Below are 57,671 nucleotides of genomic sequence, written 5' to 3' on the forward strand. Positions count from 1 at the left end.
AAGGAACGTACCATCACCAATGTGGCGGCGGGTCGTTTGTCAGCCAGCAGTACTGATGCGGTGAATGGCTCTCAGTTGTACGCCACCAACAGTGCCGTGACCAATATTAAGAACACCGGTACCAAGTACTTCCATGCCAATTCCACCGGTACTGATTCTCAGGCTCTTGGCCTGGATGCAGTGGCTATCGGCATGGGGGCGGTGGCTAACCATGCCAACGATATTGCCCTGGGTGCCGGCTCGTTAACCGCGGCAGCGGTAGGAACCACCGGGATTAAGTTGAATGACGTTGATTATGTGTTTGCCGGAGCAACGCCAACCAGCACCGTGAGTGTGGGTAGTTTAGGCAATGAACGCACCATCACCAATGTGGCGGCGGGTCGTTTGTCGGGCAGTAGTACCGATGCGGTGAATGGCTCCCAGCTATTTGCTACCAATAGCGCGGTCACAAATATTTATAAGGATGTGGGAAACCTGAAACAGGATGCTCTGTTATGGGATCCGCTGCTTAATGCATTCAGTGCTAGTCACGGTAGCAGTACGGTAAATAAAATTACCAACGTGGCGGAGGGTGAACTCAGTAAAACCAGTACCGATGCGGTGAATGGTAGTCAACTTTATGCGACCAATCAAAAAGTAGAGAGTATCGATAACCGTGTGACAAATATTGAAAACAACGTAGTACCTACCATGCGCTACCTGAAGGTTAACTCGACGGGAGCAAATGCCGTGGCTAGCGGAACGGATGCTATCGCTCTGGGACAGGGAGCGGTCGCCTCAGGGGATAATGCTATCGCTACCGGTAATGGAGCACAGGCGTCTGGAAATGGTGCGATTGCCACTGGTAACAATGCAAGTGCATCAGGTACCGGCAGCGTAGCTATTGGCGACAACGCTACTGTGACAGCCAATAACTCCGTGGCGTTAGGAGCAGGTTCAGTCGCGGATCGAGATAATTCCGTTTCTGTGGGCTCATCAGGTAATGAACGGCAAATTACTAACGTTGCTGCCGGTACCGAAGATACGGATGCGGTTAACGTAGCCCAGTTGAAACAGGTATCGGGGGATGTGACCAATATTAGCAACGATGTGACCAATATCAGTAACGGTAAAGACGGTATGTTCCAAGTGAACAATACCAGTAACTACGCCAAACCTGTGGTGACCGGAAGTGATGCGGTAGCGGGCGGAGCTGGTTCATCGGCCTCGGGTAGTAATAGTATGGCAGTTGGAACTAAGTCTTCTGCTTCAGGTGAGAGCAGCGTTGCACTAGGTAATCACTCATCAGCCACGGCGAAAAACTCCGTCGCGTTGGGGGCAAGCTCGGTTGCCGATCGTGAAAACAGTGTCTCTGTTGGTTATGCAGGTGCTGAACGCCAAATCACCAATGTAGCAGCGGGTACGGCGAGTACTGATGCGGTGAACGTCAGCCAGTTGAAACAGGGGATTACTGAATCAAATCAGTACACCAACAAGCAATTTAATAATCTGAAGAACATGTTAGATGACCAGAAAGACAAATTAAGTGCTGGTATTGCTGGGGCAATGGCGATGGCAACCTTACCGCAACCGTATTTTCCAGGAGCCAGTATGGTCGGTCTTTCTGGGGGTACCTATCAGGGAGAATCCGCGGTGGCGCTGGGACTTTCTACCATTTCGGATAACGGTAAATGGGTAACCAAGTTTTCTGGAACCACTACGAGTCAGGGCGATCTTGGTGCCTCTATTGGCATCGGTTATCAATGGTAACCACTAACAGATATCCCCGCTCTGAGGGCGGGGAACTGCCGATTTTTAAGGATTAAGATCATGAGTAAAAAATTGATGAAGATAAATATGCTGGTGTCAGTTTGTGCCCTGTTGCTGTTATCCGGCTGTACTCGCAGTATTAGCCAAATCGACAAACAGGGACAAACGGCTGAGCCGGTGTTTCCGGCCGTCTCCTCAGCGGTGCGATCCGAAGGGAGTTATCCAAATGTAGATGCCCTGATGAACGTTAAGCCTGGGATGACCAAGGCACAACTGTATGAGCTTATTGGCGTACCACATTTCAAAGAAGGTGTTTTTCGGGTGAAGGAGTGGGACTATATTTTTCACTTCCCGGTGGAGGGACAGGAAGATATCACCTGCCAGTTTAAGGTACTGTTTGATAATCAAATGAAAGCTCAAGGGATTTATTTCCTGCCACAGAATTGTCTGTCGAAGTTAAAAGCCCCAATTCAACGTGAACTACGTTCTGAAGCGTTGTTTCCATTTGCCAGCGCCACGTTGAGCTATAGCGGTATCGCTCAGGTGTCAGCTCTGGCGGCAGAACTTAAGGTCATTGGATTGGAGGGGGTGCGTGTGTTGGTGCTCGGACATACCGATCGTATTGGTAAACCAGTGGATAACCAAAAGCTATCACAGGATCGGGCAGACGCAGTGAAAAGGTTGCTGACTATACAAGGTATTCCGGCGAGCATTATCGATACCCGAGGGTTGGGTGATAGCGAACCTCGCGTGGATTGCCCGGGAAGAAAATCAAATGCGGTCATTGCCTGCTTGGCACCCAATCGTCGAATGACGGTGGATGTCGTTATTCATTAATTCAGGTAAGTATTACTTATGAAAAAAAATCATATTTTAAAGACAGTCGCTGGCGGTCTTTTTTTCCTCAATAGCCTCCCGGTACTCAGTGCCCCACAGGATCTGCCAGTGCGGCATATCAGCATGCCAGCATTAAGTATGATAACAGAGTCGCTGAATGCGTTGGTGCCAAAGTTGAATGGTGAACGCAATCTATTTTTGATGCAGCAGATTTGTTCGCTGGCAAGAGGAGAGCGTTTGCAACAGCAGGTTGATCTGGCGCTGCAGCAAAATGGTATCGACCCTGCGCGCATTCCCCTTACTGGCAATAGTTTTTCTCTGTTAGTGAATGGCAATATAGAACAGCAGCAGACGGTTTGTGCGGCTTGGCTAGCGACATCATTGTCGGAACCAGTAAATTCGTCAACGTGGTATCACGAGAGAAAAGAGCAAGAAACAGAGATAATTGCGACACCACAAAATACCATTAACTGGAAATTTTGGGAAACGCAGGAGCTTCCTCGTGCGACCATGACCGAAGAGGAAAGGAAAGCATCGGAATACGATAAGAACAAACTGATTAGTGAAGCGAAAGTCACCATGGCTCTCTCTCAGGCCACGGCTAAGCTGTATGCGCTAATAGCCAATAATATCCCAACAAGTCCTGTTACTGAACAGGAGTACCAAGCCAATGTCTTGATGACAGTCAGCAACTATGCGGGAGAGTATCTCCGTACAATACAGATGCTCTATCATGGCCGCCAGCCCTATGGATTGAGTATTCATCGTGTTTCGGCAACGGGATTTACTGTGGCGGATGAACAAGGATATGAACTGGAGAGGGTACGTAATAAGACCTCGTTACGCTATCAAGACGTTGATTGGTTGGGCAATGGAAAAATCATGGGTAAGGACTACTTTGTTAATTTGAAGGTCATTGCTGATCCAGTGATTGCCGTGCAGAGAGTTGAACCTACAGAGAAAGTATTACCGAAAGTGATAGAGGAAGAATTGCCAAAAGTGGTAGAGAAAGCGCCTATAGAGGAAGCATCGCCGAAAGTGATAGAGAAAGAGCCAGTTATCAATAGGAAAGGAAAGCGTTAAAAAAGCGAGGCATTCTATGCATCATCTGTAGAATGCCCGATGAACCACATCAGGCGTTCTAAAATCTGAGAAAGCATCAACTTATCAGTAAGTCGTGCAGAATCCATCACTCAATCCACCTTCACCGAAGGTGGATAACTAAATCTTCAAAATTACTTATAGTAAGAATGCTCACCGCTCTGGTGTTCAGTCAGATCTTTTACGCCCTTCAGTTCAGGGAAGCGCTGCAACAGCTCTTTCTCAATACCTTCTTTCAGGGTGTAGTCAACCATCGAACAACCATTACAGCCGCCGCCGAATTGCAGAATCGCAAAACCATCATCGGTGATTTCCATTAGAGAAACACGACCACCGTGACCAGCTAACTGAGGGTTGATTTGTGATTGCAGCATATATTCTACGCGCTCAATCAATGGTGCACTGTCATCGACTTTACGCATTTTGGCGTTAGGTGCTTTCAGCGTTAGCTGTGAGCCTAGCTGATCGGTAACAAAGTCGATTTCAGCATCTTCAAGAAAAGGTGCGCTGATTTCATCAATGTAAGCAGAAATCTCGCCGAATGTTAACTTGGTATCGCTTGCTTCAACCGCATCCGGTGGGCAGTAAGAAACACCGCATTCTGCGGTTGGCGTGCCTGGATTAATCACGAAAACACGGATTTGCGTGCCTTCTTCCTGATTAGCCAGTAATTTTTTAAAGTGGGATTGGGCTGAATCGGTAATAATAATCATGACATGCTCAGTAGTTGACCTTTCTTGTCGGATATAATACGCCTATTTACCCTAACTCTTCAAGGTGCGGCATAAACACCAAACCTGAATAGAGGCAGCACCGTGTAGTAATAACAAACGGCTAATTTCTGCCACGGTACTGCCGGTAGTGACAATATCATCCAGTAACGCAATATGCTGTCCGCGTACGTCGCCGTTACAGGAAAAGGCATCCATCAGATTACACTGCCGTTGGTTGGCGCTTAAATTTCGTTGGCTGGGGGTAGGGCGATGGCGAGAAATAATGTCAGGTAGATACCGACAGTTAACCCATCGAGAGAGCCTGCGAGCTATCAAGTCGGTTTGGTTGAATCCGCGTCGCCAGTGGCGAGTATGGTGCAGAGGGACAGAAATCAGTAAATCAGGACGAGAGAGCTGGCGTATCCTGCGCGCGTTTAGCCAAGATAAGAGAAGTAAACGCGAGAGGAGTGGGACGTATTTATCTTCGCCATAAAATTTTAAGCGGCTGATAAAGTATTTTAGCGGTGAGCAATAGTCGCTGACGGCAATAAGCTGCTGCCATTCTGGTGGTATTATTTGACACTCGGCACACTGGCGAGTCTGACTGGATGCCGGTAAACCGCAGCGAGGGCAGCATACGGGTAAAGAAGGCAGCAGGTTCAGACAAACGCTACATATACCATGTTGTACAATGGCAAGTGGCTGTTGGCATAGCCAACACAGGCTATTCATTATCGGCATTTTATCTTGACTCAGTGAGCCACCGGCGGGTGGTTTGCATTTATTAATTAGCAGGAACCATACTCATGTCACCACTTTATTGTCAGACTTTTGGCCATGGCGAGACCGATCTTGTGCTGTTGCACGGTTGGGGATTGAATACAGGGGTCTGGCATTGCATCGTTGAGAGGCTTACGCCGCATTTTCGTGTGCACCTTATCGATTTACCGGGCTATGGTCGTAGCCAGCAGTATGGTGAGATGGAACTGGAAGAGATGACGTCTGTGGTGTTGAACAATACACCGGAGTCAGCGGTATGGCTTGGCTGGTCTATGGGAGGACTGGTGGCCAGTAAAGCAGCGCTTATGGCACCGGAACGGGTACAGGCACTGATTAGCGTAGCATCATCTCCCTGTTTTACTGAACGTAGCGATGAAGGTTGGCCGGGTATTAAAACATCGGTGCTAAACGGATTCGAAAATCAGCTCAGCATCGATTTCCAGCAAACGGTTGTCCGTTTTTTAGCGCTGCAAACGCTGGGTACGCCGGATGCCCGTAAAGATGCTAAACAGTTGAATCAAGTGATTCTTAGCTGCCCAATGCCAAGGGTTGAGGTGTTGAATAGTGGTTTACGTATGCTGGCAGAAAATGATTTACGCTCAGAACTGGTTGATCTTCAACCGCCTTTTTTGCGTATTTATGGTGCGCTGGACGGACTGGTACCGCGGAAAATTATTCCTCAGTTGGACCAGCTATGGCCAAGCTCTCATTCTCTGATGATCGACCACGCCGCTCATGCCCCTTTTATTTCCCATCCGGAGATTTTTTGTCAGGAAATAATATATTTTGTGAATAATTTATAGTTAGCTGAAACATATAAAAATTTAGTTTTGGTTATTTTTTGACAAATAAGGGATATGCTAAATACTTAATATGATCGTGAGACATCAGTATTCACTTTCTATTAAGGAGCTATTATGAAAATGTTTAGGACACTGGTTATCGCTATTGCAGCTGGCTGTTTCTCTCTCAGCGCCTTAGCCGCAACCGAGATTACCAAAGAGCAGGCTAAAGAAAACAACTACGAAAAAGTAGGTTCTGTTAATTTAGCCAAAAAAGCGACGGCATCACCAACTGATATTAAAGAAGCTCTGTCTAAGTTAGCCGATGAAAAAGGCGGTAAGTATTTCGTTATTATTGCTGAAGGTGGTAATAATCAAATCGAAGCAACGGCAGAAGTGTATAAATAACATCTCTTTGTAATGCTTTAATATAAAAAAGAATACCGCACATGTTACGGTATTCTTTTCTGGTATTGCCTGAGTTTGTCAATTTAATCAGTAGGATGACTTTTAATCCGATAGGCCTCGGTCAGGCATTTTTTCCCTTCTGGGCAGCTTTTGCAGCTACCCGTCAGACAGCTGGAATCCACCTCTACCCGTTCAATTTTTCCCATCGCTTCGAGCTGTTTTAGCATTGCCTGCATTAAGGTTGGTGGCTGCTTAAATTGATGGCTAAGCTGATTCAATTCGGCGATACCCAGCAAGGCAATCGCATCACGTACAGCAATTAGACTGACCATTTAATGGCAGTGTCCGGTTTTGTCTTTACAGCAGGCGGCTTCTACGCTGGTTTTCGGTATGCGTGTGGTAACCCGATCGCGAGCGTGATACAGGATATACATCAGCAAGGCATTAAATGACACAATAGTGGTGATAATCATAATGGATTGCTGTGGATGAGAAGCAAAGTTGGCTATCTGGTAGAACGACGTTGCCAGACTATAGGCCACATCAAGTCCCCAAAAAATGGAGAACAGCATCCAGCCTCTACTGCTTTCTCGGGCAATGGCACCCATGACCGATACGCAAGGGACATACAGCAGCACAAAAATCAGATAGCTGTAAGCGGCAGAAATACTGCCAAACTTACTGCTCATGACCCCCATAGAACTGCCTTCCATATTGCCGTCGCCTTTACTGGCTTCAATAGGGTTGCTGAGAGCGCTTAGGGTGAAGGTTTCTTTTAGGCTATCCCAGGTTTCAGTTACCGCACCTTCCAGTTCAGTCAACAGATTGAAGTTCTGATAATCAAAGGGTTCTTTGGTAATTTGTTCGGCGGTATACAGGGTATTTAATGTTCCGACGACCACCTCTTTAGCCATGGCGCCGGTGATCAGACCGACGGTGGCTTGCCAGTTATCTTGGGTTACGCCCATTGGGTGCAGTAGTGGGGTTAACACTTTGCTGGTAGAAGCCAAGGCGGATTCATTAATGTTATTTACCGGTTTGCCTGAAAACGAGAAGCTGTTTAGGCCACCAATAATGATGCTGGCGATAACAATCACGGTTCCAGCGCGTAGTACGAAGCCTTTGAGGCGCTGCCATGTTTGTAACAATAAACTTTTCACATGGGGTACGTGATAAACCGGCAACTCCATAATAAACGGTGTCGCTTCGCCTCTCATAATGGTGTACTTCAACATCAGGCCGGTGAGAATAGCGACGATAATCCCCAGAATGTAGAGCGAGAATACAATTAGCGCGCCGTCTTTGCCAAAGAAGGCCGCTGAGAAGACCGCAAATATGGCCAGTCGAGCTCCGCAGGACATAAAGGGAGCCATCATAATGGTCATCAGACGTTCCCGTGGTGCATCCAGTGTACGGGTGCCCATAATGGAAGGGACGTTACAGCCAAAACCAACAATTAACGGCACAAATGATTTACCCGGGAGTCCGAGCGCGTACATCAGTTTATCCATAACGAATGCTGCCCGCGCCATATAACCGGAGTCTTCCAGAAAGGATAAAAACAGATACATCAGGCCAATTTGTGGAACCAGAGGCAGAACGGTATTAATACCCCCGCCGATACCTTGAGCCAGGAAGATAGTTAGCCATTCTGGGAAATGCAGAGTTTGACCGACCCATTGAATGCCAGAAATAAAAATGGCGGCTGAGCCAGCGTCAAACAGCGGTTGTAGTGCTCCGCCGATATTAATCGCCAGCACAAACATCAGGTACATGACTAACAGAAATATTGGTAGCCCCAGCCAACGGTTAATCAAGACCTTATCGAGTCGCTGAGTCAGCTTACTTGGTTGAGCCTGACTAATGTTATGTACATCATGACAGATAGTCGCAATAGTCTGATAGCGGGCATCGGCAATAATCAGTCCCGGATCTTCCTGATAATACTGCTGTAATATTTCTCGGGCTTCTGGCAACAGTTCAACGGCCTGCCCGGACAGTGAGCTACTGTAAATATCCCCTTCCAGCATTTGTAAAGCTAACCAACGAGTTTGCTGATTGGATAATGACGCAGGCATCAGACTAGCCAGTCGGCCGGCCTGATCTTCAATAATATCCGGATAGGTAATCAATGATTCATGTTGATTTGATTGCCATGTATCAATCACCGCTTTTAATTCTTTTAAACCTTGAGCCCGCGTGGAGACCAGCGGAATAACCGGACAGCCCAGCTTGTCAGCAAGCGCTTCAATATCAATTTCGATATTCTGGTTGTGGGCAATATCCAACATATTCAGGGCGACAATGCAGGGAATACCAAGTTCTAACAGCTGTAATGTCAGATAGAGGCTACGTTCGAGGTTGGAGGAATCTACAACGTTGAGTAGCAGGTCGGCTTCGCCGCTTAAAATATAGTGACAGGCAATCTGTTCATCGAGAGAAGATTGCTCTGATATGGTGGTGAGTGAATACGTTCCCGGCAGGTCAACCAGCGTGACTTGATGACCGTCAGTCTTGAAGTGGCCTTCCTTACGCTCAACGGTGACCCCAGCCCAATTTCCTACACGCTGGCGTGAACCAGTAAGCTGATTAAACAGGGTGGTTTTACCTGAATTTGGGTTACCGATTAATCCAATAGTAAGTTGTTTCATGTGTTAGCCAGGAAAGAGGAAAGTGATGAATATTGATTGTTATTAACCCAGTACATCGATTATTCAATCGGGCTGAGTTTAATAAAATTTAAATCTTTTTTTCGCAGCACCAGACATATGCGGGGTGTTTCAATTTGAATGGGATCACCGAGTGGCGCTACGCGGATAACGCGAAATATGGAGCCGGGTAATAGACCAAGAGAAAGCAGTTTTTGTCGATATGCAGGATTAATTTCGGCACTGAAGCCGGTAATTTTGTATGAGCACTGAGGTTGTAATGATTTCATAGCGTTATTATGTAACCTTAACTCACATTTTTAAACAGCATAAGACGTATCAAATAACGGTTGAATGGTTAACCAGTAACAGCCAGCCGTTATCAATTGATCATCGCCACTCTTAATTGTCATGCTTACGATGCTAATGTTAGTAATAATGATTATCGTATACAATGACACGACAATTGTTAAGCGTAAATAATTATTACTATCTTTGTTCATCGATATTGCCAGCATTAATATGCGCGATTTGTCTGGAAAAGTTTTTGCGGGTCAAGAGAATACCTTGTTTTTTAATTATTTGATTTATATATTAAATTTATAAGGTGAAGCGATGTTCGTAAAGAAGATGGAAATTAGCGGGAATATGCCCAAGGACGGATGTTTTTTGTCTGTTACTTATTGAAGATAAAAGAGAATCTGACTTTATATAATGAATTTATTTTTTCTGATTATTTTATTCGGCAATAATATTTAACCAATAATACACGTAATAAAGAATGATCTTTGTTTGATTTAAATCAATTAGATAACTATTCACAGGCTGTGGCTTATATTAGCTGTCACCGACAGCCAATGAATAGTTTATGGTATCACTGACTATCGCTTCATTTTATTTAAAGCGGCCGCTAGTGCATCACCCATTGCGCTGTTATTGCCACCTGACGCGGGTTTAGCCTTTTGCTGAGAAGCTTGGCGTTGTGGCCGGTCACGTTCGACAGGAGAAGATTTACGACTGCCGTTTTCACCCGGTTGTTCATCCAGTCGCATAGAGAGCGCGATGCGTTTACGGGCCAGATCAACCTCCATCACTTTCACCTTCACAATATCCCCGGCTTTGACAACCGTGTGCGGATCTTCGACAAACTTATCCGCCAGCGAGGAGATATGGACTAGGCCATCCTGATGTACGCCAATATCCACAAATGCACCGAAGTTGGTAACGTTGGTAACGGTACCTTCAAGGATCATCCCGACGTTGAGATCGTTCAGGGTTTCCACACCTTCGGCGAAGTTAGCGGTTTTAAACTCAGGACGAGGATCGCGACCCGGTTTTTCCAGCTCTTTCAGAATATCTGTCACGGTAGGTACGCCGAAACGCTGGTCAACAAAGTCTGACGCTTTTAAGCCACGCAGGGATTCCGGGCTACCCATCAGGTCCCGTAGCGTTTTATCTGTTGCTGCCAGAATACGTTCTACCACCGGATAAGTTTCCGGGTGAACGGTAGAGGCATCCAATGGATTATCCCCTTCATTAATGCGCAGGAATCCGGCACATTGCTCAAAGGCTTTCGGTCCGAGGCGACTCACATCTAACAGTTGATTACGGTTGTTAAAACGCCCGTTGGCATCACGCCAGTCCACGATATTTTGAGCGATAATACGGCTTAAACCAGCAACGCGAGTTAGCAGTGGCACAGAAGCGGTATTCAAATCCACACCAACGGCGTTTACGCAGTCCTCAACCACGGCATCCAGACGACGCGCCAGCAAGGTTTGGCTAACGTCATGTTGATACTGGCCAACGCCGATGGATTTCGGTTCGATTTTTACCAGTTCCGCCAGTGGATCCTGTAAGCGGCGAGCAATAGATACCGCACCACGTAAAGAAACGTCCAGATCGGGGAATTCCATTGCGGCTAATTCAGAGGCGGAATACACCGATGCACCCGCTTCACTGACGATAACCTTCTGTCCTTTAACGTCAGGATATTGGCGCTGTAGCTCAAGATAGAAACGTTCCGTTTCCCGGGAGGCGGTACCATTACCGATGGCAACCAGTGCTACATCGTGTTTTATGCACAGTGCAGCCACGCTGGCAGCGGCTTTGGCCGCCTGACCGGTATGTGGATAGATGGTATCGGTGGCAACCAGTTTTCCGGTCGCATCGACCACGGCAACTTTTACCCCAGTACGCAGACCCGGATCCAGCCCCATGGTGGCACGCATACCGGCAGGTGCTGCCATCAGCAGATCGTGCATATTGCGAGCGAAAACGTTAATTGCTTCATCTTCAGCACGTTCTCTCAGGCCACCCATTAGCTCGGTTTCCATATGCATCAAAATCTTAATACGCCAGGTCCAGTTAACCACGGCCTTACGCCAGCTGTCTGCTGGTGCGTTGTTTAAACGCAGATTGAGATGATCGGTAATAATCTGTTCGCAATAGCTTTCACGCGGCGGTTCATCGTGCTGCGGATCGGCATTTAAAGCGAGGTTCAGGATGCCTTCATTACGACCGCGGAACATTGCCAGCGCTCGGTGAGAAGGGGTGTTGGCAATGGGTTCCTGATGGGCAAAGTAATCGCGGAACTTGGCTCCTTCCTCTTCTTTACCTTCGATAACTCGGGAAGTCAGGTAAGCATTTTTCCACAGATAGTCGCGGACTTTACTTAACAGTGCAGCATCTTCGGAGAAACGTTCCATTAAAATATAACGAGCGCCGTCAAGGGCAGCTTTGGTATCCGCGACCCCTTTGTCACTATCAATGTAGGTGGCAGCAACCTGTTCCGGATCCTGCTGTGGGTCTTGCCATAGGCTGTCTGCCAGTGGCTCCAGACCAGCTTCGATAGCAATCTGCCCACGAGTACGGCGCTTGGGTTTGTAAGGCAGGTAGAGATCTTCCAGTTCGGTTTTACTCATGGTGCCATTGATGGCTGACGCAAGTTGGTCTGATAATTTACCCTGTTCGCTGATAGACTTAAGAATAGTTTGACGGCGATCTTCCAGTTCACGCAAGTAAACCAGACGGGCCTCCAGCTGTCGGAGTTGAGTATCATCCAGACCACCGGTAACTTCTTTACGGTAACGGGCGATAAAGGGAACGGTGTTGCCTTCATCCAATAAGTTCATGGTGGAGAGAACCTGCTCAGCTCTGACCTTTAGCTCATCGGCAATGGTGCGACTTAATAGATTATTCATAAAGCATACATTTGTCTGTTTGAGGAATTAGGGTTGTTATACGGATTACTGAATAAAAATACCAGAACAACCAGTATAAGCATGGCTTAATGTATATAAACTAAGGTTAACTTATCGTAGTTAAGCTACAATTTGAAATAGTTTGAAGTGTAGAGAATCTAATGGCAAAGAGTAATTACATTACCCGTCAGGGCTGGGAAGCGTTGGATACCGAGCTGAAATATTTATGGCGTGAAGAGCGGCCAAAAGTCACTCAGGCTGTTTCCGAGGCTGCCGCGATGGGCGATCGTTCTGAAAATGCGGAATATATTTACGGTAAGAAGCGACTGCGTGAGATTGATCGGCGGGTACGCTTTTTGACTAAGCGCTTAGAAGTATTAAAGATTGTTGACCCGAATCCGCAACAGGAAGGTAAAGTCTTTTTTGGTGCTTGGGTGCAAGTAGAGAATGACAACGGCGAGCTGAACGTTTTTCGTTTAGTTGGACCCGATGAGTTTGCGCCGTCCAAGAAATGGATTTCTATTGATTCACCGGTAGCCAGAGCATTGATTGGTAAGAAAATTGATGATGAAGTGAGCGTTGAAACGCCGAATGGTTTGGCAACGTATTGGGTGGTTGATATTCGTTATCGCCCCTTTGATGAAGAATAAAAAACATTGTTTTTTATAAAGTTACACATAGTTTTGCACAAATGAACGGCTGAGTTTAGTTAACCTGAATAGACAAAAGTTTACGGTTATTAATCTTTGTAACAATTTGTCCGCGTCAGTTATGCAAATTACGTTGTCTCAGCTAAACATATTATTTGAGTTTAGATATTAAGCAAAAAACCTTTGGAGCGAAATCATGCAAGAGAACCATAAGATTCTGGTTGTTGATGACGATATGCGTTTACGCGGTCTGTTAGAACGTTATCTGACTGAGCAAGGCTTTCAGGTTCGTGGTGTAGCCAATGCAGAGCAGATGGATCGGCTATTAACTCGAGAATCTTTTCACTTAATGGTGCTTGATCTCATGCTTCCCGGTGAAGATGGTCTGTCGATCTGCCGCCGTTTGCGGAGTCAGAGTAATCCAATACCGATTATTATGGTGACGGCCAAAGGTGAAGAGGTCGACCGTATTGTTGGTCTGGAAATTGGTGCGGATGACTATATTCCCAAGCCTTTTAATCCTCGCGAACTGCTGGCGCGTATTCGCGCGGTACTGCGCCGTCAGGCAAATGAATTGCCGGGAGCCCCTTCTCAAGAAGAAGCGGTTATCGTATTCAGCAAATTCAAGTTGAATTTAGGCACCCGCGAAATGTTTAAAGATGATGAGCCAATGCCGCTGACCAGCGGTGAGTTTGCGGTGCTTAAAGCATTAGTCAGTCATCCACGAGAGCCGCTTTCACGGGATAAACTGATGAATTTGGCGCGTGGGCGCGAATACAGCGCGATGGAACGCTCGATTGATGTGCAGATTTCTCGCTTGCGTCGGATGGTCGAAGAGGATGCTGCGCATCCCCGTTATATCCAGACTGTGTGGGGTCTTGGTTACGTATTTGTGCCGGACGGTAGTGCTGCATGAGTTTATGGAGGTTTCCGCCAAGGAGCTCGGTCGCACGGACTTTATTACTGATAGTGTCGTTACTGTTCATTAGTTTAGTAACGACCTACTTTGTTGTGCTGAACTTTGCTATTTTGCCGAGTATTCAGCAGTTTAACAAAGTATTGGCCTATGAAGTTCGTATGCTAATGACAGACCGGTTAAAGCTTGAAGATGGAAGCTATCTGGAAATACCTCCCCAGTTTCAACAGGAAATGTATCGGGAATTGGGGATCTCTCTGCATACCAACGCGTCCGCTGAAGAGAGCGGATTACGTTGGTCACAGCCTTATGACTTTCTCAGTAAGCAGATGGAACAGCAGCTTGGTGGCCCCACTGAGGTGCGTATTCAGTTGGGTAATCATTCTCCGGTTGTTTGGTTAAAGACCGATCTTTCCCCGAAAATTTGGGTTAGAGTGCCGTTGACTGAAATCCGGCAGGGAGAGTTTGCACCGCTATTTCGCTATACCTTGGCAATTATTCTGATGGTTATCGGTGGCGCTTGGTTGTTTATCCGTATCCAGAATCGTCCGCTCGCCGATCTTGAACATGCTGCACAGCAAGTAGGGATGGGAATGACGCCGCCGCCACTGCGTGAATATGGCGCATCAGAGGTACGTTCAGTTACTCGCGCATTTAATCGGATGACGTCCGGGGTTAAACAACTGGATAACGACCGTACCTTATTAATGGCTGGCGTTAGCCATGATTTACGTACTCCTCTGACCCGTATTCGTTTAGCAACGGAGATGATGGGGGAAAGGGATGAGTATCTGGCAGAATCGATTAATAAAGATATTGAAGAATGTAACGCGATTATTGAGCAGTTTATCGATTATCTGCGCACCGGTCAGGAGCAGCGTACTGAGCCCGGCGATGTGAATAGTATTCTGGCGGAAGTGGTGTCTGCCAGCGGTCTTGAGCAGGAAATAGAGACTCATTTATATTCAGGTGAATTGATGGCGAATATCCATCCGCTCTCAATTAAACGTGCGGTAGTTAACTTAATCGTCAATGCTGCGCGTTATGGCAAAGGGTGGATAAAAATTAGCAGTGGCCGGGAGCATGGCCGAGTTTGGTTTCAGGTAGAGGACGATGGCCCCGGTATTCCTGAAGATCAGTTGGAAGCCTTATTTCAACCTTTTGTACGTGGTGATAGTGCCCGCAGCATCAGTGGAACTGGCTTAGGTTTATCAATTTTACGACGAATTATTGATAGCCATGACGGAGAGATTCTGATGGGAAACAGCGGTAAGGGCGGGCTAAGCGTGAAAGTTTATTTGACGGAGTGTAAAGAGAACGATTTGAAATAGCGTTGTGATAAGGCTATTTCATATTGAGTTTACGGTTCGGTGATAAGAAAGGCGCCCTAGGGCGCCTTTTTATATTTTATATTTAAACTGCTTTTTCTGTGCACTTCGGTCCCACAGCAACTAACGCGGCACCGGCTGGCGTATCGGTATATTTATCGAAGTTGTCGATAAACAGATTCGCCAGTTTTTCAGCTTTGCCTTCCCATTCGCTTTCCGTGGCGTATGTGGCGCGTGGATCGAGGATATCAGGATTCACTCCCGGCAAGGCAGTTGGCACGGCTAAATCAAAGATTGGTAGTTGGAAGGTCTCCGCCTTTTCAATTTCACCGCTTAGGATAGAATCGATAATGGCGCGGGTATCTTTAATTGAGATTCGCTTACCGGTGCCATTCCATCCTGTATTCACCAAGTAGGCATGTGCGCCAGAGGCTTTCATTCGTTTTACCAGAACTTCAGCGTACTGAGTTGGGTGCAGCGACAGGAAAGCGGCACCGAAGCAGGCCGAGAAGGTTGGTGTGGGTTCAGTGATACCACGCTCGGTACCTGCCAGTTTTGCGGTAAAGCCAGACAGGAAATGATACTGAGTTTGGTCTGGCGTTAATTTAGAAACCGGAGGTAAAACCCCAAAGGCATCGGCAGTCAGGAAGATAACTTTCTGTGCATGCCCAGCTTTTGATACCGGCTTCACAATATTCTGGATATGGTAAATAGGGTACGAAACTCGGGTGTTCTCAGTTTTGGAACCATCATCGAAATCTACACTGCCGTCTGAACGTACTGTGACGTTTTCCAACAGCGCATCACGCTTAATCGCATTATAGATATCGGGCTCAGCTTCTTTCGAGAGCTTGATGGTTTTGGCGTAGCAGCCACCTTCAAAGTTAAAGACGCCATCATTATCCCAGCCGTGTTCGTCATCGCCAATCAACTGACGCTTAGGATCGGTTGAGAGCGTGGTTTTACCGGTGCCTGACAGGCCAAAGAATATGGCGACGTCACCTTTATCGCCTACGTTAGCTGAACAGTGCATGGAAGCGATGCCTTTCAGCGGCAGCAGGTAGTTCATAATGGAGAACATCCCTTTTTTCATTTCACCGCCGTACCAGGTACCACCAATCAACTGAATACGTTCGGTCAGGTTAAAGGCAACAAAGTTCTCTGAATTTAACCCCTGCGCTTTCCAGTTAGGGTTAATGCACTTGGCACCGTTCATCACGATAAAGTCAGGCTTAAAATTTTGTAGCTCTTCATCGGATGGGCGGATAAACATATTTTTAACAAAGTGGGCTTGCCATGCCACTTCGGTAATAAAGCGTACGCTGAGGCGAGTGTCCGGGTTGGCACCGCAATAGGCATCCACAATAAATAGGCGTTTTCCCGACAGTTGGCTACCTACTAATTTTTTCAGATCGGCCCAAACGGCCTGAGTGATAGGCTTATTGTCGTTTTTACCTTTGCCTTGATCGGCCCACCAAACGGTATCGCGGCTGGTGTCATCACGAACAATATACTTATCTTTTGGTGAGCGGCCTGTAAAAATACCAGTATCGACGGCAATGGCACCTAAATCAGTTACGGTACCCTTTTCGTATCCTTGTAGATCGGAACGTGTTTCTTCTTTGTACAGGTAATCATAGCTCGGGTTGTACACGATCTCAGTGACGTCTTGAATACCGTAGGCAGACAGGTCTTGGGGTGTGATACGGTTTGTGCTCATAATTTTTCCTTAAAAAGATGGATACTGCTAGATATTGTAAAGGCTTCCCCAACGGTGACTGAGATGACTATCAAGGATCGGTATATTGTTCTAAATTTTGCCGCAAGATGCGATCAAGGTCGCTGTGATTTGAGAAGTGAAACGATTAAAGAAGGGTAAATAGCAGGAAATAGAGACTGAAATCCCGAGAATGTGCAACATTCTCGGGAGGTATATTCATTAATGGTGGTTATTGCTTTCCATATTGGTGCCACCATTTAAGCGTAAGGATTCAATATCCATTTTTTCAAAAATGTAATGACTACCACAATAATCACAATGCATATCGATATGGCCTTCTTCCGTCAGCAGTGCATCAATTTCTTCCGGAGAAATGGTAATCAGAGCCTGCGCACAGCGCTCTCTAGAGCAAGTGCAGTGGAAGCTGACTTTCTGGCCTTCAAATAGCGTGACATCTTCTTCGTGATACAAGCGGTAAAGAATGTCTTCAACGTTAAGGCTAAATAATTCTTCGGCCTTAATGGTTTCCGTTAACATCGCCAGGTGCTCATATTCACTATCGTTGCCTTTATGGGCTGGCAGAACTTGTAACAGAATTCCCGCCGCGGCTGCTTTTCCCTGATGAGCGCCGGTTTTGATAAACAGACGAGTTGGTAACTGTTCAGACTGGCGGAAATAGGCTTCAATGCATTCGGATACCGTTTCACCTTCCAAACCAACCACTCCCTGATAACGCTCACCTTCTTTAGGCATAATGGTGATCACCAGATAGCCGTTGCCGAGCATTTGTTTTAGGGTCGCGTTATCATCAACTTCTGCTTGCAGGCGCGCTACACCACGCATCTGTTGCTGGTTATTGCCATTAATCACTGCTAGTTTTACCGGGCCATCGCCCTGCAGTTGAACGGTAATATCGCCATCAAATTTTAGCGTTGCGGTTAATAAACTGGTGGCAACCAGCATTTCTCCCAATAGGCGCTGAACGGCGACGGGATAGTCGTGATTTTCCAGAATATGACCGTAAGTCTCATTGAGGGTCACTAACTCACCACGCACATCATGCTTTTCAAATAGATAGCGGTATAACAGATCTGAATTTGACATTGATTTTCTCTCGTTAGAACGATGACTTGTAGGCTGGAATACCATAATTCTGGCTGTTATTCATCGTTGCTATATTTAAATTTTATCAGGTTACGGCGTTCTTTCTTATCCGGACGACGATCCGGATGCGGCATTGTTAATGCATTCAGCTTACGGGCCTGTGCGACGCTTTCCCGCTTGATGACGCTTTCTGTGGTTTCCAGATAAAGCTGTTGGGCTTCGTTGGCGCCTCGGCGCTGAATGCTTAAGGCTTCGACAGTAATCGTCTTTTCATCATTTCCCTGGCGTAAACGGATCTCCGCACCGATTTCAACTAGTTTACTGGGCTTGGCTCGCTGGCCGTTATAATGAACTTTACCACCGTCAACCATTTCGCGGGCTAGGGCTCTGGTTTTATAAAAACGAGCGGCCCAGAGCCATTTATCCAGCCTGATTCCCTGATCTTCGGGTTGCTTTGCCATCACAGATTCTCCTGAGTGGCTCCGGTGATGATTGCAGTATCCGATCGACAATACCGTAATAATTCGGGAGCATGAAACGGGGATGAAAATTTACCGATACTTAAACATATGGGCGAAACCCAGTAAATCAAGGTGTCTCGCCTAATCGATAGCATCTGTTAATGTTAGGGCTAACTCTGCTGTACTTTGAGCCTTAGGCTTTTGGCAAAGCACCGGTCATAGTAGTCCTGTATTTTGGAAATGCGATGGGCGTTTTTACGCATTCTGATAATCAGCAATAGCAGGTTATACAGCAGGCTGGCCAGCATAATAACGAATAGCAGACTGGCACCCAGATAACGCCAGAAAGAGATAATGTTGGACTCGCTATGCAGAGAAATTTTAGTGGTTCCATTCTCTATGGGCGTCACTTCAAGCACAATGCCGCTGGTGCTGAATTGAGTATCCAGTAGCTTATTTGACAGGCGTTGAAGCTCAAACCACTGCTTAATTGCGGTATTATCATAGAGCGTATCCAGTGGGATCGTAGGATGAGTGAGTTCCTGAATTTCACTGTTGTCGACCATCTGTTTTTCATCGTCATCATTGCGGATATAGAATCCACCCTTAGGCTTAATGTATAAAGCCTGTGCAGCCTGATGCGTTTGACTGTAGAAGAATGATGAGACAATTGAGTTAACCTGAGAACGTAATGTATCAGCAGCCACCGGACGTAGAAAAACATCGGTATCTTTCGTGGCATGAACCTGTGATTTCGCCACCAGATCATCCCAGTCTTTCTCATTACTGAGAATCATCAGGGAGTTTTTTAACCGTCGACAATCCCCCGGGTCCTTACATAGATTCTCTGTTTTCAATACGATATCTGAAAAGTCAGGAACCAGTGTCATACCCGCCCGTTCAGCCGTTCTGGCCAACTCTGGATTATTTTTGACCGCCTGATTGTTCATCGGATTGAGCTGATAGTTCATGGTATTCAGCAACGCTATCCCATTATCAATCACTTCTGAAGGCGGTAGAGAGGGCAAGTTGGTCACACCCCAATACATTTCAGTACAGTCGAATGGCATAAATGGGTAGTCAATATCACTGCGGTATATGGTTGGGATACTACACATGCCCATACCCCGTACCGTTAAGTGATCGCCCACTTTAATTTTGGCGCGCTTTAGCTGCTCTGGCGAAGTCACATTGATATTGGATGAACCGTGTAGCCAAGCTTTAGTTAGCTCAAGGGGTAGTTTAAGCGGAATGAATGAGATAATTAGCGTAACAACCAATAGGGAAGAGAGCGCCAGTACCAGATTCTTACCCCAGTGATGTAGTGGAAAGTTAACGGACTCATTATGCAGGGAGAGGAATTTGCCCTGTTTCACCACATAGCGATTTAAGTAGATATCGATATTGGTTTTATGATCAAGATCGTAGCCAACATAAGGTTGCCAGTGAGGAGGATAGATAAGGTCGATAGTTCCAACTGAGATATTGGTCAATTGCCCATTATCAGATTCGCCAAATAACCCCCAGCGTTTAGGCACACCGCGTAAACAATGAATATTGTACTGAGTTTTCTTGGGGTCGGGTCTGAGCATACGCCAGATACCAAAACCTAGCAGCAATCCCCCCAAAATAACGAACCAAGGCAGGAGTTCCGCGGAGCTCACTAAACTGAAGAAAAAGATGGCATAAGATGCCGATATAATAAGTGACTCATATAATTTTTTCTTCGGCTTTAAATTGTACTCTGCCGTTGTTTCTTTTCTTAGACGTATGAGCTCAACATTGTCGTCGTTTTCTTGAGACTCTGTTTGAGCCGGCTGACTATCGACGAATTGATGTGGACGTTTAGACAAGACAAATTCGGTAAGTTTATGGCCGTTTAACTCAACAACTAATGGTATGGTCTGAGTTTTGACCACATCGACCTGATTGATATCGCTCAGGTATTCAATCCATTCTGCTTCGAGGTAAACCTCTATTCCGTCAATATAGTAACGCTGAACGTTAGTATTATCAGGAGAATTCAAAGTAATAATGGCTGACTGGAATGAATAAACGTTATCACTATAAGGAGTGAGGGATGATTTAATCGAGGTGTTGGATGATTGATCAACTTCTTTATGCTGTTTTTCCAGCAGTTCTAAATATTCGTTAATCGCTAGCGTTTCTTCAGTCGATAATTTGCGGGTGCTGTTATGAACAAAAGGCAGGTGATTTTCCAAAGAAGCGTTGTTTTTTTTGCGATGACGGATTATCCATAGAGCCAATCCCACGCCAGCTAGCGCGATAAAAATGATAAGTAGTAATATGGTTAATACACTTACATCATCATTACTTAACATGTAATACTCTCATCGATGAGCCAGATTTCTCTATAATTCATTGATATTAAATAATTTTAATTGATCGTCAGTTAGGGGGTGTTTTATCTGGTGATTCCAATATAGCCTGCTCTATCATATATTTTGTGGCAGTCAGTATCAAAATTCAGATGTAAATATTTGCTTATAGTAAAGTAATAAGGGTTAGAATACTAAATTAGTAAGATGAATTTTGCATTATTTCACTGTTATTTCATCACCAGTCTTCAACATATTGGTTAAATATCGGCATCCAGAGACCGGCAACATTACCGGGATTATCCATCTGAGGTCTCATTAATGAGTAAAGCGCAGCAAAAACCTAAAATATTAAACGTTAAGACGGTCGCAAGTTCGCGGATGTTTCGTATTCAGTCGGTTGATTTAACCTTTAGTAACGGTGAGAGTAGGGTTTATGAACGTTTGCTGCCAGAAGGGCGTCAGGCGGTGATGATTGTGCCAGTGATCAATGATGATATTTTATTGATTCGCGAATATGCGGTGGCCATTGAGGATTATGAGCTCGGTTTTCCCAAAGGCTTGGTCGAGCAGGATGAAGATATTCTGGTGGCGGCAAATCGTGAATTAATGGAAGAGATTGGTTACGGAGCCAGAAAACTCACGGTATTGTCTCAGTTAACTCTGGCACCAAGTTACTTTGCCAGCACCATGACCATTGTGTTGGCCGAAGACCTGTATATTAATAAATTGGAAGGGGATGAGCCTGAACCTTTAACGCTAGTCGCCTGGCCTCAGGAGAAAATGATGGAGCTACTGGCGGACCCTGATTTTAATGAGGCGCGTAACGTTAGTGCGTTATTTCTTACCAGAGAACACCTGAATCAGAGAGCAGGCTCAGAACTGTAGGTGATTGCTAAGTATAGAATAATCAAAAGGCCGTTCAGTTGAACGGCCTTTTGACGAGTGACTAAAATAGCTCTTGGGTATTACCACCGCTGTCTGTCACGGTTGTTCCTACTTCAGAATAGCCGCGGGAAGTGGGTTCAGTACCTTTAATAAAGTATTCTGAACGACTTCTGCCGCCGCTAGGTAACTGGCCGGTCGACATATCAATGGTGACGCTGATAATGCCTTTAGGCTGAGGCGTTTTCTGTACAGGGATACCTTCGAGAGCCGCTTTCATATAGTCAATCCATGCTGGTTGAGCACTTTGCGCCCCGGCTTCACCACGGCCTAAACCACGACGATGGTCATCGAAACCAATCCAGACTGACGTCACGGTTGCAGGACCGAAACCAGAGAACCAGGCATCTTTTGAGCCGTTGGTTGTGCCGGTTTTACCGCCAATATCATTACGCTTCAGGTCACGAGCTGCTCGCCAGCCGGTACCATTCCAGCCACCGCCCGGTTCACCAGCAATATTACTTTTCAGTGCATCCTGCATCAGGAATGCTAGCTCGGAACTAATCACGTGTGGTGCGTAAGGAGACTCATCCGGGGTTTTGGTTGAGTCAACTTTTTCCAGATTAGGGACTGGCGTGATGTTATTCAGGGCATTTTCTGTTAATGGATCCACTTCATCATTGCCGTCTTCAGGAGCTTCAGTATGAGTTTCTGTGGTCGCGGCGGCCGTTGTAGAGGCCTCTTTTTGCCCACTGAGATCAATGGTATTGCTGATAAATGCCTGAGATTTCTCGGTAACGCCATAAACCACCGGCAGATCGCACTCAAAACCACAGGCTACTTTAGGCTTGGCTTCGAATATCACTTTTCCATCATCGGTTTCTATCTTTTTAATAAAGTAAGGATCGATAAGGTAGCCGCCATTAGCAAATACCGCATAGCCACGAGCAATCTGCATTGGTGTAAAGGATGCCGCACCCAATGCCAGTGATTCAGTCCGTGAGATGTTTTGAGCCGGGAAGCCGAAACGTTGCAGATAGTCAGCGGCATAATCCACGCCCATAGCGCGCATAGCACGGACAATCATCACGTTTTTCGATAGGCCTAAACCGACGCGCAGACGTAATGGGCCGTCATAACGTGGCGGAGAGTTTTTGGGTGACCAAATCTTGCCGCCACCAACGCTCATACTAATTGGTAAGTCGGTTAACAGGGTAGAAAGCGTCATACCGCGGTCGAGCGCAGCGGCATAAACGAAGGGTTTAATATTGGAACCCGCCTGACGAACTGATTGGGTGGCTCGGTTAAATTTGCTCTGATTAAAATCAAAACCACCGACCAGCGCTTTCACCGCTCCGTCATGAGGATCCAGTGAAATCAATGCGGAGTTGACGCTCGGTACCTGTGACAGCACCCAGTTTTCACCACTTTTACGTAACCAGATTTGTTGGCCGCTTAAAACCACATCAGTGACTTTTCTTGGGCTAGCGCCCATCGCGCGATCGTTGATGAATGGTCGAGCCCAGCGCATGGCAGAGAAAGGTAACGTTACTACCTCTCCGTTAGCTAACATCACTGTCGCCTGTTGAGCCTCTGTCTGCGTTACAACGGCGGGAACCAAAGGCCCATAAGGGATAATGGTTTTCAGCGAGGTAATAATTTGCTTTTTATCCCATGCCGGCTCGCCATTTTTCCATAGCACGCTGGCCGGACCGCGATAGCCATGACGGACATCATACTGAATGATGTTATTACGCACCGCATCACTTGCCGCGGTCTGTAATGTTTTGGTCACGGTAGTATAAACTTTATAGCCGTCGGTGTAGGCATTTTCATCGAACAGTTCCATCATCTCCTGGCGTACCATCTCTGCCAGATAAGGCGCCGAGAAGTCCATTTCAGGTTCATGATAGTTAGCGACCAGAGGCGCTTGCTTGGCTTCCATATACTCTTGTTGAGTAATGTATTTCTCTTCCAACATGCGGAACAGAACGGTATTGCGGCGGGTAAGGGCGCGATCCGGATAGTTGATCGGGTTATAGCTTGATGGCGCCTTTGGTAGTCCGGCAATCACTGCCATTTCACTTAATGTCAGTTGGCTGACGTCTTTGCCAAAGTAAACATGCGCCGCAGCACCGACACCATAGGCTCGTGAACCTAAATAAATTTTATTCAGATAAAGTTCAAGAATTTCATCTTTGGTTAATGAGCGCTCAATACGTATGGCCAGAAAAGCTTCTTTGGCTTTACGGATCACCGTTTTTTCCGGGCTCAGGAAGAAGTTTCTCGCTAGCTGCTGGGTGATGGTACTCGCCCCTTGTTGTGCAGAACCTGCGCCAACGGCAACCACCACAGCACGGGCAATACCGATAGGATCGAGACCATGATGCTCATAGAAACGGCTGTCTTCCGTGGCCAAAAACGCATGAATAAATTGAGGCGGTATTTGGTCTAGCGTCAGTGGGATACGGCGTTTTTCACCGAACTGAGCAATCAAGTCGCCCTCAGCGCTGAATACCTGCATTGGCGTTTGTAGGCGAACCTCTTTTAGCGTTGAGACATCCGGCAATTCGGGCTCAAGATATTTATAGAGGCCAAAAACCGCGCCAATTCCCAAAAAAAAGCAACAGATTGCAATGATGAAAAAATACTTTACGAACTTCACCTGATAATTCCCATGACACGGACATTGAGTGGTTTATAAACAATCGGCGGATAGTATAAAGCCAACATAGCTTAATGGATACGTTCTTTTATAGAAGGAACGCATAAAAGGGGGTTTTGCAAGATATGCAAGTCTGGCAGGTGGGGTTAGATATTCAGGAAAATGGTTTTTATTCGCTGGCGGTACAGCGGCAGCGCTATGGTTGGCAACTACGTCACTGGGGTTATCAGCCGATAGCCACTGTCCAGAATCAAGGGGCGTCGTCGGTAATACCGCAGCAGGTTATCTCTGCGTTAAAACAATGGCGGCAAAAATTACCCAAGCGAGTTTCCGTGCGGATGGCTCTGCCAGCAGGCTCAATCTTACAGCAATCCATTCCTATGCCAGCACCGCCCCTGTCTCTTCAGGAGCAGTCGTGGCTGGTAGACGCCTCACTGAATAAGCTCTTTCCTTTAGCGGCTAAAGAACTGGCGATTGATTATCGCGTGTTGGATTACCCAGAGAGTGCTGGCCGTGTGAATCAATCAATTGTGGTTAGCGCAGCGCGGCGTTCTGAGGTTGACGGATGGTTGCAGGCGTTAGCGGAGGCAGATATTTTTCCGGAGATTATTGATACAGCTCCCTGTGTATTGCGTTCGATGGCCCAGCTTGCTGGCGTCGCGGATAATAGCCTGTTATTTCATCAGCTCCCCCGACAGTTTTTGCTGGTTTCTCCATTGGAGCATGCCTTTCTATATCGGTTAATGCCGAATGAATTGATGACGTGTGCTGAGCGTATCGAAAGTGCCCGACAGCTCTATTTGCTGGCTGGTGGAGAAAGGGTACAGCAGGTTTGTTACAGCGGGGTGGATGATGGCGAGGGACTACCGCCGAGTGTTGATTATTGGTCACCTTTGGTCGCTATCCGACAGATGTCACCGCCTTTACCCGACACTCCACATCAGTGGGTTCTGGCCTGTGGCCTCGCTTTACGGCAGGAGGATCTCTGATGCTTCAGGTTAATTTTCTCCCATGGCGAGAACGGCGGCAAAAGAGGGCGCTACAGCATTTTGTATGGCTAGTCATACTCTATTTAGTCCTCATTTTGTTGGGATTATGGGGGACATATTTTAGCCTTGCCCGTCAAAACCAACGATTATCTGAACAGTTAGTGACCATCCGTGACGCGAATGACGCCATACAGCAGGAGATAAGGCATATTCAGCAGCTTCAAGCTCAGGTTGCCATCCGGGATCAATCTCAACGTGATATTGCTCGAATTCGGCAATCGGGAAAGAATATTCAAGCGCTGTTTCCCAATCTTGAGCGCTCATTATCACCATCTCTATGGCTGAAACTTATCACTATTCAGCAGGGCAGATTAGTGATTGAGGGGCAGGGGCGAGGATATCAAACCATCGTGGATTTTTATCAAAAGATGGCGATCTCGCCTTTAATCTCTGAGCTTCTCTTGGCTAATGTTTCTGCGATAGGAGTGGAATTGTACGCTTTTAGGCTGAGCGCAGACTGGGTTGAAGCCAAATGATGGTGAACGATCTGGATATCGACTGGCGCAGGATTGTTACCGCTCCTCGATGGTTACGCCATGCTCTTGCTATGTTAATTAGTGCGATACCTGCCGTGGTGTGTGGGTATTGGGTGATGCTACCAGCAGTCGACACCGGTGAACTATTACATCAGAAATTGGCGGTGGAAAAACAATTTTATCAAACTTATCAACAGCAAAGGATGGCATTACCTGAGTCAGAACGGGTGAGTAATCAGTTACGGCAACTGGAGGCCGAATTACATCAGTACCACAATTTCAATGCGGTTACCGCTGAATTTGTCCGCTATGTTACCGATTTTATTTATCTTTCTGGTTGCCAATTGCTGGATATCAAAAGGCTGCTTGCGGTAAAGGAAGAGGGATTTACCGTTTTTCGTTGGCAGCTGAAAATTCAGGCTGGCTATTTTCAATTTATAGATTTTATTCACTTGGTTAATGACAGCGTCCAAATCATCACTATTAATGAGCTGACGATGGAGGGAAGCTCATTATTGACGCTTAATATGACCGTTAGCCTGTATCAATTAAATCGGGAACCATCATGAAGATTGGCTCCGTTATGATGGCTTTGTTGTGCGTAGTCGCATTGATCAGTATTGAGGATAGTCTCGCGGATGATGATTTATCCCGACGAGATCCGTTTCTTTCCCCTGAATCAACAGGATGCCTGAAGGCAATCGACGATGAGGGAAGTATCGTCTTGGGTTGGCAACTACGTGGCGTTATTGGCAGGGCATTGGAGATGAGAGGCTGGATTCAAACGCCAGCCGGAAGCTGGATCAAGGCCATACCCCAGATGGCGCTACCGTTAACTTATTGGCAGTTGGAAAATATTCAGCAGGGGACGGCAACGTTTTCAGTGAATGATTCGGTGGTGGATGCGTGCCGTAATCAGGATGTCATTGAACTTAAGTTGAGGAACAAATAATGGCTTGGCTGCCCTATTTTCGTACTGCCTGTTTGTGTCTCAGCTTACTCTTTATGCCAGTTTTGGCGGTGAGTGCTAAGCCGAATAGCGTTGAGAGTCGGGTTTCACTGGAGTTTCAGGATGCGCCATTGGCTGTGATATTGCAGGCTTTGGCTGACTATCAACAATTAAATCTGGTGGTGATGGACAGCGTACAGGGAAAATTGACGATTCGTCTTGATGATATTCCATGGCAGCAAGCCCTATCAGTGGTTTTAAAAGCGGGCAATCTTGAAATGGAGCGAGAAGGCAGTGTGATGATTGTACTGTCCCGGCAAGAGAGTGAGGTGCGCAGAGAGCAGAATAAACAACAGCAGCAGCAACAGGTCGCTGAAGTTCCATTAACAACATTTCATTATCAGGTTAATTATGCGGATGTGACCGAGCTGGTGAAAATATTAAATGGTCAGCAGGGTAATCTGCTGTCTGAACGCGGGAGCGTCATTGCTGATATTCGTTCAAATTCAGTGATTATCCGCGATCTTGCCGTTGTTATTCCGGCGATTAAATCATTTATTCAGCAAATTGATCGTCTACAACCGCAAGTGCAGTTAACCGCACATATTGTGACCATTGGCGATGAAAGTCTGGAGGAGTTAGGGGTCAGATGGGGCTTAGGGGGCGGGACAGAATCAAGTGGCGGAGGCGTTAACGGCCAACTTAATATTCATTTACCGTTAACTAACCCGGCAGGAATGGTGGGGTTTCAAGTGGCTCGCCTGAATGGCCGTTTGTTAGGACTCGAATTGTCGGCGCTGGAGGCTGAGAATAGCGTAGAGATTATTGCCAGCCCCAGACTGATGACGGCGAATAAGCAAACCGCAAGTATCCGGCAAGGGACTGAGATACCTTATGAGGTCTCCAGCGGTTCCAGCGGAGCAACGTCCATTGAGTTTAAACAGGCCGTTTTAGGACTGGAGGTGACGCCGCGTATTTTTCCCGGTGGTCAGTTAGAGCTGACTCTAAATATCAGCCAAAATATGCCGGGAAAAAGTCTGAAAAAAGGAGATGGTGGCGAGATTCTGACGATTGATACTCAGGAAATTAAAACGCAGGTTTTTGTGTCAGATGGCGAAACTATCGTGTTAGGCGGTATTTTCCAGCAAACCCGGCTTTCTGGAAAAGAGCAGGTTCCGGTACTGGGGCGCATTCCGCTGCTTGGCGGGCTGTTTCAACGGGATTCCCAGAAGCAGAGTAAACGAGAACTGGTTATTTTTATTACGCCAACTATCGTCATATCTCCAGAAAGAATCTCAGCAAATAAAATAGAAAATGGTTAATATCAGAGCGGAACACGATGATTGATAACATAGTTAGTTAAAATTACGCTAATTATTGGGTTATTTGTCGGTAAAACTCGATTGAAATTTGACGAGTAGACTGATTTAGCATACAAGTGTCTATCTGAAACAAGCTAAGTTATGAGGTGCAAGATCAGATTTGAGCGGTGAGAAGAAGTTTTAACCGTCGAAAGCTGATGTACTAAAATTTATTAGGTTGCCAAACTACCTATAGTGTTGAGATAATTTCCAGTCTGATCTCACACATCATGCTTATGAGGTTTCAGGTGAACTCCCGTTGATGTATTGAAAATGAAAACTTACGCAGCGGGTTGTCATTAACGAATTATCTTAGTAATACCAAAAAACATGGCAGATAAACGCAATATCTTTCTGATAGGGCCTATGGGTGCAGGCAAAAGCACAATAGGACGTCAGTTGGCTCAACAGCTTAATATGGAGTTTGTAGACTCCGATCACGAGATTGAACGCCGTACTGGAGCTGATATAGCCTGGGTATTCGACGTAGAAGGCGAAGAAGGTTTTCGCGATCGTGAAGAAAAAGTCATTAATGAACTGACGGAAAAGCAAGGCATTGTCCTGGCAACCGGCGGTGGCTCTGTAAAATCCAAGGAAACCCGCAATCGTTTATCCGCTCGCGGCGTTGTTGTGTACTTAGAAACAACGATTGAAAAGCAATTAGCACGTACGCAGCGCGATAAGAAACGTCCATTATTGCAGGTTGATACCCCGCGTGATGTTCTGGAATCCTTGGCTCAGGAACGTAATCCTCTGTATGAAGAGATCGCGGACGTCACGATCCAGACGGACGATCAAAGTGCTAAAGTTGTTGCAAATCAAATCATTCAGCTGATCGAAGACCGTTAATTTTAAACGCGCTCATTCCGCTTTGAGTCCAATAACAAAATTAAAAAAGGCATGTTAATGGAGAGGGTAACAGTTATTTTAGGAGAGCGTAGCTATCCTATTACTATTGAGGCCGGTTTATTTAATGACCCGGCTTCTTTTCTTCCTCTTCAGTCTGGAGACAAAGCGCTTATTGTTACTAATAGCACTATTGCGCCTCTCTATTTGGATACGGTCGTTAAAAGTCTGGAAAAGCTTGGCGTCAATGTTGATTCTGTTGCTTTGCCCGATGGAGAGCAATATAAAACGCTATCGGTAATGGATACCGTTTTTAGCCGTTTATTGGAAAATAACCATGGGCGAGATACCACCTTAATTGCTCTTGGCGGTGGTGTTATTGGTGACTTGACCGGTTTTTCTGCGGCAAGCTATCAACGTGGCGTTCGTTTTATCCAAGTTCCAACCACACTTCTATCTCAGGTCGATTCTTCCGTTGGTGGTAAAACTGCGGTTAACCACCCTCTCGGTAAGAATATGATTGGCGCGTTTTATCAGCCAGCATCGGTTGTTATCGATCTTAATTGCCTGAAGACGTTACCGAAACGGGAGCTGTCTTCAGGACTGGCTGAAGTGATCAAGTATGGCATTATTCTTGATGCTGACTTGTTTGACTGGCTGGAAGACAATATTGATGCGTTGATGTCGCTGGATGAGAAGGCTATGGGCTATTGTATTCGCCGCTGTTGCGAAATTAAAGCCAGCGTCGTCGCTGCTGATGAACATGAAAATGGCGTTCGCGCTTTGCTGAATCTGGGGCATACCTTCGGTCATGCGATTGAGGCTGAAATGGGTTACGGTAACTGGCTGCACGGTGAAGCCGTCGCTGCCGGCATGGTCATGGCAGCTGAGACCGCTCGTTTACTCGGCTCATTTGAGCAGACAGACGTTGAGCGGATTAAGCGTCTATTGGTCAGGGCAAACCTTCCGGTTCATGGGCCGGAGAGTATGAAGCCTGAAGCATATATCCCCCATATGCTGCGAGATAAAAAGACATTGGCAGGTAAATTACGTTTAGTCCTACCTACTGCAATCGGTCAATCCGAGGTGAAAGGTGGTGTGGCACATGACGTTGTATTGTCAGCGATAGGATGTTGCTTAATATAATCTTTGCGTCTACGGTATCTATATAAGCGTAAGCGTTGTGTTTACTGTATTTCATTGAGTCAAAGGGGTGGGAAAGTGCGAGAAGAAGATCAAGAAAACTTCGAATCTGACGAAATCAGACCTGATATTAGCGATCGAGCGCCCCGCCGTGAGCGCAGTAAACCCCAGCAGAGCCCTATGGTTTCACGCCAGCATATCAAGATTGGTCTTGGTGTTTTGGTACTGTTGCTGTTGATTTTTCTGATCAGCTCGGCTTTGAAGTCACCTGCACCGCAGGATACCGGTCCTCGGGAAGTGAATTTAGGCAATACCTCTGATAATACGTCTCAACCAGCTACACAGACTTCGGGGCAGCAAACTGAGGGCGTAGTAGCGCCGGGTACTGCTCCAACTCAACCGGTTTCTCCTCCACCGGTATCAGGTACCCCAACTCAATCACAACCGTTACCAGAAACGCCAAATCAGCAACGAGTTGAGATCCCCGGTGAGATCACCGATGCGCTTTCTGCGCAACAAGAACAGCTTAACCGCTTGAAAGAGACAGAAATGCCGGGTTCTGCCCCTGCATCGACAACGACTTCAAAGCCAGACAATGAACCAGTGAAGGCACCGGCTCAGGCGACTCAGCCAGCTTCGACGGCTTCACCTAATGCTTCAAATCAGGTCAATCAAGCACCTCATAAAACCTCAACATCATCGGCGACCAGTACACCTAAAGCTAATGAAAGCTCCACGGTTTCAACCGCTAAGGGGTCTACAACGCCGGGTACTACTGCTGCGTTGTCAGCGATACCAGGAAGTCGTGTGACGTTGCAGGTTAGTAGCGCCTCTCGTTCCGATACTTTATTGGCATTTGCCAAGAAAAATGGCATGAAGGACTACTGGGTGTATTCAACTCGTCGCAATGATAAACCTTGGTTTGTTTTAGTAACCGGTAGCTATGCGTCGGCCGCGGAAGCTCGGGCAGCATTATCCGGCATGTCAAATGAAGTACAGGCTAATAAACCATGGGTAAGATCTATGCAACAAGTGCATCAGGATCTGAAACAAAAATAACTAGAGATGTGCAAATGTGCTGCTTGAAACAGAGTGCAAAACGCCGTTGTGAATTGTATAAGTAGTTAACTTGCAGCATGAAAAAAAAACGTTCTTTTCTAAAGTGGGCAGGGGGAAAATATCCCCTTGTTAATGAAATTCGTGAACATTTACCTAAGGGTGAACGTTTAATTGAGCCGTTCGTTGGAGCAGGATCAGTATTTCTCAATACGGATTATGAGGAGTACATCTTAGCTGACATTAATAGCGATCTGATTAACTTGTATGACATTGTAAAGCAATGTCCCGATAGGGTAGTACAAGATGCTCGCGAGCTGTTTAGCGAGGAGTATAATCAGGAGCCGGTTTATTACCAACTGCGTACTGAATTTAACCAAAGTCGCGATCGCTATCGCCGGGCTTTGCTGTTTCTTTATCTGAATCGCCACTGCTATAACGGGTTATGCCGTTATAATCTGAGCGGTGAATTTAATGTGCCTTTTGGCCGCTATAAAAAACCGTATTTCCCAGAAGCCGAACTGTATTGTTTTGCCGAAAAAGCGCAAAGAGCGACATTTTTTTGTGAAAATTATGAGCAGACGATGATGAAGGCCACGCAGGGAGCAGTGGTCTATTGCGATCCTCCTTATGCGCCTCTGTCAGCGACGGCTAATTTTACCGCTTACCATACCAATAACTTTAATGTTGATGATCAACGACGGTTAGCCCTATTGGCGCAGGATATTGTTGAAAGCGCGGGTGTTCCGGTACTGATTTCTAACCACGATACCGAATTGACGCGCGAATGGTATAGTTCAGCTGAATTAGTGGTTGTTAGAGGCCGTAGAACTATCAGCCGTAATGTGATGGGCAGAACGAAAGTGGATGAATTGCTGGCGCTTTATCGTCCACGCTAAGTCGTTGTTCTGTGATAACGTTTTCTATAATTAAGTGGATATGTAGATGAAAAATTTTCTGATTGCACCTTCAATTCTTTCCGCTGATTTTGCGCGGTTGGGTGATGATACCGCCAGAGTTTTATCTGCTGGTGCTGACGTTGTGCACTTTGATGTTATGGATAATCATTATGTTCCTAACCTCACCATTGGGCCGATGGTTTGCCAGTCATTACGTGATTATGGCATTACGGCACCGATCGATGTGCACCTGATGGTGAAGCCGGTTGATCGCATCGTTCCCGACTTTGCTAAGGCGGGAGCGACGTATATCTCTTTTCATCCTGAAGCATCGGAACACGTCGATCGTACTATTCAGTTAATTAAAGAGAATGGATGTAAGGCTGGTCTGGTATTTAATCCGGCAACGCCTCTGAGCTATCTTGACTATGTGATGGACAAGCTGGATGTGATTTTATTGATGTCGGTTAACCCGGGGTTTGGCGGTCAGTCATTTATACCGGCTACGCTGGATAAGCTACGTCAGGTTCGGCGGCTAATTGATGATAGTGGTTTTGATATTCGCCTGGAAGTTGATGGGGGCGTGAAAACCAGCAATATTGCCGAGATTGCAGCAGCTGGCGCCGATATGTTTGTTGCAGGTTCCGCTATTTTTAGCCAGCCTGATTATAAAGCCGTGATAGACCAAATGCGCAGCGAATTGGCGAAGGTAAAAGCATGAGTTTATTTTCTGGCATCAAGGGGATGGGGTTCGACCTTGATGGAACATTAGTCAATAGTTTGCCTGGCTTGGCTCAGGCTGTCGATGCCACCTTAGAATCATTAGGTTTACCGACTGCCGGTGACGAGCGCGTTTCCCATTGGATTGGTAACGGTGCCAGCGTTTTGATTACGCGTGCATTGACTTGGGCCGGTGGTGATACCTCAGCAGAATATGTAGAGCGCGCCCGAATTTTATTCGATCACCACTATGGTGAGTCGGTAGAGCAGGGAACCCAGCTCTATCCACATGTTGAGTCAACGCTGAAATTTTTAGCGGATGATGGAATAAAGATGGCGTTGGTCACCAATAAACCGACACAATTTGTCCGTCCATTATTGAATTCATTGGGCATTTTAGACTATTTTAGCGTAATTATCGGTGGTGATGATGTCGTTGAAAAGAAACCTCACCCTGCTCCAATCTATCTGATGTTAGGTCAGCTGGGCTTAAGAGCGGATGAGCTGGTTTTTGTCGGTGACTCTCGTAATGATATTCAGGCCGGTCAGGCTGCCGGGTGTCCGACGATAGGGCTTTCCTACGGCTATAACTATGGCGAATCCATTACATTGAGTCATCCTGACCGTGTTTTAGCGACGTTTGCCGAACTTTTGCCCGTTATCGGGCAGCTTACTTCAAAGATGAATTAGGAAAAAATCATGAGTAAACCCATTGTATTTAGTGGCGCACAGCCATCTGGTGAATTGACCATTGGTAACTATCTGGGAGCGCTGCGTCAATGGGTTCAGATGCAAGATGAGTATGACTGCATTTACTGCATTGTTGATCTGCATGCCATTACCGTGCGTCAAGACCCGGAGAAATTGCGTAAAGCAACGCTTGATACGCTGGCGCTGTATTTGGCCTGCGGTATCGATCCGCAGAAAAGCACGATCTTTATCCAGTCTCACGTTCCTGAACATGTACAACTGGGCTGGGTGCTGAATTGCTATACCTATTTTGGCGAATTGAGTCGCATGACTCAGTTTAAGGATAAGTCCAGCCGCTATGCCGAGAATATTAATTCAGGTCTGTTTGGTTATCCGGTACTGATGGCGGCAGATATTTTGCTGTATCAGACTAATCAAGTTCCGGTTGGTGAAGACCAGAAACAACATCTTGAACTCAGTCGCGATGTGGCTCAGCGCTTTAACGCCTTATATGGTGACATATTTAAAGTTCCTCAGCCGTTTATTCCTAAGTCTGGTGCCAGAGTGATGTCACTGCTTGAGCCAACGAAGAAAATGTCCAAGTCAGATGACAACCGCAATAACGTTATTGGCTTGTTGGAAGATCCGAAATCAGTAGTGAAAAAGCTCAAGCGTGCAGTAACGGATTCTGATGAGCCGCCTGTTGTACGTTACGACCTTGCAAATAAGGCGGGTGTATCTAACCTGTTGGATATTCTGTCTGGCGTAACCGGTAAGTCTATTGCCACGCTGGAGCAGGAGTTTGAAGGTAAGATGTATGGTCATCTGAAGACCGAAGTCGCCGATGCTGTAGCGGGAATGTTGACGGAGCTTCAGGAACGTTATCATCGCTTCCGTAATGATGAAGCTTTCCTGCAGCAGGTGATGCGTGACGGTGCCGCTAAAGCCAGAACCCGTGCTAAAGAGACGCTGGATAAGGTTAATCAGGCCGTTGGGTTTGTTGCGTTACCTTGATTGACTGCTGTTCTTGCTGTCTTCATGGTGAACTGAACGCCCAAAATTGAATACATTATCGCCATTCCGGTAAATACCGGAATGGCGATTTTAACTTAATGACAATATTTGGCTTAACAACATTCACGGGCCAAAAGTTTTTTCGGTTCAGTTCAAAAAACGGGAACGCGTTGTTGAACTTAGCGGCTTTCTTATGGCATTGGTAGTATTAATAAATCTCAAGGATTGCTTGATATTTAATCTCTTTCCGCGGACGCCATAACCTGCTTACGTACACTCTCTATATCTACTTTTTCCAGATATTGCACAATGTTGTAATACGCCCATTGGTGGTAGCCAAACTCTGGTTTTTTGAGTTCTGCTATGGCGGCATCCCGCTCCCAACCCTGAAAGATTAATCGATACATGGCCACGATGACACCGGTTCTGTCACTGCCATGCCAGCAGTGCACCAACACTGGCTTGGGAGCATTTTTAATATCTCTTAGCGCGGTCACAATGTGTTGTTCGGTAAAGCGTCCTGCTTCCATCGGGACGTGATACAGCTTTAGGCTGGTTCCCATTGCTTCTTGGTTATCTGTATGAAAGTTGCGTAGGTTAAGTACTGACTTAAAACCACGTTGCTCAAGCTCTTTCATTTGGGCTTTATCCGGCTGTCCGGAGCGATACAGTTCGGTGTCGATCTGATAAAAATTGTCTAACGTGGTATGGGTTACTTTAGATGCCGGAATAGGGAGAGATTGTTCATTGGCGGAATTTGCCCAAGGTGAAAAAAGAATAAACAGCATCAGTAAAATATATCGCTGAAAGCACATAGCAAATAATCCATTTTTTGATAATAAATCACGTTATATTTCATCACTATGGCATGTTTTAGGAAAAAAGAATAGGCGAAACCGATTGCTTTGTTGTGGAATGCGTATAGAATGCGGCAGATTTTTTGGCCCGGATTTAAGGAGATATTGTGTCGCAAGATAACAATTATAGTCAGGGGCCCGTTCCCCTGGCTGCGCGAAAAGGCGTGATTTCATTGACATTTGTCATGTTGGGATTAACGTTTTTTTCAGCCAGTATGTGGACCGGAGGCACTCTCGGTACCGGTCTTTCCTATCACGATTTCTTTTTAGCAGTTCTCTTCGGTAATCTCCTTCTCGGTATCTATACAGCATTTCTTGGTTATATCGGTTCTAAAACCGGACTCTCTACCCACCTTCTGGCTCGTTATTCATTCGGTATTAAAGGCTCATGGCTGCCATCGTTTTTACTTGGGGGAACTCAGGTTGGATGGTTTGGCGTAGGCGTGGCGATGTTTGCTATTCCGGTGAGTAAAGCGACCGGTCTGGATACCAACATGCTGATTCTTATTTCCGGCCTGTTGATGACGGTTACCATTTTCTTCGGTATCTCCGCTCTGACTATCCTGTCGATTATTGCTGTACCAGCGATTGCAGTTCTGGGAAGTTACTCGGTCTGGTTGGCAGTAAACGACGTGGGTGGATTGGACCATCTGAAAGCGATTGTGCCTGAGCATCCTCTGGACTTCTCCACTGCGTTAGCATTGGTGGTCGGCTCCTTTATCAGCGCCGGTACATTGACCGCCGACTTCGTGCGCTTTGGGCGTAATCCCAAAGGTGCGGTATTGGTTGCGCTGATTGCTTTCTTCCTCGGTAATTCCCTGATGTTTATTTTCGGTGCGGCTGGTGCTGCAGCGGTAGGTCAGGCGGATATTTCTGACGTGATGATTGCTCAAGGATTGTTAATACCGGCGATTGTGGTGTTAGGTCTGAATATCTGGACCACCAATGATAATGCGCTGTATGCATCAGGATTAGGTTTTGCCAATATCACCGGGCTTTCCAGTCGTACACTATCGGTCATGAATGGAGTGATTGGTACGTTGACCGCCCTGTGGTTATATAACAACTTTGTTGGCTGGTTAACCTTCTTATCCGCGGCTATTCCGCCGATTGGTGGGGTGATTATTGCTGACTACCTGATGAATCATCGCCGCTATGCTGATTTCAGCCGTGCGCGGTTCTTAACCGTTAACTGGGTAGCGCTGCTGGCGGTGGCCATTGGTATTGCTGCGGGCAACTACTTACCGGGGATTGTGCCGGTGAATGCGGTACTGGGCGGGGTAGTGAGCTATCTACTGTTGAATCCGGTCTTTAATCGTAAATTTATGAATGTTCCAGAGGTTAGTCATGTCGAGTAATTCTGTCATTATCACTAATGCACGTTTGCAAAATCGTGAAGGCTTATGGCAACTGCGTATTGAAAATGGCGTTTTTCAAAGCATTGAGTCACAGCATTCAGCGGTGCCCGCGGAAGGGAATGTGGTTGACGCTGAAGGTGGATTAGCCATTCCACCTTTTGTTGAGCCCCATATTCACTTGGACACCACTCAAACGGCAGGTGAACCTAACTGGAATCAGTCGGGAACATTGTTTGAAGGCATCGAGCGTTGGGCTGAGCGTAAAGCCATGCTAACTCACGATGATGTTAAAAAACGTGCCATGCAGACCCTTAAGTGGCAGATAGCCAACGGTATTCAGCATGTTCGTACCCATGTGGACGTTTCTGATCCAACCCTGACCGCGTTGACCGCAATGCTGGAAGTGAAACAGGATGTGGCGCCGTGGGTTGACCTGCAAATTGTGGCGTTCCCGCAAGAAGGTATTCTCTCTTATCCTAATGGTGAAGGGTTAATGGAAGAAGCGGTGCGTTTAGGGGCTGATGTTATCGGCGCTATTCCTCACTTTGAGTTTACTCGCGAATATGGCGTTGAATCACTGCACAAAACGTTTGCACTGGCTGAGAAGTATGACCGCCTGATCGACGTTCACTGTGATGAAATTGATGATGAACAGTCACGGTTTGTCGAAACGGTAGCCGCTCTGGCCCATCGCGATGGGACTGGATCTCGCGTCACCGCTAGTCATACCACCGCGATGCATTCCTATAACGGTGCTTATACTTCTCGCTTGTTCCGTTTGTTAAAGATGTCAGGGATTAACTTTGTGGCGAACCCGTTAGTGAACATTCACTTACAAGGGCGCTTTGACACTTATCCTAAACGTCGTGGTATCACCCGGGTAAAAGAGATGTTGGAAGCGGGGATCAATGTTTGCTTTGGACATGATGATGTTTACGACCCATGGTATCCGCTAGGAACCGCAAATATGCTGCAAGTGCTGCATATGGGATTACACGTTTGCCAACTGATGGGCTATGGTCAGATAAATGACGGGTTAAACCTGATTACAACCCACAGTGCTAAGACGCTAAATCTACAGGATTATGGCATTGAAGTCGGGCGTTCTGGTAGTTTGGTTATTTTGCCAGCAGAAAACGGTTTTGATGCCCTACGCCGACAGACTCCGGTGCGTTACTCCATTCGCCACGGTAAGGTGATTGCACAAACGATTCCTAGTCAAACCACCATCTATATGGATCAGCCGGAATCAATTAACTTTAAACGTTGATTTTCTACTCGGTAACATAAAACGTATAACGCCATGGCATTGCTCATGGCGTTTCTGTTTTCGCCTTTAGCAGAGTGCTAAATGAGTAGCCGTTGATGGTTAAAATCTCTAGAATCACAACGGACCTGGTTTATTGTTAAATAACAAGAAGGTATTTTCCTATGTTTAAGCGTATCTGTATTACTTTAACGGCTCTGTTTTCACTGGCCGTACTTGCTCCAGCGGCGTTAGCGGCTAATCCTCATGTGGTGTTAACCACGTCACTGGGTGATATTGAGATTGAGTTGGACAGTGAAAAAGCACCTATTTCCAGCAAAAATTTCCTTTCTTATGTTAACGATGGCTTTTATAACGGCACCATTTTTCACCGCGTGATCCCAGGATTTATGGCTCAGGGTGGTGGCTTTACAACGGATATGAACCAGAAAAAACCGAATGCGCCAATCAAGAATGAAGCTGCCAACGGTTTGAAAAACGTTAGAGGCTCCATTGCGATGGCGCGTACTAATGTGGTGGATAGCGCGACCAGTCAATTCTTTATTAACGTGATTGATAATGATTTTCTGGACCATTCACCGAATAACTATGGTTATGCGGTATTTGGTAAAGTGGTTAAGGGTATGGATGTGGTCGACAAGATGATGAAAGAGAAGACTAAGTCTGCTGGTCAACATCAGGATGTACCGGTCACGCCGATTGTGATTACTGCGGCTAAAGTGGTGCAGTAAAGTGTAGCCTGAGAGGCGCAAAACGCCTCTCAGAACTCACATAAAATGATTTTATGTGTAGTCTTAGCGCCTTTCGGCGCTTTTTTATCATAAGTGCTTACTAACTTAATGGTGTCGTCACCCGATCAACCACATACAGGATGGAACGATAAGGTACGCCTGAGTGTTCAGTTAAACCAATTTCGCAGGTTCGGCTGTTTGATACCCCTTCACTACAGTTAGCGGGTACTTGCTGACTTAACAGCCTTAGTGCGTTGGAATTCAACTCTGGCGTTTTGATACCTTTGTCCCCGGCAAATCCGCAGCAGTGGATACCGTCTGGAATAATGACTTGTGTACAGCACCGATCCAGCAGGTTTTTCATGGCGGCAGATAGCCCCATTTTCACGCTAGAACAGGTTACATGCATCATGATGGGTTTATCTTCCGGCGTGAAATGCAATTTATCGGCCAGATAGTGGTTTACGAATCCCACTGGCTCAAATAGCGCCATGGGTTTGGTGAAACCTTCTACCGCACGCAGCGCGCAGGGACTGGTATCGATCAGTATTGGATACTTACCTTGTTCACTGGCTTCCCACAGTGCCTGCTCCATATCACCTAGCTTATTTTGGGCCACGGTAGTAATGCCTTTACTGTTATAGGGCATCCCACAACACAGGCTGTCGAGTTTTTCAGGATAGATAATGCTGAAACCGGCCTTGTTCAATAGCTTTTCAACGATTTCGGTCAATGGACGTTGATCGTCATCATTAGCCGAAGCGCCCATAGTACGGGACGCACAGCTTGGCAGATAAACCACTTTCAGATCGCCAGCTACCAGTTTAGGCGCGGTTGGCGAATGAGCTCCTTTGGGGAAGGATGGCGTAAGTAGCGGAATATGTCCGGCGCTGGTGACGTGCAGTGCTTTGGTGATTTTCCCCAGACGCTCTCTACCCACCACTTTCCCTGCGCCAGCAACGGTATTCAACGCCAGACGAGCACCGGTTGTGAGGGTTGTGAAGTGGTCAGCCGTCCAGCGGGCGACTCTTTCATAGCGCATATTGCGCTGGGTGCGGATGTCGCGAATTAGTTCGCCGGTATTGATGCCAACCGGACAGCGACGGGCGCAAAGGCCGGTTGCGGCACAGGTATCATCTCCCAGATAGCGGAAGTCTTTTTCCAACTGCTTAAGACGCTGGTTATCGTCACCGCTGCGGCGCAGGCGGTTAATTTCTCGCCATATCACAATGCGCTGGCGCGGCGTAAACGACAGGTTGGTTGATGGGCATACGGGCTCACAGAACCCACATTCAATACAGCTATCGACCCGCTTATCGGCGGCAGGTAGCAGCTTCAGATTTTGTAGATGGGCCTGATGATCGCGATTAAGCAAAACGCCCGGGCTGAGCAGATGATGGGGATCGAGCAGGTTTTTTAATTGCCACATCAGCTCATAGGCTTCACTTCCCCATTCCAGCTCGACGAAAGAGGCCATATTGCGGCCGGTACCGTGTTCGGCTTTCAGTGAGCCTTTGTATTCAACCGCTACCAGTTGGGCAATATCCTCCATAAATACCTGATAGCGACGGACCTGTTCTGGCGAGTCGAAAGACTGTTGGAAGACAAAGTGCATATTGCCGTCTAATGCGTGGCCGTAGATCACCGCATTGTAGTCATGTTTAATAAATAGCTTACGTAGGTCACGAACGCCGGCGGCCAACTGCTCGATAGGGAACGCAACGTCTTCAATAATGACGGTAGAACCAACGGGACGAACGGCACCAATCGCCGGAAAAATACCTTTACGGATGGCCCACAGGCGGCCGAATTCTTCTGGTTTATCGGTAAATGGAACCTGTTGCTCCAGAGTGAAGGTCGAGATAGATGACATGATTTGCGCCATCTTCTCTTTTAAGCCTTCAGCATCGGCTGAACGTACTTCGACTAATAAGGCGGTTGCGTCTTCACTCAGGTTTGGCATGAAGTCTGGCAATCCGGCTTCATTTTCCACAGAGGCCAACGCACCGCGGTCCATCAGTTCAACGGCGGAAACCGGCTGCTGTTTCAAAATGCGAGTTGCCTCACAGGCGGCTTCAATATCACTGAACACGAATAGGGCAGAAGCTTTAAATTGGTGTTCTTCTACCGTTTGATAGGTAATTTCGGCAATAAAGCCTAAAGTGCCTTCTGAACCGATCATCAGGTGAGTCAGAATATCCAACGGATCGTCGAAATCAACCAAGGCATTCAGACTGTAACCGGTGGTATTTTTTAACCGATATTTATGACGAATTAACTCAGCCAAATGATGATTGTTTTTAGTTTGTTGTGACAGCGTTTGCAGCTGTTCCAGCATGGCGTTATGGGTTTTTTTAAAGGCGGAAACGGATTCGCTATCGGCGGTGTCAATCAGCGTGCCATCAGCCAAAATCAAACGCATAGCCTGTAAGGTTTGATAGGAGTTCTGCGCGGTACCACAGCACATACCGCTGGCATTGTTGGCGGCAATACCACCAATCTTACAGGCATCAATGGAAGCCGGATCCGGACCAATTTTTCGGCCAAATGGAGCTAAATAGCGGTTGGCGTCGGCACCAATAACTCCAGGTTTTAATGAAATATAGCCGGCATCAGCAAAAATTTTATACTGACGCCAATTATCGCCAAGGGTAATGAGGATAGAATCGGTAATCGCCTGACCAGACAGGCTGGTTCCCGCCGCGCGGAAGGTGACGGGATGACCATGTTTTTGCGCCAAAACCAATGTTTGTTGAACCTGTTTTTCGCTGTCCAGTCGTACCACAATTTGTGGAATTAAGCGGTAACAGCTGGCATCGGTTCCATATGCCATAGTTCTGGATGGATCGGTATAAATACACTCTTTGGGGACAAAACGACACAGTTCACGATAAAAAGTCTGATAAGACGCTTTCATTTATTCTTCCTTTATATGTTCGCTCGTATCCGGAACATGTTTCTTCTTCTTTGATAATAATGAAGAAACTAAAAAAATATCGTGATCGCAATCTCTCTTTATTGCCGGTGAAACGGTGTTGAATCGATTCATGTTACAAATAGGTAGGCTATTCAGGTAAGAGGGAATCGATATGGTGGTATGGTCAGGTTGATTCGTATTAGTTAACGGAGATAAACGGATTTTTATTAATGTTCCCGATAGGGTCAATTATACTGTGTTTATATTCAAGCGTTATGCATAGGATGAACTCTGATGTTAGAACCTCTTGTTATTGGAAAAAGTAATGAGTTAGCGCTGGCTATTCTGCCTGCGTTGGCCAACCGCCACGGATTGGTGACTGGGGCAACCGGTACGGGTAAAACCGTAACTCTGCAAAAGATGGCCGAGAGTTTTTCACATATTGGCGTTCCGGTATTTATGGCTGACGTGAAAGGCGATTTATCAGGAATTGGGGCGGCCGGGGTCATGAATCCTAAGCTACAGGCTCGCTTAGATGCGCTTCACGTTACTGATTGGGAACCTGCGGCTTGTCCAGTAGCATTTTGGGACGTGTACGGTGAGAAAGGTCATCCGGTTCGGGCTACCATTTCGGATATGGGGCCAGAATTATTGGGTCGGTTACTGAATCTGAATGATGTGCAGTCCGGTGTTTTACAATTGGTCTTCAAAATCGCTGATGATAATGGCCTGCTGTTATTAGATATGAAAGATCTGCGCTCTATGGTGCAGTTTGTTGGTGATAACGCTAAACAGTTCCAGACTCAGTACGGCAATATTTCCAGTGCCTCAATCGGTGCTATTCAGCGTGGATTACTGACTCTTGAGCAGCAAGGGGCAGAGAACTTCTTCGGTGAACCCATGCTCGACATCTTCGACCTGATTAAGACCGATGCGTCAGGCAAGGGTATGGTGAATATTCTGGCGGCTGATAAGTTATACAATCAGCCAAAGCTGTATGCGATATTCCTGCTGTGGTTACTGTCCGAGCTGTTTGAGCGTTTGCCAGAAGTTGGCGATATGGATAAGCCAAAGATGGTGTTCTTTTTTGACGAGGCACATTTGCTGTTCAATGATGCTCCACCGGCGCTATTGCAGAAAATCGAGCAAGTTGTTCGGTTGATTCGTTCTAAAGGGGTTGGGGTGTATTTTGTTACCCAGAATCCGTTAGATATTCCGGATAGCGTACTCGGCCAACTGGGAAATCGGGTACAGCACGCGCTACGTGCCTTTACACCTCGCGATCAGAAAGCAGTCAGAGCGGCAGCTGAAACCATGAGAGCGAATCCGGCGTTTAACGCAGAACAAGCGATTACCGAGCTGGGTGTTGGGGAAGCATTGATTTCGTTTTTGGATGAAAAAGGGCGGCCGAATGTGGTTGAGCGCGGCTTTGTTATCGCCCCTGATTCCCGCATGGGAGCACTAACGGATGATGAACGTAATGGCCTGATAAATCGTTCGCCATTATATGGTCGTTATGAAGATATGGTTGACCGTGAATCTGCCTATGAAAAGCTGATGGCTGGATATACGCTAATGCCGGAAAAAGGCGCAGAGGTAGCGGCGTCAAATAATCAGCAAAGTAACAGCGAAGCCGGAGGCGGTCTGCTAGGTGGCCTGAGCGACATCCTGTTTGGCACCACCGGACCTCGAGGTGGTAAGAAAGATGGTTTAGTGCAAACGGCCGCTAAGTCAATGACCCGTCAGATCAGCAATCAAATCGTGCGCGGTATTTTGGGCGGAATCTTAGGGGGCAGAAAGAAATAATCTGCGTTGATAATCAGTGGAAATAGCGGTCGTTGGGTCTAATGCCGTTTAGTTAAGAAAATGCAGTGATTCTTATCTTTTGTCCTTTCTATTGAGCGCTGGAATTCAGCCGACAACTGAGTAAGGGAGCACGTCCAGTAAGGATGCTGGGCGAGGCGCTCACCTTAGCGCCTTTGCTCGGCCACTTACACTCGCGCTGATTTATTCTATGTATTGATAGTGGACGAAACATTCGCCTAACTGACAAGAACTAAGATCGCTATTTTATATCCTAAAAACACAACTACTCATCCGCTTCAAACCAATCGGTATTGAGCTGAGAAATAGTAGTGACGGTTGAAATCATTTCGCTGAGATGTCGTTGAATGGCTTTTTCGGCAGCGTCAGGATCTCTACTCTCCAGCGCTTTATAGATTTGATAATGCTGCTCAATCAGGCTTTCCGGCGGTGAGACATCCGCCAGACTCATAAAGCGTACCCTATCCATGGTTGCCTTAATGTTTTCTATGGTTTCCCATGCCATCGGACAATTAACGATTTGAGTAAATGTACGATGGAATTCATCATCAAGCTCGAGGAATTCCTTGCCCCTTTTATTATTAGCGGCCAGTTCCTGACGATGAAGGTTATGTTTTAACTGCATTAAATATTCCGGCGTGATAGATAAGGCTGCACGACGGATAATGGCTGTCTCTACCGCTTCACGAATAAACCGCCCGTCGGAGACTCGCTTGGCCGAGATTTTCATGACGAAGGTTCCACGCTGGGGCAGTATCTGAACCAAGCCAGTCTCAGAGAGTTTGATAAACGCTTCTCTAACTGGTTGGCGCGAAACGTTAAACCGCGTTGAAATCTCTTTTTCCGATAGCAACGTACCGGGGCGAATTGTGCAATCGACAATCTCCTGCCTCAACAAATGATATATCTGTTGATTGACGGGTTCATGAGTAGTGAATGGGTAAACAATTGTCATTGAAATTAGCCATACTCTTATTGTAGTTAGCAGCGCTGGTCATTATAGAGCCTTTTGGCAGATTTTTCGCTAAGATTCTTGTCTGATAGCGCAGTTATTTGAAAAATTCTATTAAATAGAGGAATGGTTTTTATTAAGAAATTTGTGATGGTATTGTTTGAAATAGCGTTATTTATCCACATGTTATCAGGATGGCTATTAAATATCAGCTTTGCAGAAAATACCTTAACTTAAGGTGATAATTGATATTTTCTATATTTCTATAAAATAGCAGCCTCCTTTATTGGATAACTTCTTTCTTAATCACGTTATACGCGTTAAATATGATAAGCATATAATGATTATATTTTAAATTTGTTATTTTTCTCCGTGTGCTTTGACCATTAAGTCTATTTATTAAATAGTAATAAATTAAATAAAATAAGTTATTTCAGAGCCATAAGAGATGGTTTATTGATGTTTTTATTCAGCAGTTATTGACGTTTAACGATAAAAAGTCCGGAATTGGGTTCCGGACTTTTTCGTTCAGGGTATCGCGATTTGTTGGTTTAGAAGCCTTGCGCTAGTTGAGCAACGGTCTCACGGGCACCATTTTTTAACAGATTTTGATAGGCTGCGGTGACGGCTGAAACAAAGCGCGGATTTTGCGGCAGCGTTTTACCAAACACCACTTCCAGAGACAACAGGGCGTTTACGCGTTCCTCTCCTTGCTGACTGTGACTAACCAGCATTTTCAGTTGCTCAATTAATGGATCGCTGACTTCGATCGGCTGACCTTGCTCGTCAACACCGCCGACATAGCGCATCCACGCCGCGATACCTAAAGCTAAGCAGTCAAAATTGCTATTGTGCTCTAAATGGTAACGCACGGAATCCAACATCCGCTGAGGTAACTTTTGTGTTCCATCCATAGCTATTTGCCAAGTGCGATGTTTTAGCGCGGTATTACGATAGCGGTTTAACAGCGAATCAGCATAAGCGGTTAGATCGACTCCTTTGGTACGCAAGGTAGGAGCCTGTTCGTTGAGCATCAATTGGCGAGCCGCCGCGACATAGTTGCTGTCTTGCATACAGTCATTGATATGCTGGTAGCCCGCTAAATAGCCAAGATAAGCTAAAAATGAGTGGCTACCATTGAGCATCCGCAATTTCATTTCTTCAAAAGGCAATACATCCTGTACCAGTTCTGCGCCGGCTTTTTCCCATTCGGGGCGGCCATTCACGAAGTTATCCTCGATAACCCATTGGCGGAAAGGTTCACAGGCGACGCCTGCCGGGTCATTTATGCCGCCAAGTTGCTGAGTGATTTTTTCCAACGTGTCCGGCGTGACTGCCGGAACAATGCGATCAACCATCGTGGATGGGAAACTCACGTGAGTTTCAATCCAATCCGCTAGCTGTGCATCCTGTCGTCGAGCCAATCCTAAAATAACATTGCGGGTAACGTGACCGTTTTCCGGCATATTATCGCATGACATCACGCTGAGCGCCGGAAGGCCGCGCTCACGACGAAGGCGCAGGCCCTGAACAATAACGCCGGGTGCTGACTTCGGCGTAGCTGGATTAGCAATGTCATGCTGAATTAGCGGATGGTCTTCAATCAGTTTGCCGGTCGCCGGTTGGTAACAGTAGCCTTTTTCGGTGATGGTGATGGAAACAATGGCGGTATCAGGTTGGGCGATAGCGTCTAAGACGCTATCAATGCCATCAATTTCTCCGTGAATGGCGCGACGAATAACACCAACGATGCGCCCGGACCAGCCTTCGGCTGCCATTTCAGCTACCGAATAAAGCTTATCCTGTGAGTTTAGGTCGATAATCTGCTGTTCACCGCCAATCAGGTTAACTTCACAGTAGCCCCAGTCGCTACCGTGTTCGGTTGCCAGAATATCGGCATAGATAGCCTGATGAGCCCGGTGAAAAGCACCAAAACCCAAATGGACAATGCGCGGTTTAATCTTCTCTCTATCGTAAGACGGAATAACGATGTCTTGGGGAAGATTTGATAACGTTTTATTGGATAAATTCATTTTATCTATTAACCAGTTAGAGTAAGAATAGTTCAGACGTTTGTTGAGTCATATTTAACTAAACTTCTGCCGCATCTTTGGGATCGCTTAAGTCACGATCCTTAACTTCCGGCATACAGATGGCGGAGATTAAACCGATGACGGAATAGATGATGATCATAACCACGATTGGCAGCCAAGAATCGGTCATATTACAGAAGATACCGGCCAGTACAGGACCAAAGCCAACGGCAACCAGACCACCTGTCTCTTTGGAAATCGCCATTCGGGTGAAGCGATTTCGAGAGCCAAAAATCTCTGCCATGGTGATGTTTTCAAGGGCAAACAGGCCTAATACTGCAATATTATGAATGATGATAAGGCAGGCCATAATTACGTTAACATCGCCACTTTTATCAACAATAATCGATAGCATCGGGTAGGCTAAAATGATGGCACCAATGTTCAAAACAATATAGGGCAGTCGGCGGCCAATTTTGTCTGAAATCCAGCCTAATAGCGGTATTGTCAGGAAGCCAATAACCGAACTGATCATCAGGGCATCGGTTGGAATGCGTTTTTCAAACAGTAAACTTTGTACCAGATAACCGGCAAGGAAGGTTTGAATCAGCCCTGAGTTACCAGCCTGACCAAAGCGTAATCCTGTTGCCAGCCAGAAAGATTTACTGGTAAACATGGCAAAGATTGAGCTGTCTGAGGTGTCTGTTTTGGCCGTGGAGGTATTGTTATCAGTGGCTTCATTAACTTGTTCGAATACCGGGCTTTCTTTAAGGTTCATTCTTAACCAGACCGCAAAGAACATCACCACGACGCTGGATAAGAACGGGATACGCCAGCCCCAGTCTAATAGTTGTTCTTTATCCAGAAAGAAGAACATCACTGCCCAGATAGCGGTGGCGCTTAAGGTTCCGCAGTTGGTTCCCATGGCGACTAAAGAAGAGATGATCCCGCGTTTACCTTTGGGAGCATATTCAGCCAGCATGGTACCTGCACCGGAGATTTCTGCACCGGCACCCAGTCCCTGAACAATACGAAGAGTAACCAGCAAAATTGGCGCAAAAATACCGATTTGGGCATAGGTCGGTAATACGCCGATAAGCGTAGTACAGATACCCATCATAGTGATGGTGATAAACAGCACTTTTTTCCTGCCGATGGTATCGCCCATTCTACCGAAGATAAAAGCACCCACGATGCGTGCAATATATCCGGCACCGTAGGTTCCCATTGCCAGAATTAAGGCCATCGCCGCCGATTGTTCCGGAAAGAATATTTCATGGAAAACCAGAGCGGCGCCCAGGGAGTAGAGCTGGAAATCCATAAATTCCAGAGCAGTTCCCAGCCATCCGGATACCGCTGCTTTAATGAGATCGGTGGTACTTCTTTCTGGCGTATTCTGTTTGAGTTCCATATTGTTATTCATATTTTATTCTCTACAGTTTGTTGTTATATCTACAGAAAAAGTTCGGGTACAAAGGTCATTGGTTAAAATTTCAGTAAAACCTTGCAGCAGGTCTTAGGGTCTTTTTCAAAAATCTCCATGGCATTAATAACGTGCGTGTAGTCGAACTGGTGAGTAATCAGTTTCTCTGGAGCGATCTTTCCTTTTACCATCCAGTCAATCACCATCGGAAAACGGTTACTGTTCAGGCGTGAGCTATAAATGGTTAATTCTTTGCTGGTGATACCCTGCTGGCTAATCATGCAGGGTTCAGAAGAGAAGCCCATAATGCCAATACGCGCGGCGGGGGAGGCCAAACCAATTGCTTCGGGTAGGATAGAGACATGGCATGCGGCATCAACAATTAACGTCGGGCGAATCCCCAGTTTGGACAGTTCGCTGGCTAAATCGATATCGGTATTATTGATGATGCGGTCGGCACCGCTTTCTTTAGCCATTGCCAGGCGTTCATCAAGACGGTCGGCAACAATAATCTCTTTTACGCCGTATACGCCGCGTAATGCCTGAATAGTGGTTAATCCCATTGGGCCGGCACCATAAACTAGCGCAACGTCCAGTGGGCTGGGGTTCATTTGACTACAGATATTGGCGGCAATGGTAAACGGTTCAATCATGGTTGCTTCCCGATCCGCAATGCTGTCGGGTACGACATGCGCATTTCTGGCCGGTAGCGTGATGTATTCACTGAAGCCGCCATCACGATGCACACCGATAACCTGCAAGGAAGTACAAACGTTAGGTTTTCCTACCGAACAGGGATAACAATGACCGCAACTGACCACGGGATCGCCAACCACACGCTCACCAATACGCGATGATTCAACGCCTTCACCAACGGCGTCGATGCGACCAAAGAATTCATGACCAATAACGCGTGGATATTTAGCAAAAGGGTTATGACCGCGATAAATATGGACGTCTGAGCCGCAAATACCGGCACTTTCCACCCGTAAACGGACTTCACCCGGTTGAGGTTGGGGGATCGGGCGCTCTTCAATGACTAATTTTTCGGGTTCTTGAATAACGACGCTTTTCATTGTTTTCTCCTTTATTACCAATTCCATAGTGTGCCGTCGGTCAAGCGAGCAACCGGTAAATAGGCTGCTTCGTAGGGATATTTCGCCGCCAGTTTCTCGTCAAAATCGATGCCCAGACCGGGTTTATCACTTGGGTGCATATAGCCATCGTCAAATGTCCAGTTGTGCGGGAAGACTTCCAGCATTTGCTCTGAGTACCCCATATATTCCTGAACGCCGAAATTAGGCACCCAAAGGTCGAAGTGCAGTGCAGCAGCGTGACAAATTGGTGATAAGTCGGAAGGGCCGTGAGAACCGGTGCGAACCTGATACATGGAGGCGAAATCTGCAATGCGGCGCATATGGGTAATACCGCCAGCATGGGTAATGGTGGTACGGATATAGTCGATAAGCTGTTCTTCAATCAGCTGTTTACAGTCCCAAATGCTGTTAAATACTTCGCCAACAGCGATTGGCGTCACTGTATGTTGGCGAATCAGGCGGAAGCTTTCCTGATTTTCAGCCGGCGTGGGATCTTCCATCCAGAACAGGCGATAGTCTTCAATACTTTTACCAAAGCGCGCGGCTTCAATTGGCGTTAGGCGGTGGTGCATGTCGTGCAGCAGATGTTCTTCAAAGCCGAATTTGTTACGTACCGCTTCAAACAGCTTTGGTGTGAAATCCAGATATTTCTCAGTCGACCACAGCTGTTCTTCTGGGTAGTGACCTTTAGTGGCGGGCTCATAGGCCAGATTTTTGCCTTTGCTCAGACCGTAGGTGGTTTGCATTCCCGGTACGCCGCACTGAACTCGAATCGCTTTAAAGCCCATTTCTTGGTGCTTGGCGTAATCTTCCAGAACTTCGTCAATCGTACGACCGGTGGTATGGCAATACACCATAACGCCAGTGCGCGAAGCGCCACCCAGCAATTGGTAAAGCGGCATATTGGCAGCCTTGCCTTTAATATCCCATAACGCCATATCAATGGCGGAAATGGCTGACATGGTTACCGGACCGCGACGCCAGTAAGCACCTTTATAGAAAAATTGCCAGATATCTTCGATCTGATGAGCATCGCGGCCAATCAGTTGGGGACATAGATGATCTTTAAGATAGGAGGCGACAGAAAGTTCTCGGCCATTAAGCGTGGCATCACCAATGCCGTATAGCCCTTCATCAGTGGTAATTTTGACGGTAACAAAGTTACGTCCCGGACAGGTAACAAATACTTCAGCCTTTACGATTTTCATAATGCATTCATCCTAACGGGTAAAAAGTGGGCGCTGATTGATAGATAAGTGAGCACAAAATACTTCTGGATTAACTACCATACAAGTATGTTTGATGTGGTTTAGTGAGAAAGTTTTAGATCTGTGATTGGTATCACCGATAAATGAAAATGCATGGAATGAATATTTATGGCTAAGGATGTCTTTTTGTTTTTATTTAGTTATTTGATTTATAAATATTAAAAATAATTTATCTGTATTTTTATCCTTATAAATTGATTTTATATTCATTTTTGGTAGTGTTGTTTGATTCACGATGAAATTTAATAAGGCAGGATGGTATGGGTGGCGCAGCATCAGTTAATCGCGATACGTTTGAGAAGGTTATGTTACCAGTTTATGCACCGGCAGCATTTGTACCGGTAAAAGGCAAAGGCAGCAAAGTATGGGATCAGCAGGGAAACGAGTTTATCGATTTCTCCAGTGGTATTGCCGTTACTGCTCTCGGGCACTGTCATCCTGCTTTGGTAAAAGCGCTGAATTCCCAGGGTGAGTTGCTCTGGCATACCAGTAATCTGTTTACCAATGAACCTGCTTTGCGTTTAGCTCAAAAACTGATTGATGCGACATTTGCCGAGCGGGTATTTTTTGCTAATTCGGGTGCAGAAGCCAATGAAGCCGCATTTAAGCTGGCTCGCCGTTATGCTATTACCCGTTACAGTCCTTATAAAACCAAGATTATAGCCTTTAACAATGCTTTCCATGGCCGTACGTTATTCACCGTCTCCGTGGGTGGGCAGCCTAAATATTCCGATGGTTTTGGCCCTAAGCCGGCAGATATTGTTCATATTCCGTTTAACGATTTAGACGCAGTTAAAGCGGTGATCGATGATCATACATGTGCGGTGGTGCTGGAGCCGGTACAGGGCGAAGGGGGAATCACTCCGGTAGATGCCGAGTTTTTACGCGGTGTCAGAGAGCTGTGCGACCAATACAATGCTTTGCTGGTGTTTGATGAAGTGCAGTCAGGGATGGGAAGAACCGGTTCATTGTTTACCTATATGCAATACGGTATTACGCCAGATATTCTCACCTCAGCTAAAGCGTTAGGCGGTGGTTTCCCGATCAGTGCGATGCTGACGACCAGTGAAGTGGCTCAAGTGATGGAGCCCGGCGTACACGGTACCACCTATGGCGGGAATCCATTAGCCTGTGCCGTAGCCGAAGCGGCCTTTGACGTGATTAATACGCCAGAAGTGCTGGCGGGTGTGCAGTCTCGCTATCAATATATTGTCTCTCGATTAGAAGAGATTAATCAGATTTACCACGTCTTCTCGGACGTTCGTGGTCTTGGTTTATTAATCGGCGCGGAGCTACAACCTGCTTATCAGGGTATGGCCAGAGAGTTTCTTGCTGCGTCGGTGGAAAATGGATTGATGCTGTTAAATGCCGGACCTAGCGTTATTCGCTTTGCCCCTTCGCTGGTTATTCCAGAAAAGGATTTGCAACAGGGAATGGATTGCTTTGAGAAAGCGGTTAAGCAGATGGTTGAAGCCAAGAAGTAATCGTCCGTTAAATTTAAAAGTATCCCCTTCATTCGTCGGGGAATATTCAATGACTTTATCCGTAACCTCAAAACGGCTGGTTAAATCAGCCGTTTTCCCCTTAGCGATCGACTTAACTTTTATCGCGTAAACGGCGTTTCAGCCAAATACCATGATGCGGACGCTGCTGCCAAGCCAGAGAAGAGATTGTGTGCATGGATTTTAAGTGGGCCAATACTCGCTCAAGATGCCGCTCCATGGTGGTTTCCGGTAGCTCACTATTGGGTTCAACAATCTGTAGCATACTGGTATCACTGCTCGGCCCATCATACTCTAATCGTTGCTGGCAGCTTTGAATCATAATTTCGCAGGTGTTTAGATAGGTTTTGGATAGTTCCGGTATCAGGACATATTGGTCTCGGGCGATAACCGTCATGCCATTCAGATGTTCAACCAGAAACTGGCTGTGAGTAATCCACAGACGCATATCCGTTAAGTAGCGGGAATTAAAACCGGGTTCCTGCATCGCCTGATTCAAGGTAGTGAAAAGCGTATTGTGTGCCTGATTAACCTTCATTCGAGTATAGGAAAGTTCAGGCGCATTATCGGTCATGCTAAACATCTGGCGAAGGTGCTGTTGATAAGTTTCCAGGGCATCATGGGCATTTTTACGTAGCAGACCGCTTTGCCACTGTGGCCATAACCAGATGGTACTGGCAAATACCAAAACGCAACCAATAACGGTATCAATCAGGCGCGGCAGCAGGAATTCCATACCGCTATTAGCAATAATTTGCAGGGTATAAACCGCGGTAATGGTAAAGCCAATAACCGCAATGCCGTAATTTTTGCGCACAATCAGATAGGACACCAGAGTAAGCAACAGCATCAGCAATAACATGTAATTTTGCGGGTAATGCAAATGAAGAATGACTGCGCCCACGATAATGCCGAACATGGTTCCCAAGGCACGGTGCTGAATTCTGATGCGGGTTGCGTTATAACCATTCTGGCTGACTAACATGATTGTCAGAAGGATCCAATAAGGTTTGGGTAAGCTAAGTACGCTACCGATAGCGGTTCCTGCTGCTAACGTTAGCCCGAGGCGTGCAGCGTTTCGTAAAGCAATCGATTTGATTGAGCAGTAATTCTTTAATGCTCGCCAGAAAGGTAAACGGTTTTGGGCAGGCATTAAACTGCGGTTATATAGCGGTAGCTGGCTGCTCAGCAGATAGGCAATGCGACTAAAGTGATAATAACAGAAGGCGCCAACCGGATTATCAGGATGTTGGTTGGCAATTTTTTCCAGTGCGGATAACTCATGATCCATATTGAAGGGACTGGGGCGACGATGGTAAAGAATATCATCGGCTAAAATCCGTAAGCGATGACTGATAATTTTAGCATTATGGCGAATAACTGCTTCAGCATGGCTTTGTTCAACCAGTTTTTGCACCTCATCTGGTTGGTGCAGGCTGACCGTAATATGCTCCTGTAAATCCAGAGCGACCTGAAAAGCTCTCATCAAACGTTGATGGCGTGGGTGCTTCAGGTCGGTAATCATATATATTTGCTGATAGACCAGCGAGATACTGTCCATGGCCTGCTGTTGGCGTTGTAATAATGGTGGCAGAGCGGTTTCTGGGTCGGTGTGTTGAGTGAGGAGGCTATATTTTTCTTCAAAATAATCAGCTAATTGGCGATACAGTAAACTGAGTGACTCGCGCATTGGCTGCTCTTGCCAGAGCCTGAACCAGACATAGGTGAAAAGGCCGTACCAGATGGTGCCGATCATAAACAACATGGGGGCATACCAGATTGGTAGGACATCAACCATGCTGAGGGTAAATATCCCTGCCACCAGCGCAGCAGGCATTAAGCGCCCATGTAACGGGCTGATTTCTGCGGTCACGCCAAACAGCAGAGCCAGTATCAACATGCAAACGCCTAGCGGTATCGACCAGATAAGAAATTGTTGCAGTAAAAGGCTGCTGAGAACAAACAGTGCTCCGCCAATGGCCAGTCGTTTAAAGAAGCGTTTATGGGGGGTATCTAAGCCGCCGATATTACAGCAGGCCGGTACCAGAGAGAGTAGAAAACCGGTGCGTAAATCGTTTAATAGCCAGAAGAGGGCAATAGGTAGACAGAGAACCAGCGTTTGGCGCAGAGCGTAATTAATTTCTGGATGATAGATTACTCGTCGCCACATAGGTTTTCCGGGAAAGAAAAACGGGCATGCTGTCCATGAAGTCCAAGCATACCCGTCGATTTGTGTGTTACTTAACGAGTCCCGTAAACAACAATGGTTTTACCGTGTGCAGAGATCAGGTTTTGATCTTCTAACATTTTTAAGATACGGCCTACCGTTTCACGGGAACAACCAACAATTTGTCCAATTTCCTGACGGGTGATTTTAATTTGCATCCCATCCGGATGGGTCATCGCATCAGGCTGTTTGGCTAAATTCAACAGCGTTTGTGCAATACGACCCGTTACATCAAGGAAAGCCAAACTGCCCACTTTCTCTGACGTTACCTGTAAACGACTGGCCATTTGGGCTGACAAACGCATTAAAATATCTGGGTTAACTTGAATCAGTTGACGAAACTTCTTATAGGAAATTTCAGCAACTTCACATGCTGTTTTCGCCCTAACCCAAGCCGTACGCTCTTGACCTTCTTCAAAAAGGCCAAGCTCACCAATAAAGTCCCCTTGATTCAGATAAGAGAGAATCATCTCCTTACCTTCTTCATCCTTAATCAGAACGGCTACGGACCCTTTCACAATGTAATAAAGCGTTTCTGCTTTTTCACCTTGATGAATCAGTGTGCTCTTAGATGGATATTTATGAATATGACAATGAGATAAGAACCATTCGAGAGTAGGGTCTGTTTGCGGTTTGCCGAGAACCATTTGTTGTTATCCTCTTTGTAGTCACTGCCAAAAACAGCAAAGCGAGAAGCTTGCCGGAAACCTTACCCGCCCCGGAGCATATAATTTGCTTAGTGAGCGCTATTATAGCCGATGTAGAAAATAATATAGAGGTGTTTGTCTATTTGTCCTACATCTGGCTGAACACAACCTGTTTTACCTAATAGTACCTGACACTTATGGTTTTAACACAGGTTGAGCGAAGAGTCTCGTGTTGTCTTATTAAAATGAGGGTTAAGCTGCGTAATCACTGGTTGTTTGCTCATTTTACCCACGATATTTTTACTCTAATATCCGGCCTTCTAATAATTGCTGGATTAACGGAGTAATAATCAATTCCATGGCCAGCCCAAACTTGCCGCCGGGGATCACCAGCGTATTGGTTTGGGAGATAAATGAACCCTGCAACATCGCCAGCAAGTAAGGGAAATCGATACCGGTTAATCCCCTAAAATGGATCACCACCAAGCTTTCATCCATGGTTGGAATACTCTTAGCCGAAAAGGGATCGGATGTATCAACGGTGGGGACTCGCTGAAAGTTAATATGGGTGCGGGAAAATTGAGGGGTAATATAGTTGATGTAGTCATCCATTGAACGTACAACGGAGTCGAGAACGGCCTCACGGGAATGTTCCCGTTCACCGGTGTCGCGAATCAGTTTTTGTATCCATTCCAAATTGACGATAGGAACAACTCCAACCAGCAGATCAACGTGCTGTGCGACATTTTGCTTAGCGGTGACAATACCGCCATGCAGTCCTTCATAAAATAGCAGGTCGGTTTCTTCTGGCAGTGCCTGCCAAGGGGTAAAGCTGCCCGGTAATTGGTTATAGGGCATCGCTTCATCGTAGGTATGTAAATATTTTCGGGTATGGCCAGTACCGGTCTTACCATATTCGATAAAGCTGTTTTCCAATTGGGAAAAGTCGTTGGCTTCCGGGCCAAAATAGCTAATATGGCGTCCTTGCTCTCTGGCTTTGCGGATTTCTGCATCCATTTCCGGGCGGGTATATCGATGATAAGCATCGCCGTCGATGCGGGCGGCATTGAGCTGTAGCTGCTGGAAAATTTTCCGGAAAGCCAAACTGGTAGTGGTGGTACCGGCACCGCTAGAGCCGGTAACCGCAATAATCGGATGCTTTGCTGACATTGGCCTGATTCCTTATTTTCATTGTTATTTTTTAATGGTTATTGGGTAGAGCATAGTTCAGCGCCGGGAAGGTATTAGCAAAAATTTCGGGCTAATTAAAATCCGGATAAGGCTGTTCTTCAGCACCATCGCTGAACTGGTCTTTTAACATGATATTGATAGTTTCATGCAGTTCTGACCAGATCAATACTAACTTTCCGCTTTTTAGCTGACGTTTAATATCATCCACTTTTTGTTGTAAGGTCTTCTCCTGCTCCCCATAGTCGGTCCCTTCACGCAGAACAAATGATTCGATAATACTTTCTAAGGTTTCTGGCGGCAGTTCTTGCCACGGGATGATCATGCTGTTTTCTCCAGATAAGGGGTCAGCCATTCAGGGATGCGTTGTTCCAACCACATTTTTGGTTTTTTCCAGGTTCCACTGACGAATCCAACGTGTCCGCCATGTTCCGTTAGCTGGTATTCAATATTTTCCGGCAGCTGGCTGAGATCGGGGATCACCTCCGGCGCCATAAATGGGTCGTCTTTGGCGTGAATAATCAGCAGTGGGATTTGGATGGCAGGCAACATGGGTAAGGCACTGCACTGATGGTAATAGTCATCGGCATTTTTGAAGCCATGCAGTGGGGCGGTCAAGGTGTTATCAAATTCACGAATGGAATGGATATTTTTTAGTGAAAAATTGGGTAAGGGCATGATGTCAGGATAGCGATCCAACTTACGCTGAGTACTGTGTTTTAACTCATTGAGTAGATAACGGTTATAAACTCGGGACAGTCCCTGTTCCAAACGGTAGGAGCAAGGCCCGAGCATCAATGGGGCTGAGACAATCACCGCCGCTTGCAATAGCGTATTTTCTCCGGCTTCAGCCAGATAGCATCCCAGCATATTGCCGCCAAGCGAGTAACCTACTGCCGCGGTAGGGGCGGGACCTAAAGTTTGGTGCAGCCAGTTAAGGAAAAAGCGGCTATCGCCTGTTTCTCCTGAATGGTAGGCGCGGGGGCTTCGGTTAGGTTCTCCGCTGCATCCGCGGAAATGCATGACTACCGCCAGCCAGCCATTTTTTCGGCAAACGTCCATTAAGCCATGAGCATAAGGACTATTGACGCTACCTTCCAGACCGTGAAATAGAACTAAACGCGGTTTATGTTTAGCGCCTTCTGGCGCTTCGCTCCAGGCCAGATCGACAAAGTCACCATCAGGTAGATCAAGCCGCTGCCAGACCGGCTGCTGTTCTATTTTTCGGCGAATAAGACGTGGCAGAAGGGTTTGTATATGCGGATTAGCTGTTCCACGCATCGGTTGAAATTGTGCATCCATAACTGATTAAATTCACTCAAAGGGACTTGTGCGATCAATATCACACTGATAGCTTGAATGGAATGACTAAACATCTCGCGAAGGCGAAGGGTTACGCAAAATGGAGTTAGGCTGGTTTTTTTCAATGTTGATGTTTTTATGGATAGCGGCGGTAACGCCGGGTCCAAATAATATGTTACTCACTTCATCTACCGCCAACTTTGGTTTTGTTCGTTCTCTGCCACTGATGTTCGGCATTATGATGGGAATGCAGCTCCTGCTACTGTTGGTTGCCGCCGGAGTTGGAACACTGATAACTGCTTATCCTCCTTTGCATCTGATATTGAAGATTTTGGGTAGTCTGTACCTGATTTGGCTGGCGTGGAAAATAGCCACTTCCCGTTACGAAAAGCTGGAAACGGATAAAGGTTCGGTTAAGCCGATTCGTTTATATCAGGGATTGTTATTGCAGGCGTTAAACCCTAAAGCTTGGTTGATGGGGTTGGGTTCTATTGCCAGCTACAGTCTGGCCGGGAGTATGTACAGCGCTTCGGTGATCGCGATCAGCGTCGCAATGTTTATGGTGAATTTAGTGGCAGGCTTGGTT

Annotated in this window: 50 protein-coding genes (1 of these 50 running past the window's edge); 27 read left to right on the plus strand and 23 right to left on the minus strand. The window is 46.4% G+C overall.

Features of this window, described 5'->3' with window-relative positions; translation table 11 throughout:
- The 3 genes from BMZ28_RS14005 to BMZ28_RS14015 all read left to right on the plus strand — a co-directional run.
- The coding region (locus BMZ28_RS14005; protein WP_175474943.1) for a YadA family autotransporter adhesin at nucleotides 1-1,749 on the plus strand (1,749 nt) is incomplete at its 5' end.
- A gap of 60 nt (nucleotides 1,750-1,809) precedes the next feature.
- The gene (locus BMZ28_RS14010; protein WP_074824150.1) at nucleotides 1,810-2,586 is read left to right on the plus strand and encodes an OmpA family protein; all 777 of its coding nucleotides are present in this window, start codon (nucleotides 1,810-1,812) and stop codon (nucleotides 2,584-2,586) included.
- An 18-nt stretch (nucleotides 2,587-2,604) separates the two neighbouring features.
- A complete protein-coding gene (locus BMZ28_RS14015) occupies nucleotides 2,605-3,669 on the plus strand; it encodes a hypothetical protein (RefSeq protein ID WP_074824153.1) in 1,065 nt (354 codons plus the stop codon).
- Between the two features lie 152 nt (nucleotides 3,670-3,821).
- Here BMZ28_RS14015 and nfuA read toward each other — a convergent pair whose 3' ends face one another.
- Together nfuA and gntX are read right to left on the minus strand one after the other, a co-directional pair.
- On the minus strand, nucleotides 3,822-4,400 hold the full coding sequence (gene nfuA / locus BMZ28_RS14020; protein WP_047779629.1) for a Fe-S biogenesis protein NfuA: 579 nt from the start codon (nucleotides 4,398-4,400) through the stop codon (nucleotides 3,822-3,824).
- Between the two features lie 51 nt (nucleotides 4,401-4,451).
- Nucleotides 4,452-5,141: a DNA utilization protein GntX gene (gene gntX, locus BMZ28_RS14025; protein ID WP_074824155.1), complete on the minus strand. Its 690-nt coding sequence runs from the start codon at nucleotides 5,139-5,141 to the stop codon at nucleotides 4,452-4,454.
- 65 nt (nucleotides 5,142-5,206) lie between these two features.
- Between gntX and bioH the strand changes: the two genes are divergently transcribed.
- Nucleotides 5,207-5,983, plus strand: coding sequence for a pimeloyl-ACP methyl ester esterase BioH (bioH, locus tag BMZ28_RS14030; protein ID WP_074824158.1), 777 nt, complete (start codon nucleotides 5,207-5,209; stop codon nucleotides 5,981-5,983).
- Between the two features lie 114 nt (nucleotides 5,984-6,097).
- Nucleotides 6,098-6,370, plus strand: coding sequence for a YdgH/BhsA/McbA family protein (locus BMZ28_RS14035; protein ID WP_074824161.1), 273 nt, complete (start codon nucleotides 6,098-6,100; stop codon nucleotides 6,368-6,370).
- Between the two features lie 83 nt (nucleotides 6,371-6,453).
- On the opposite strand, the gene BMZ28_RS14040 is transcribed toward BMZ28_RS14035, so the two are convergent.
- The 4 genes from BMZ28_RS14040 to BMZ28_RS14060 all read right to left on the minus strand — a co-directional run bounded on the left by BMZ28_RS14040 (nucleotide 6,454) and on the right by BMZ28_RS14060 (nucleotide 12,221).
- Nucleotides 6,454-6,702 (minus strand): FeoC-like transcriptional regulator, encoded by a 249-nt coding sequence (locus tag BMZ28_RS14040; RefSeq protein ID WP_047779633.1) that lies wholly within the window; start codon nucleotides 6,700-6,702, stop codon nucleotides 6,454-6,456.
- Nucleotides 6,703-9,021 carry a Fe(2+) transporter permease subunit FeoB gene (feoB, locus tag BMZ28_RS14045; protein WP_047779634.1) on the minus strand — a complete coding sequence of 773 codons (2,319 nt, stop codon included), beginning with the start codon at nucleotides 9,019-9,021 and terminating at the stop codon, nucleotides 6,703-6,705.
- A gap of 59 nt (nucleotides 9,022-9,080) precedes the next feature.
- Entirely contained in the window at nucleotides 9,081-9,308 is a 228-nt protein-coding gene (gene feoA / locus BMZ28_RS14050; RefSeq protein WP_047779635.1) for a ferrous iron transporter A, read from the minus strand.
- 591 nt (nucleotides 9,309-9,899) lie between these two features.
- Nucleotides 9,900-12,221, minus strand: coding sequence for a Tex family protein (locus BMZ28_RS14060; RefSeq protein ID WP_074824162.1), 2,322 nt, complete (start codon nucleotides 12,219-12,221; stop codon nucleotides 9,900-9,902).
- Nucleotides 12,222-12,382: 161 nt separating this feature from the next.
- On the opposite strand from BMZ28_RS14060, the gene greB reads away from it, so the two are divergent.
- The 3 genes from greB (at nucleotide 12,383) to envZ (ending at nucleotide 15,118) form a co-directional block, all read left to right on the plus strand.
- Complete coding sequence (gene greB, locus BMZ28_RS14065; protein ID WP_047779638.1) at nucleotides 12,383-12,871, plus strand: transcription elongation factor GreB; 489 nt, start codon at nucleotides 12,383-12,385, stop codon at nucleotides 12,869-12,871.
- 196 nt (nucleotides 12,872-13,067) lie between these two features.
- Nucleotides 13,068-13,787, plus strand: coding sequence for an osmolarity response regulator transcription factor OmpR (gene ompR / locus BMZ28_RS14070; protein WP_047779639.1), 720 nt, complete (start codon nucleotides 13,068-13,070; stop codon nucleotides 13,785-13,787).
- Nucleotides 13,784-15,118 carry a two-component system sensor histidine kinase EnvZ gene (gene envZ, locus BMZ28_RS14075; RefSeq protein ID WP_074824166.1) on the plus strand — a complete coding sequence of 445 codons (1,335 nt, stop codon included), beginning with the start codon at nucleotides 13,784-13,786 and terminating at the stop codon, nucleotides 15,116-15,118. The genes ompR and envZ overlap by 4 nt, the downstream gene beginning before the upstream one ends.
- An 82-nt stretch (nucleotides 15,119-15,200) precedes the next feature.
- Here envZ and pckA read toward each other — a convergent pair whose 3' ends face one another.
- From pckA to BMZ28_RS14095, 4 genes are all read right to left on the minus strand, one after another.
- Nucleotides 15,201-16,835: a phosphoenolpyruvate carboxykinase (ATP) gene (pckA, locus tag BMZ28_RS14080; protein ID WP_074824169.1), complete on the minus strand. Its 1,635-nt coding sequence runs from the start codon at nucleotides 16,833-16,835 to the stop codon at nucleotides 15,201-15,203.
- A 219-nt stretch (nucleotides 16,836-17,054) separates the two neighbouring features.
- Complete coding sequence (gene hslO, locus BMZ28_RS14085; protein WP_074824171.1) at nucleotides 17,055-17,939, minus strand: Hsp33 family molecular chaperone HslO; 885 nt, start codon at nucleotides 17,937-17,939, stop codon at nucleotides 17,055-17,057.
- A 56-nt stretch (nucleotides 17,940-17,995) separates the two neighbouring features.
- Entirely contained in the window at nucleotides 17,996-18,400 is a 405-nt protein-coding gene (gene hslR / locus BMZ28_RS14090) for a ribosome-associated heat shock protein Hsp15 (protein WP_047779643.1), read from the minus strand.
- 170 nt (nucleotides 18,401-18,570) lie between these two features.
- The gene (locus BMZ28_RS14095; protein WP_074824173.1) at nucleotides 18,571-20,742 is read right to left on the minus strand and encodes an IgaA/UmoB family intracellular growth attenuator; all 2,172 of its coding nucleotides are present in this window, start codon (nucleotides 20,740-20,742) and stop codon (nucleotides 18,571-18,573) included.
- Nucleotides 20,743-21,060: 318 nt separating this feature from the next.
- Between BMZ28_RS14095 and nudE the strand changes: the two genes are divergently transcribed.
- Nucleotides 21,061-21,627, plus strand: a complete 567-nt coding sequence (nudE, locus tag BMZ28_RS14100) for an ADP compounds hydrolase NudE (RefSeq protein ID WP_047779645.1) — start codon at nucleotides 21,061-21,063, stop codon at nucleotides 21,625-21,627.
- A gap of 61 nt (nucleotides 21,628-21,688) precedes the next feature.
- Here the strand turns inward: nudE and BMZ28_RS14105 are convergent, their stop codons facing one another.
- On the minus strand, nucleotides 21,689-24,289 hold the full coding sequence (locus tag BMZ28_RS14105; RefSeq protein ID WP_074824177.1) for a PBP1A family penicillin-binding protein: 2,601 nt from the start codon (nucleotides 24,287-24,289) through the stop codon (nucleotides 21,689-21,691).
- 125 nt (nucleotides 24,290-24,414) lie between these two features.
- Here BMZ28_RS14105 and pilM point away from each other — a divergent pair, with 125 nt between their 5' ends.
- The 12 genes from pilM (at nucleotide 24,415) to trpS (ending at nucleotide 34,492) form a co-directional block, all read left to right on the plus strand.
- Nucleotides 24,415-25,278 carry a pilus assembly protein PilM gene (gene pilM / locus BMZ28_RS14110; RefSeq protein WP_074824179.1) on the plus strand — a complete coding sequence of 288 codons (864 nt, stop codon included), beginning with the start codon at nucleotides 24,415-24,417 and terminating at the stop codon, nucleotides 25,276-25,278.
- On the plus strand, nucleotides 25,278-25,814 hold the full coding sequence (locus BMZ28_RS14115; protein WP_047779648.1) for a PilN domain-containing protein: 537 nt from the start codon (nucleotides 25,278-25,280) through the stop codon (nucleotides 25,812-25,814). The genes pilM and BMZ28_RS14115 overlap by 1 nt, the downstream gene beginning before the upstream one ends.
- A complete protein-coding gene (locus BMZ28_RS14120) occupies nucleotides 25,811-26,383 on the plus strand; it encodes a hypothetical protein (RefSeq protein WP_074824182.1) in 573 nt (190 codons plus the stop codon). Before BMZ28_RS14115 ends, BMZ28_RS14120 begins: the two co-directional genes overlap by 4 nt.
- Nucleotides 26,380-26,766: a hypothetical protein gene (locus BMZ28_RS14125; RefSeq protein WP_074824185.1), complete on the plus strand. Its 387-nt coding sequence runs from the start codon at nucleotides 26,380-26,382 to the stop codon at nucleotides 26,764-26,766. Before BMZ28_RS14120 ends, BMZ28_RS14125 begins: the two co-directional genes overlap by 4 nt.
- Nucleotides 26,766-28,085 carry a DNA uptake porin HofQ gene (gene hofQ, locus BMZ28_RS14130; protein ID WP_083399701.1) on the plus strand — a complete coding sequence of 440 codons (1,320 nt, stop codon included), beginning with the start codon at nucleotides 26,766-26,768 and terminating at the stop codon, nucleotides 28,083-28,085. The genes BMZ28_RS14125 and hofQ overlap by 1 nt, the downstream gene beginning before the upstream one ends.
- A 369-nt stretch (nucleotides 28,086-28,454) precedes the next feature.
- Nucleotides 28,455-28,973, plus strand: a complete 519-nt coding sequence (aroK, locus tag BMZ28_RS14135) for a shikimate kinase AroK (protein ID WP_047779651.1) — start codon at nucleotides 28,455-28,457, stop codon at nucleotides 28,971-28,973.
- A 57-nt stretch (nucleotides 28,974-29,030) separates the two neighbouring features.
- A complete protein-coding gene (gene aroB, locus BMZ28_RS14140; protein ID WP_074824188.1) occupies nucleotides 29,031-30,116 on the plus strand; it encodes a 3-dehydroquinate synthase in 1,086 nt (361 codons plus the stop codon).
- Between the two features lie 75 nt (nucleotides 30,117-30,191).
- Entirely contained in the window at nucleotides 30,192-31,172 is a 981-nt protein-coding gene (locus BMZ28_RS14145; RefSeq protein ID WP_074824191.1) for an SPOR domain-containing protein, read from the plus strand.
- Between the two features lie 77 nt (nucleotides 31,173-31,249).
- Complete coding sequence (dam, locus tag BMZ28_RS14150; protein ID WP_047779654.1) at nucleotides 31,250-32,068, plus strand: adenine-specific DNA-methyltransferase; 819 nt, start codon at nucleotides 31,250-31,252, stop codon at nucleotides 32,066-32,068.
- A 46-nt stretch (nucleotides 32,069-32,114) separates the two neighbouring features.
- Nucleotides 32,115-32,789, plus strand: a complete 675-nt coding sequence (gene rpe / locus BMZ28_RS14155; RefSeq protein WP_047779655.1) for a ribulose-phosphate 3-epimerase — start codon at nucleotides 32,115-32,117, stop codon at nucleotides 32,787-32,789.
- Complete coding sequence (locus BMZ28_RS14160; protein ID WP_047779656.1) at nucleotides 32,786-33,478, plus strand: phosphoglycolate phosphatase; 693 nt, start codon at nucleotides 32,786-32,788, stop codon at nucleotides 33,476-33,478. Before rpe ends, BMZ28_RS14160 begins: the two co-directional genes overlap by 4 nt.
- Nucleotides 33,479-33,487: 9 nt before the next feature.
- Nucleotides 33,488-34,492 (plus strand): tryptophan--tRNA ligase, encoded by a 1,005-nt coding sequence (gene trpS, locus BMZ28_RS14165; protein ID WP_074824194.1) that lies wholly within the window; start codon nucleotides 33,488-33,490, stop codon nucleotides 34,490-34,492.
- Between the two features lie 236 nt (nucleotides 34,493-34,728).
- Here the strand turns inward: trpS and BMZ28_RS14170 are convergent, their stop codons facing one another.
- A complete protein-coding gene (locus tag BMZ28_RS14170; protein ID WP_074824195.1) occupies nucleotides 34,729-35,307 on the minus strand; it encodes a dual specificity protein phosphatase family protein in 579 nt (192 codons plus the stop codon).
- Between the two features lie 149 nt (nucleotides 35,308-35,456).
- Here BMZ28_RS14170 and codB point away from each other — a divergent pair, with 149 nt between their 5' ends.
- The 3 genes from codB (at nucleotide 35,457) to BMZ28_RS14185 (ending at nucleotide 38,705) form a co-directional block, all read left to right on the plus strand.
- Nucleotides 35,457-36,707, plus strand: coding sequence for a cytosine permease (gene codB, locus BMZ28_RS14175; RefSeq protein WP_074824200.1), 1,251 nt, complete (start codon nucleotides 35,457-35,459; stop codon nucleotides 36,705-36,707).
- The gene (locus tag BMZ28_RS14180; RefSeq protein WP_047779660.1) at nucleotides 36,697-37,977 is read left to right on the plus strand and encodes a cytosine deaminase; all 1,281 of its coding nucleotides are present in this window, start codon (nucleotides 36,697-36,699) and stop codon (nucleotides 37,975-37,977) included. Before codB ends, BMZ28_RS14180 begins: the two co-directional genes overlap by 11 nt.
- 161 nt (nucleotides 37,978-38,138) lie before the next feature.
- Nucleotides 38,139-38,705, plus strand: a complete 567-nt coding sequence (locus tag BMZ28_RS14185) for a peptidylprolyl isomerase (RefSeq protein WP_074824204.1) — start codon at nucleotides 38,139-38,141, stop codon at nucleotides 38,703-38,705.
- A gap of 100 nt (nucleotides 38,706-38,805) precedes the next feature.
- Here the strand turns inward: BMZ28_RS14185 and BMZ28_RS14190 are convergent, their stop codons facing one another.
- Nucleotides 38,806-41,622 carry an FAD-binding and (Fe-S)-binding domain-containing protein gene (locus BMZ28_RS14190; RefSeq protein ID WP_074824207.1) on the minus strand — a complete coding sequence of 939 codons (2,817 nt, stop codon included), beginning with the start codon at nucleotides 41,620-41,622 and terminating at the stop codon, nucleotides 38,806-38,808.
- Nucleotides 41,623-41,916: 294 nt separating this feature from the next.
- Here BMZ28_RS14190 and BMZ28_RS14195 point away from each other — a divergent pair, with 294 nt between their 5' ends.
- Complete coding sequence (locus tag BMZ28_RS14195; protein ID WP_047779663.1) at nucleotides 41,917-43,428, plus strand: helicase HerA-like C-terminal domain-containing protein; 1,512 nt, start codon at nucleotides 41,917-41,919, stop codon at nucleotides 43,426-43,428.
- A 283-nt stretch (nucleotides 43,429-43,711) separates the two neighbouring features.
- On the opposite strand, the gene BMZ28_RS14200 is transcribed toward BMZ28_RS14195, so the two are convergent.
- From BMZ28_RS14200 to manD, 5 genes are all read right to left on the minus strand, one after another.
- Nucleotides 43,712-44,401 carry a GntR family transcriptional regulator gene (locus BMZ28_RS14200; RefSeq protein ID WP_047779664.1) on the minus strand — a complete coding sequence of 230 codons (690 nt, stop codon included), beginning with the start codon at nucleotides 44,399-44,401 and terminating at the stop codon, nucleotides 43,712-43,714.
- 548 nt (nucleotides 44,402-44,949) lie between these two features.
- Complete coding sequence (locus BMZ28_RS14205) at nucleotides 44,950-46,431, minus strand: mannitol dehydrogenase family protein (RefSeq protein WP_074824210.1); 1,482 nt, start codon at nucleotides 46,429-46,431, stop codon at nucleotides 44,950-44,952.
- A 58-nt stretch (nucleotides 46,432-46,489) separates the two neighbouring features.
- A complete protein-coding gene (locus BMZ28_RS14210; protein ID WP_269471916.1) occupies nucleotides 46,490-47,854 on the minus strand; it encodes an MFS transporter in 1,365 nt (454 codons plus the stop codon).
- Nucleotides 47,855-47,916: 62 nt separating this feature from the next.
- Complete coding sequence (locus BMZ28_RS14215) at nucleotides 47,917-48,930, minus strand: Zn-dependent oxidoreductase (RefSeq protein WP_074824212.1); 1,014 nt, start codon at nucleotides 48,928-48,930, stop codon at nucleotides 47,917-47,919.
- A 14-nt stretch (nucleotides 48,931-48,944) separates the two neighbouring features.
- Nucleotides 48,945-50,159, minus strand: coding sequence for a D-mannonate dehydratase ManD (gene manD, locus BMZ28_RS14220; RefSeq protein ID WP_047779667.1), 1,215 nt, complete (start codon nucleotides 50,157-50,159; stop codon nucleotides 48,945-48,947).
- A 320-nt stretch (nucleotides 50,160-50,479) separates the two neighbouring features.
- Here manD and argD point away from each other — a divergent pair, with 320 nt between their 5' ends.
- A complete protein-coding gene (gene argD, locus BMZ28_RS14225; RefSeq protein WP_074824215.1) occupies nucleotides 50,480-51,703 on the plus strand; it encodes a bifunctional acetylornithine/succinyldiaminopimelate transaminase in 1,224 nt (407 codons plus the stop codon).
- A 112-nt stretch (nucleotides 51,704-51,815) separates the two neighbouring features.
- Here the strand turns inward: argD and BMZ28_RS14230 are convergent, their stop codons facing one another.
- The 5 genes from BMZ28_RS14230 to BMZ28_RS14250 all read right to left on the minus strand — a co-directional run bounded on the left by BMZ28_RS14230 (nucleotide 51,816) and on the right by BMZ28_RS14250 (nucleotide 57,085).
- A complete protein-coding gene (locus BMZ28_RS14230) occupies nucleotides 51,816-53,891 on the minus strand; it encodes a YccS/YhfK family putative transporter (RefSeq protein WP_074824218.1) in 2,076 nt (691 codons plus the stop codon).
- 71 nt (nucleotides 53,892-53,962) lie between these two features.
- The gene (gene crp, locus BMZ28_RS14235) at nucleotides 53,963-54,595 is read right to left on the minus strand and encodes a cAMP-activated global transcriptional regulator CRP (RefSeq protein WP_047779670.1); all 633 of its coding nucleotides are present in this window, start codon (nucleotides 54,593-54,595) and stop codon (nucleotides 53,963-53,965) included.
- Nucleotides 54,596-54,895: 300 nt separating this feature from the next.
- On the minus strand, nucleotides 54,896-55,765 hold the full coding sequence (locus BMZ28_RS14240) for a phosphoribulokinase (RefSeq protein WP_074824220.1): 870 nt from the start codon (nucleotides 55,763-55,765) through the stop codon (nucleotides 54,896-54,898).
- 91 nt (nucleotides 55,766-55,856) lie between these two features.
- Nucleotides 55,857-56,108: a YheU family protein gene (locus BMZ28_RS14245; RefSeq protein ID WP_047779672.1), complete on the minus strand. Its 252-nt coding sequence runs from the start codon at nucleotides 56,106-56,108 to the stop codon at nucleotides 55,857-55,859.
- On the minus strand, nucleotides 56,105-57,085 hold the full coding sequence (locus BMZ28_RS14250) for a hydrolase (protein WP_074824222.1): 981 nt from the start codon (nucleotides 57,083-57,085) through the stop codon (nucleotides 56,105-56,107). Before BMZ28_RS14250 ends, BMZ28_RS14245 begins: the two co-directional genes overlap by 4 nt.
- A gap of 100 nt (nucleotides 57,086-57,185) precedes the next feature.
- Here BMZ28_RS14250 and BMZ28_RS14255 point away from each other — a divergent pair, with 100 nt between their 5' ends.
- Nucleotides 57,186-57,671: the 5' portion of a LysE family translocator gene (locus BMZ28_RS14255; protein WP_074824225.1), read on the plus strand. 117 nt of this gene lie beyond the right edge of the window; the window shows 486 of its 603 coding nt (coding positions 1-486); the start codon lies at nucleotides 57,186-57,188; the stop codon falls past the right edge of the window.

It is taken from the genome of Pragia fontium DSM 5563 = ATCC 49100 (genome assembly GCF_900112475.1).
Lineage (GTDB): Bacteria > Pseudomonadota > Gammaproteobacteria > Enterobacterales > Enterobacteriaceae > Pragia > Pragia fontium.

Bases quoted from the DNA above. Each gene is read 5' to 3' on its own strand.
- feoA (WP_047779635.1), bottom strand. From the start codon at position 9,308: ATGAAATCATTACAACCTCAGTGCTCATACAAAATTACCGGCTTCAGT.
- greB (WP_047779638.1), top strand. From the start codon at position 12,383: ATGGCAAAGAGTAATTACATTACCCGTCAGGGCTGGGAAGCGTTGGAT.
- BMZ28_RS14180 (WP_047779660.1), top strand. From the start codon at position 36,697: ATGTCGAGTAATTCTGTCATTATCACTAATGCACGTTTGCAAAATCGT.
- feoB (WP_047779634.1), bottom strand. From the start codon at position 9,021: ATGAAACAACTTACTATTGGATTAATCGGTAACCCAAATTCAGGTAAA.
- pckA (WP_074824169.1), bottom strand. From the start codon at position 16,835: ATGAGCACAAACCGTATCACACCCCAAGACCTGTCTGCCTACGGTATT.
- BMZ28_RS14245 (WP_047779672.1), bottom strand. From the start codon at position 56,108: ATGATCATCCCGTGGCAAGAACTGCCGCCAGAAACCTTAGAAAGTATT.
- manD (WP_047779667.1), bottom strand. From the start codon at position 50,159: ATGAAAATCGTAAAGGCTGAAGTATTTGTTACCTGTCCGGGACGTAAC.
- BMZ28_RS14210 (WP_269471916.1), bottom strand. From the start codon at position 47,854: ATGAATAACAATATGGAACTCAAACAGAATACGCCAGAAAGAAGTACC.
- aroK (WP_047779651.1), top strand. From the start codon at position 28,455: ATGGCAGATAAACGCAATATCTTTCTGATAGGGCCTATGGGTGCAGGC.
- bioH (WP_074824158.1), top strand. From the start codon at position 5,207: ATGTCACCACTTTATTGTCAGACTTTTGGCCATGGCGAGACCGATCTT.
- hslO (WP_074824171.1), bottom strand. From the start codon at position 17,939: ATGTCAAATTCAGATCTGTTATACCGCTATCTATTTGAAAAGCATGAT.
- BMZ28_RS14215 (WP_074824212.1), bottom strand. From the start codon at position 48,930: ATGAAAAGCGTCGTTATTCAAGAACCCGAAAAATTAGTCATTGAAGAG.
- BMZ28_RS14185 (WP_074824204.1), top strand. From the start codon at position 38,139: ATGTTTAAGCGTATCTGTATTACTTTAACGGCTCTGTTTTCACTGGCC.
- BMZ28_RS14200 (WP_047779664.1), bottom strand. From the start codon at position 44,401: ATGACAATTGTTTACCCATTCACTACTCATGAACCCGTCAATCAACAG.
- nfuA (WP_047779629.1), bottom strand. From the start codon at position 4,400: ATGATTATTATTACCGATTCAGCCCAATCCCACTTTAAAAAATTACTG.
- crp (WP_047779670.1), bottom strand. From the start codon at position 54,595: ATGGTTCTCGGCAAACCGCAAACAGACCCTACTCTCGAATGGTTCTTA.
- BMZ28_RS14195 (WP_047779663.1), top strand. From the start codon at position 41,917: ATGTTAGAACCTCTTGTTATTGGAAAAAGTAATGAGTTAGCGCTGGCT.
- BMZ28_RS14120 (WP_074824182.1), top strand. From the start codon at position 25,811: ATGATGGTGAACGATCTGGATATCGACTGGCGCAGGATTGTTACCGCT.
- BMZ28_RS14125 (WP_074824185.1), top strand. From the start codon at position 26,380: ATGAAGATTGGCTCCGTTATGATGGCTTTGTTGTGCGTAGTCGCATTG.
- BMZ28_RS14240 (WP_074824220.1), bottom strand. From the start codon at position 55,765: ATGTCAGCAAAGCATCCGATTATTGCGGTTACCGGCTCTAGCGGTGCC.
- BMZ28_RS14035 (WP_074824161.1), top strand. From the start codon at position 6,098: ATGAAAATGTTTAGGACACTGGTTATCGCTATTGCAGCTGGCTGTTTC.
- BMZ28_RS14170 (WP_074824195.1), bottom strand. From the start codon at position 35,307: ATGTGCTTTCAGCGATATATTTTACTGATGCTGTTTATTCTTTTTTCA.
- BMZ28_RS14010 (WP_074824150.1), top strand. From the start codon at position 1,810: ATGAGTAAAAAATTGATGAAGATAAATATGCTGGTGTCAGTTTGTGCC.
- aroB (WP_074824188.1), top strand. From the start codon at position 29,031: ATGGAGAGGGTAACAGTTATTTTAGGAGAGCGTAGCTATCCTATTACT.
- ompR (WP_047779639.1), top strand. From the start codon at position 13,068: ATGCAAGAGAACCATAAGATTCTGGTTGTTGATGACGATATGCGTTTA.
- BMZ28_RS14040 (WP_047779633.1), bottom strand. From the start codon at position 6,702: ATGGTCAGTCTAATTGCTGTACGTGATGCGATTGCCTTGCTGGGTATC.
- rpe (WP_047779655.1), top strand. From the start codon at position 32,115: ATGAAAAATTTTCTGATTGCACCTTCAATTCTTTCCGCTGATTTTGCG.
- BMZ28_RS14250 (WP_074824222.1), bottom strand. From the start codon at position 57,085: ATGGATGCACAATTTCAACCGATGCGTGGAACAGCTAATCCGCATATA.
- BMZ28_RS14060 (WP_074824162.1), bottom strand. From the start codon at position 12,221: ATGAATAATCTATTAAGTCGCACCATTGCCGATGAGCTAAAGGTCAGA.
- BMZ28_RS14230 (WP_074824218.1), bottom strand. From the start codon at position 53,891: ATGTGGCGACGAGTAATCTATCATCCAGAAATTAATTACGCTCTGCGC.
- BMZ28_RS14095 (WP_074824173.1), bottom strand. From the start codon at position 20,742: ATGTTAAGTAATGATGATGTAAGTGTATTAACCATATTACTACTTATC.
- BMZ28_RS14160 (WP_047779656.1), top strand. From the start codon at position 32,786: ATGAGTTTATTTTCTGGCATCAAGGGGATGGGGTTCGACCTTGATGGA.
- BMZ28_RS14205 (WP_074824210.1), bottom strand. From the start codon at position 46,431: ATGAATTTATCCAATAAAACGTTATCAAATCTTCCCCAAGACATCGTT.
- hslR (WP_047779643.1), bottom strand. From the start codon at position 18,400: ATGGCAAAGCAACCCGAAGATCAGGGAATCAGGCTGGATAAATGGCTC.
- trpS (WP_074824194.1), top strand. From the start codon at position 33,488: ATGAGTAAACCCATTGTATTTAGTGGCGCACAGCCATCTGGTGAATTG.
- BMZ28_RS14115 (WP_047779648.1), top strand. From the start codon at position 25,278: ATGCTTCAGGTTAATTTTCTCCCATGGCGAGAACGGCGGCAAAAGAGG.
- BMZ28_RS14015 (WP_074824153.1), top strand. From the start codon at position 2,605: ATGAAAAAAAATCATATTTTAAAGACAGTCGCTGGCGGTCTTTTTTTC.
- pilM (WP_074824179.1), top strand. From the start codon at position 24,415: ATGCAAGTCTGGCAGGTGGGGTTAGATATTCAGGAAAATGGTTTTTAT.
- BMZ28_RS14190 (WP_074824207.1), bottom strand. From the start codon at position 41,622: ATGAAAGCGTCTTATCAGACTTTTTATCGTGAACTGTGTCGTTTTGTC.
- envZ (WP_074824166.1), top strand. From the start codon at position 13,784: ATGAGTTTATGGAGGTTTCCGCCAAGGAGCTCGGTCGCACGGACTTTA.
- dam (WP_047779654.1), top strand. From the start codon at position 31,250: ATGAAAAAAAAACGTTCTTTTCTAAAGTGGGCAGGGGGAAAATATCCC.
- gntX (WP_074824155.1), bottom strand. From the start codon at position 5,141: ATGCCGATAATGAATAGCCTGTGTTGGCTATGCCAACAGCCACTTGCC.
- nudE (WP_047779645.1), top strand. From the start codon at position 21,061: ATGAGTAAAGCGCAGCAAAAACCTAAAATATTAAACGTTAAGACGGTC.
- argD (WP_074824215.1), top strand. From the start codon at position 50,480: ATGGGTGGCGCAGCATCAGTTAATCGCGATACGTTTGAGAAGGTTATG.
- hofQ (WP_083399701.1), top strand. From the start codon at position 26,766: ATGGCTTGGCTGCCCTATTTTCGTACTGCCTGTTTGTGTCTCAGCTTA.